This window comes from Micromonospora sp. NPDC047527 (genome assembly GCF_040643015.1).
GTDB lineage: Bacteria > Actinomycetota > Actinomycetes > Mycobacteriales > Micromonosporaceae > Micromonospora.
In genome coordinates this window covers 228,715-284,787 of the sequence record NZ_JBEYTK010000007.1, presented here as the reverse complement: position 1 = coordinate 284,787, position 56,073 = coordinate 228,715, and the positions used below count along the sequence as shown (strand labels likewise).

At 71.6% G+C, this 56,073-nt stretch carries 47 protein-coding genes and 1 tRNA gene (1 of these 48 only partly in view); 19 read left to right on the top strand and 29 right to left on the bottom strand.

Annotated features, from left to right (window positions below; translation table 11 throughout):
• Positions 1-183 precede the first annotated feature (183 nt).
• The 3 genes from ABZ808_RS25760 to rsgA form a co-directional block, all read right to left on the bottom strand.
• Positions 184-669 carry a Rieske (2Fe-2S) protein gene (locus tag ABZ808_RS25760; protein ID WP_357011219.1) on the bottom strand — a complete coding sequence of 162 codons (486 nt, stop codon included), beginning with the start codon at positions 667-669 and terminating at the stop codon, positions 184-186.
• 186 nt (positions 670-855) lie between these two features.
• Positions 856-3,801: an excinuclease ABC subunit UvrA gene (uvrA, locus tag ABZ808_RS25755; RefSeq protein ID WP_357011217.1), complete on the bottom strand. Its 2,946-nt coding sequence runs from the start codon at positions 3,799-3,801 to the stop codon at positions 856-858.
• 239 nt (positions 3,802-4,040) lie between these two features.
• Complete coding sequence (rsgA, locus tag ABZ808_RS25750; protein WP_357011215.1) at positions 4,041-5,111, bottom strand: ribosome small subunit-dependent GTPase A; 1,071 nt, start codon at positions 5,109-5,111, stop codon at positions 4,041-4,043.
• A 178-nt stretch (positions 5,112-5,289) separates the two neighbouring features.
• Between rsgA and ABZ808_RS25745 the strand changes: the two genes are divergently transcribed.
• Positions 5,290-6,006, top strand: coding sequence for a maleylpyruvate isomerase family mycothiol-dependent enzyme (locus ABZ808_RS25745; RefSeq protein ID WP_357011213.1), 717 nt, complete (start codon positions 5,290-5,292; stop codon positions 6,004-6,006).
• A gap of 7 nt (positions 6,007-6,013) precedes the next feature.
• A complete protein-coding gene (locus tag ABZ808_RS25740) occupies positions 6,014-6,667 on the top strand; it encodes an MBL fold metallo-hydrolase (RefSeq protein WP_357011211.1) in 654 nt (217 codons plus the stop codon).
• A gap of 30 nt (positions 6,668-6,697) precedes the next feature.
• On the opposite strand, the gene ABZ808_RS25735 is transcribed toward ABZ808_RS25740, so the two are convergent.
• Both ABZ808_RS25735 and ABZ808_RS25730 read right to left on the bottom strand, forming a co-directional pair.
• Positions 6,698-7,300 carry a VTT domain-containing protein gene (locus ABZ808_RS25735; protein ID WP_357011209.1) on the bottom strand — a complete coding sequence of 201 codons (603 nt, stop codon included), beginning with the start codon at positions 7,298-7,300 and terminating at the stop codon, positions 6,698-6,700.
• 93 nt (positions 7,301-7,393) lie between these two features.
• A complete protein-coding gene (locus ABZ808_RS25730) occupies positions 7,394-8,089 on the bottom strand; it encodes a 50S ribosomal protein L11 methyltransferase (protein ID WP_357011243.1) in 696 nt (231 codons plus the stop codon).
• Between the two features lie 181 nt (positions 8,090-8,270).
• On the opposite strand from ABZ808_RS25730, the gene ABZ808_RS25725 reads away from it, so the two are divergent.
• Positions 8,271-8,474, top strand: a complete 204-nt coding sequence (locus ABZ808_RS25725) for a cold-shock protein (protein WP_007072071.1) — start codon at positions 8,271-8,273, stop codon at positions 8,472-8,474.
• 48 nt (positions 8,475-8,522) lie between these two features.
• On the opposite strand, the gene ABZ808_RS25720 is transcribed toward ABZ808_RS25725, so the two are convergent.
• The 5 genes from ABZ808_RS25720 to ABZ808_RS25700 form a co-directional block, all read right to left on the bottom strand.
• On the bottom strand, positions 8,523-9,800 hold the full coding sequence (locus ABZ808_RS25720) for an MFS transporter (protein WP_357011207.1): 1,278 nt from the start codon (positions 9,798-9,800) through the stop codon (positions 8,523-8,525).
• Complete coding sequence (locus ABZ808_RS25715; RefSeq protein WP_357011205.1) at positions 9,797-10,372, bottom strand: metalloregulator ArsR/SmtB family transcription factor; 576 nt, start codon at positions 10,370-10,372, stop codon at positions 9,797-9,799. The genes ABZ808_RS25720 and ABZ808_RS25715 overlap by 4 nt, the downstream gene beginning before the upstream one ends.
• 108 nt (positions 10,373-10,480) lie before the next feature.
• Complete coding sequence (locus ABZ808_RS25710) at positions 10,481-11,359, bottom strand: hypothetical protein (protein WP_357011203.1); 879 nt, start codon at positions 11,357-11,359, stop codon at positions 10,481-10,483.
• A 157-nt stretch (positions 11,360-11,516) separates the two neighbouring features.
• On the bottom strand, positions 11,517-13,187 hold the full coding sequence (locus tag ABZ808_RS25705) for a CocE/NonD family hydrolase (protein ID WP_357011201.1): 1,671 nt from the start codon (positions 13,185-13,187) through the stop codon (positions 11,517-11,519).
• Between the two features lie 3 nt (positions 13,188-13,190).
• On the bottom strand, positions 13,191-13,706 hold the full coding sequence (locus ABZ808_RS25700) for a MarR family transcriptional regulator (protein ID WP_357011241.1): 516 nt from the start codon (positions 13,704-13,706) through the stop codon (positions 13,191-13,193).
• Positions 13,707-13,825: 119 nt separating this feature from the next.
• On the opposite strand from ABZ808_RS25700, the gene ABZ808_RS25695 reads away from it, so the two are divergent.
• Positions 13,826-15,943 (top strand): efflux RND transporter permease subunit, encoded by a 2,118-nt coding sequence (locus ABZ808_RS25695; protein ID WP_357011199.1) that lies wholly within the window; start codon positions 13,826-13,828, stop codon positions 15,941-15,943.
• A 58-nt stretch (positions 15,944-16,001) separates the two neighbouring features.
• On the opposite strand, the gene ABZ808_RS25690 is transcribed toward ABZ808_RS25695, so the two are convergent.
• A complete protein-coding gene (locus ABZ808_RS25690; protein WP_357011196.1) occupies positions 16,002-16,886 on the bottom strand; it encodes a transglycosylase SLT domain-containing protein in 885 nt (294 codons plus the stop codon).
• Between the two features lie 33 nt (positions 16,887-16,919).
• Entirely contained in the window at positions 16,920-18,317 is a 1,398-nt protein-coding gene (locus ABZ808_RS25685; RefSeq protein ID WP_357011194.1) for a DedA family protein, read from the bottom strand.
• 133 nt (positions 18,318-18,450) lie between these two features.
• On the opposite strand from ABZ808_RS25685, the gene typA reads away from it, so the two are divergent.
• The 3 genes from typA to ABZ808_RS25670 all read left to right on the top strand — a co-directional run bounded on the left by typA (position 18,451) and on the right by ABZ808_RS25670 (position 22,056).
• Positions 18,451-20,319, top strand: a complete 1,869-nt coding sequence (gene typA, locus ABZ808_RS25680) for a translational GTPase TypA (RefSeq protein ID WP_357011192.1) — start codon at positions 18,451-18,453, stop codon at positions 20,317-20,319.
• Between the two features lie 118 nt (positions 20,320-20,437).
• On the top strand, positions 20,438-21,298 hold the full coding sequence (locus ABZ808_RS25675; RefSeq protein ID WP_357011189.1) for a serine hydrolase: 861 nt from the start codon (positions 20,438-20,440) through the stop codon (positions 21,296-21,298).
• A gap of 56 nt (positions 21,299-21,354) precedes the next feature.
• The gene (locus ABZ808_RS25670; RefSeq protein WP_357011187.1) at positions 21,355-22,056 is read left to right on the top strand and encodes a lysoplasmalogenase; all 702 of its coding nucleotides are present in this window, start codon (positions 21,355-21,357) and stop codon (positions 22,054-22,056) included.
• Here the strand turns inward: ABZ808_RS25670 and ABZ808_RS25665 are convergent.
• A complete protein-coding gene (locus ABZ808_RS25665; protein WP_357011185.1) occupies positions 22,025-22,822 on the bottom strand; it encodes a tyrosine-protein phosphatase in 798 nt (265 codons plus the stop codon). The genes ABZ808_RS25670 and ABZ808_RS25665 overlap by 32 nt on opposite strands.
• 44 nt (positions 22,823-22,866) lie before the next feature.
• On the opposite strand from ABZ808_RS25665, the gene ABZ808_RS25660 reads away from it, so the two are divergent.
• Positions 22,867-23,964, top strand: a complete 1,098-nt coding sequence (locus tag ABZ808_RS25660; RefSeq protein WP_357011183.1) for a dipeptide epimerase — start codon at positions 22,867-22,869, stop codon at positions 23,962-23,964.
• Positions 23,965-24,022: 58 nt separating this feature from the next.
• A complete protein-coding gene (locus ABZ808_RS25655) occupies positions 24,023-24,940 on the top strand; it encodes an NlpC/P60 family protein (RefSeq protein WP_357011181.1) in 918 nt (305 codons plus the stop codon).
• A gap of 37 nt (positions 24,941-24,977) precedes the next feature.
• Here ABZ808_RS25655 and ABZ808_RS25650 read toward each other — a convergent pair whose 3' ends face one another.
• Positions 24,978-25,976, bottom strand: coding sequence for a TerC family protein (locus ABZ808_RS25650; protein ID WP_357011179.1), 999 nt, complete (start codon positions 25,974-25,976; stop codon positions 24,978-24,980).
• Positions 25,977-26,306: 330 nt separating this feature from the next.
• On the opposite strand from ABZ808_RS25650, the gene ABZ808_RS25645 reads away from it, so the two are divergent.
• Complete coding sequence (locus ABZ808_RS25645) at positions 26,307-26,600, top strand: antibiotic biosynthesis monooxygenase family protein (protein WP_357011177.1); 294 nt, start codon at positions 26,307-26,309, stop codon at positions 26,598-26,600.
• Positions 26,601-26,739: 139 nt separating this feature from the next.
• On the opposite strand, the gene ABZ808_RS25640 is transcribed toward ABZ808_RS25645, so the two are convergent.
• Together ABZ808_RS25640 and uvrB are read right to left on the bottom strand one after the other, a co-directional pair.
• Entirely contained in the window at positions 26,740-27,597 is an 858-nt protein-coding gene (locus tag ABZ808_RS25640) for a helix-turn-helix transcriptional regulator (protein WP_357011174.1), read from the bottom strand.
• A 195-nt stretch (positions 27,598-27,792) separates the two neighbouring features.
• Positions 27,793-29,901 carry an excinuclease ABC subunit UvrB gene (gene uvrB, locus ABZ808_RS25635; RefSeq protein ID WP_357011172.1) on the bottom strand — a complete coding sequence of 703 codons (2,109 nt, stop codon included), beginning with the start codon at positions 29,899-29,901 and terminating at the stop codon, positions 27,793-27,795.
• Between the two features lie 300 nt (positions 29,902-30,201).
• On the opposite strand from uvrB, the gene ABZ808_RS25630 reads away from it, so the two are divergent.
• Positions 30,202-31,968 carry a hypothetical protein gene (locus tag ABZ808_RS25630; protein WP_357011170.1) on the top strand — a complete coding sequence of 589 codons (1,767 nt, stop codon included), beginning with the start codon at positions 30,202-30,204 and terminating at the stop codon, positions 31,966-31,968.
• 34 nt (positions 31,969-32,002) lie between these two features.
• Here ABZ808_RS25630 and coaE read toward each other — a convergent pair whose 3' ends face one another.
• Positions 32,003-33,184, bottom strand: a complete 1,182-nt coding sequence (coaE, locus tag ABZ808_RS25625) for a dephospho-CoA kinase (RefSeq protein WP_357011239.1) — start codon at positions 33,182-33,184, stop codon at positions 32,003-32,005.
• 241 nt (positions 33,185-33,425) lie between these two features.
• The gene (rpsA, locus tag ABZ808_RS25620; RefSeq protein ID WP_357011168.1) at positions 33,426-34,931 is read right to left on the bottom strand and encodes a 30S ribosomal protein S1; all 1,506 of its coding nucleotides are present in this window, start codon (positions 34,929-34,931) and stop codon (positions 33,426-33,428) included.
• 391 nt (positions 34,932-35,322) lie between these two features.
• On the opposite strand from rpsA, the gene ABZ808_RS25615 reads away from it, so the two are divergent.
• The 4 genes from ABZ808_RS25615 to ABZ808_RS25600 all read left to right on the top strand — a co-directional run bounded on the left by ABZ808_RS25615 (position 35,323) and on the right by ABZ808_RS25600 (position 37,444).
• A complete protein-coding gene (locus ABZ808_RS25615; RefSeq protein ID WP_357011166.1) occupies positions 35,323-36,129 on the top strand; it encodes a class I SAM-dependent methyltransferase in 807 nt (268 codons plus the stop codon).
• 104 nt (positions 36,130-36,233) lie between these two features.
• Entirely contained in the window at positions 36,234-36,836 is a 603-nt protein-coding gene (locus tag ABZ808_RS25610; RefSeq protein WP_357011164.1) for a Uma2 family endonuclease, read from the top strand.
• Between the two features lie 52 nt (positions 36,837-36,888).
• Positions 36,889-37,110 (top strand): DUF2945 domain-containing protein, encoded by a 222-nt coding sequence (locus ABZ808_RS25605; RefSeq protein WP_357011162.1) that lies wholly within the window; start codon positions 36,889-36,891, stop codon positions 37,108-37,110.
• Positions 37,097-37,444: a DUF3140 domain-containing protein gene (locus tag ABZ808_RS25600; protein ID WP_357011160.1), complete on the top strand. Its 348-nt coding sequence runs from the start codon at positions 37,097-37,099 to the stop codon at positions 37,442-37,444. The genes ABZ808_RS25605 and ABZ808_RS25600 overlap by 14 nt, the downstream gene beginning before the upstream one ends.
• A 1-nt stretch (position 37,445) precedes the next feature.
• On the opposite strand, the gene polA is transcribed toward ABZ808_RS25600, so the two are convergent.
• From polA to ABZ808_RS25560, 8 genes are all read right to left on the bottom strand, one after another.
• On the bottom strand, positions 37,446-40,142 hold the full coding sequence (gene polA / locus ABZ808_RS25595) for a DNA polymerase I (protein ID WP_357011158.1): 2,697 nt from the start codon (positions 40,140-40,142) through the stop codon (positions 37,446-37,448).
• A 136-nt stretch (positions 40,143-40,278) separates the two neighbouring features.
• Positions 40,279-40,992 (bottom strand): ABC transporter ATP-binding protein, encoded by a 714-nt coding sequence (locus ABZ808_RS25590; RefSeq protein WP_357011156.1) that lies wholly within the window; start codon positions 40,990-40,992, stop codon positions 40,279-40,281.
• Positions 40,979-41,920, bottom strand: coding sequence for an ABC transporter ATP-binding protein (locus ABZ808_RS25585; RefSeq protein ID WP_357011154.1), 942 nt, complete (start codon positions 41,918-41,920; stop codon positions 40,979-40,981). The genes ABZ808_RS25590 and ABZ808_RS25585 overlap by 14 nt, the downstream gene beginning before the upstream one ends.
• Positions 41,913-43,091 (bottom strand): branched-chain amino acid ABC transporter permease, encoded by a 1,179-nt coding sequence (locus tag ABZ808_RS25580; protein WP_357011152.1) that lies wholly within the window; start codon positions 43,089-43,091, stop codon positions 41,913-41,915. The genes ABZ808_RS25585 and ABZ808_RS25580 overlap by 8 nt, the downstream gene beginning before the upstream one ends.
• Positions 43,088-44,071, bottom strand: a complete 984-nt coding sequence (locus ABZ808_RS25575; RefSeq protein ID WP_357011150.1) for a branched-chain amino acid ABC transporter permease — start codon at positions 44,069-44,071, stop codon at positions 43,088-43,090. Before ABZ808_RS25575 ends, ABZ808_RS25580 begins: the two co-directional genes overlap by 4 nt.
• 66 nt (positions 44,072-44,137) lie before the next feature.
• Positions 44,138-45,289, bottom strand: a complete 1,152-nt coding sequence (locus ABZ808_RS25570; RefSeq protein ID WP_357011148.1) for a branched-chain amino acid ABC transporter substrate-binding protein — start codon at positions 45,287-45,289, stop codon at positions 44,138-44,140.
• Positions 45,290-45,657: 368 nt separating this feature from the next.
• Positions 45,658-46,854 carry a hypothetical protein gene (locus tag ABZ808_RS25565; protein ID WP_357011146.1) on the bottom strand — a complete coding sequence of 399 codons (1,197 nt, stop codon included), beginning with the start codon at positions 46,852-46,854 and terminating at the stop codon, positions 45,658-45,660.
• Between the two features lie 56 nt (positions 46,855-46,910).
• A complete protein-coding gene (locus ABZ808_RS25560) occupies positions 46,911-47,531 on the bottom strand; it encodes a response regulator (RefSeq protein WP_357011144.1) in 621 nt (206 codons plus the stop codon).
• An 82-nt stretch (positions 47,532-47,613) separates the two neighbouring features.
• On the opposite strand from ABZ808_RS25560, the gene ABZ808_RS25555 reads away from it, so the two are divergent.
• Positions 47,614-47,696: transfer RNA gene (locus tag ABZ808_RS25555), tRNA-Leu, on the top strand.
• Between the two features lie 352 nt (positions 47,697-48,048).
• Here ABZ808_RS25555 and ABZ808_RS25550 read toward each other — a convergent pair.
• Complete coding sequence (locus ABZ808_RS25550) at positions 48,049-49,227, bottom strand: aminotransferase class I/II-fold pyridoxal phosphate-dependent enzyme (RefSeq protein WP_357011142.1); 1,179 nt, start codon at positions 49,225-49,227, stop codon at positions 48,049-48,051.
• 83 nt (positions 49,228-49,310) lie between these two features.
• Between ABZ808_RS25550 and ABZ808_RS25545 the strand changes: the two genes are divergently transcribed.
• Both ABZ808_RS25545 and ABZ808_RS25540 read left to right on the top strand, forming a co-directional pair.
• The gene (locus ABZ808_RS25545) at positions 49,311-49,790 is read left to right on the top strand and encodes an Lrp/AsnC family transcriptional regulator (protein ID WP_357011140.1); all 480 of its coding nucleotides are present in this window, start codon (positions 49,311-49,313) and stop codon (positions 49,788-49,790) included.
• Between the two features lie 60 nt (positions 49,791-49,850).
• Complete coding sequence (locus ABZ808_RS25540; RefSeq protein WP_357011138.1) at positions 49,851-50,873, top strand: LLM class flavin-dependent oxidoreductase; 1,023 nt, start codon at positions 49,851-49,853, stop codon at positions 50,871-50,873.
• Positions 50,874-51,072: 199 nt separating this feature from the next.
• On the opposite strand, the gene ABZ808_RS25535 is transcribed toward ABZ808_RS25540, so the two are convergent.
• Entirely contained in the window at positions 51,073-53,364 is a 2,292-nt protein-coding gene (locus tag ABZ808_RS25535) for a cellulose binding domain-containing protein (RefSeq protein WP_357011136.1), read from the bottom strand.
• 259 nt (positions 53,365-53,623) lie between these two features.
• Between ABZ808_RS25535 and ABZ808_RS25530 the strand changes: the two genes are divergently transcribed.
• Positions 53,624-55,060 (top strand): pyridoxal-dependent decarboxylase, encoded by a 1,437-nt coding sequence (locus tag ABZ808_RS25530; RefSeq protein WP_357011134.1) that lies wholly within the window; start codon positions 53,624-53,626, stop codon positions 55,058-55,060.
• Between the two features lie 423 nt (positions 55,061-55,483).
• Here the strand turns inward: ABZ808_RS25530 and ABZ808_RS25525 are convergent, their stop codons facing one another.
• A protein-coding gene (locus tag ABZ808_RS25525; RefSeq protein WP_357011132.1) for a sulfite exporter TauE/SafE family protein crosses the window boundary here: on the bottom strand, positions 55,484-56,073 show its 3' portion. Its footprint extends 328 nt past the window's final position; only the last 590 of its 918 coding nucleotides appear in the window; its start codon lies beyond the right edge, outside the window; the stop codon is at positions 55,484-55,486.

Here is a 56,073-nt window from a genome sequence, read left to right as displayed (position 1 = left end):
TACCACCAGTACACACCAAACACTTTCTCCCTCCCCTCCCATCAACTGAGCGGCGTTTCTAACACTCGGCGTTTCGGGCCGTCGGGGTGTCGGCCGACACCCCGACGTCCCGGACGCGAGTCGATCAACCTGCGGCGCCAACCCCCATCATCGGATACGCGCCAACGGGGCGAGGCCCAGCGCTCAGGCCAGCGAGATCTGGTCCCCGGTGACCTTGATCTCCTTGGAGGGCAGCGGCTTGGTGGCCGGGCCGGCCTTCACCGAGCCGTCCTCGATCGAGAACCTGCTGCCGTGGCAGGTGCAGTTGATGGTGCCGCCGTCGATGTTCGACACCGGGCAGGTCTGGTGCGTACAGATCGGGCTGAAGCCCTTGAACTGCCCGGCGGTCGGCTGGGTGATCACCACGCCCTCGGCGGCGAGGATCTTGCCGCCACCGACCGGGATGTCGGCCGTGGTGGCCAGCGACTGGGCGTCCTGCCGATTGCCGCCGCCAGCGTCACCGGTGCTGGGCACCGGCGGGCCACCGCTGGTCGGGGCGGCGGCGCCGTCACCGGTGTCGTCGCTGCCGCAGGCAGCCAGGACGACGGCCGCGCCGGCCGCTCCGACACCGGTGAGCAGAGCCCGACGGGTCTGCATACCCGGACCGGTCAGCGCCTGATCGTCACTCATGCCTCGCCTCTCTGTAGCCCGCTGGGCCGGTCCAAAGCCGGCCACACTTCTCCACACGGGCAACTGTGCCGGACGGTTCACCCCGGCATCTGGCCGACCAGGAAATGAGACGGGGCGGGCCGAACCGGCTCGCCCACGCCCACTCGGCGTACACGAAAGGGTTCGGACCCGCCCCGGCTGTCGGGGTCAGCGTGCGCCGGCTGCCACCTTGCGGCTGGCCCGCGCCTTGGTGACGCCGTTGGCCTTGGCGGCGCGGGTGGAGGCGGCCGCCGCGCCCTTGGCCTCGCCGTCGAGCTTGAGGACCCCGCGCAGGAACTGACCGGTGTGGCTCTCGGGCACCTCGGCGACCTCTTCCGGGGTGCCGGTGGCGAGCACCGTGCCACCTCGGTGCCCACCCTCCGGGCCCATGTCGATCAGCCAGTCGGCCGTCTTGATCACGTCGAGGTTGTGCTCGATGGTGATCACCGTGTTGCCCTTGTCGACGAGCCCCTCCAACACCATCAGCAGCTTGCGGATGTCCTCGAAGTGCAGGCCGGTGGTCGGCTCGTCGAGCACGTAGACCGTCCGACCGGTGGAGCGCTTCTGCAGCTCGGAGGCGAGCTTGACCCGCTGCGCCTCACCGCCGGACAGCGTCGGCGCGGGCTGGCCGAGGCGGACGTAGCCCAGGCCGACGTCGACAAGCGTCTTGAGGTGCCGGTGGATGGCCGGGATGGCGGAGAAGAACTCGGCGGCCTCCTCGATCGGCATCTCCAGCACGTCCGAGACGGTCTTGCCCTTGTAGTGCACCTCGAGGGTCTCCCGGTTGTACCGGGCGCCCTTGCAGACCTCGCAGGGGACGTACACGTCGGGCAGGAAGTTCATCTCGATCTTGATGGTGCCGTCACCGGAGCAGGCCTCGCAGCGGCCGCCCTTGACGTTGAACGAGAACCGGCCCGGCCCGTACCCCCGGACCTTGGCCTCGGTGGTCTCGGCGAAGAGCTTGCGGACGTGGTCCCAGACCCCGGTGTAGGTGGCCGGGTTGGAGCGCGGCGTCCGGCCGATCGGCGACTGGTCCACGCCGACGACCTTGTCCACGTGCTCCAGACCGGAGACCCGGGTGTGCCGGCCGGGCACCAGCCGGGCGCCGTTGATCTGGTTGGCCAGGACCGCGTACAGGATGTCGTTGACCAGCGTCGACTTGCCCGAGCCGCTGACGCCGGTGACGGCGATCAACTGGCCGAGCGGGAACCCGACGGTCAGGTTGCGCAGGTTGTGCTCCCGCGCGCCGTGCACCACCAACTCGCGGCCCGGGTCCTGCGCGCGGCGGCCGGTCGGCGTCGGGATCGACCGTCGCCGGGACAGGTACGCCCCGGTGATCGACTCCTTGTTCTTCAGCAGCGCAGGCACCGAACCGCTGTGCACGATCTTGCCGCCGTGCTCGCCGGCCCCGGGCCCGATGTCGACGATCCAGTCGGCGGTGCGGATCGTGTCCTCGTCGTGCTCCACCACGATCAGCGTGTTGCCCAGCCCCCGCAGCCGGATCAGGGTTTCGATCAGCCGGTGGTTGTCGCGCTGGTGCAGCCCGATCGACGGCTCGTCGAGCACGTAGAGCACGCCCACCAGGCCGGAGCCGATCTGGGTGGCGAGCCGGATGCGCTGCGCCTCACCACCGGACAGGGTGCCGGCCGGCCGGTCCAGGGAGAGGTAGTCCAGGCCGACGTCGAGCAGGAACCGCAGCCGGGCGTTGATCTCCTTGAGGACCCGCTCGGCGATCATCTTCTGCCGGTCGGTCAGCTCGATGCCGGCGAGCAGGTCGGCGCAGTCCCCGACGGAGAGGTTGCAGACCTCGGCGATGCTCTTGCCGGCCAGGGTGACCGCGAGCACCTCGGGCTTGAGCCGGGCTCCACCGCAGGCCGCGCACGGCACGTCGCGCATGTAGCCCTCGTACTTGTCGCGGGACCACTCGGACTCGGTGTCGGAGTGCCGGCGCTCGATCCACTGCACCACGCCCTCGAAGCCGGTGTAGTAGGAGCGCTCACGGCCGTACTTGTTGCGGTAGCGCACGTGCACCTGGTCGTCGGAGCCGTGCAGGATCGTCTTCTGCGCGCGGGCCGGCAACGCCCGCCACGGGGTGTCGACGTCGAAGTGCTGGGCCTCGCCGAGCGCCTCCAGCAGCCGCAGGAAGTATTCGAGGTTGTGCCCGGTGGACCACGGCTGGATGGCACCCTCGCGCAGGCTGCGCTCCGGGTCGGGCACCAGCAGCTCCGGGTCGACCTCCTTCTTGGTGCCCAGACCGGTGCACTCCGGGCAGGCGCCGTACGGCGCGTTGAAGGAGAAGACCCGGGGCTCCAGATCCTCGATGGCGAGCGGGTGGTCGTTGGGGCAGGCCAGGTGCTCGGAGTAGCGGCGCTCCCGGTCCGGGTCGTCCTCCGGAAGGTCGACGAAGTCGAGCAGCACCAGGCCGCTGGACAGGCCCAGGGCGGCCTCGACCGAGTCGGTCAGCCGCTGCTTGGCGCTCGGCTTGACGGTGAGCCGGTCGATCACCACCTCGATGGTGTGCTTCTCCTGCTTCTTGAGCTTCGGTGGCTCGGTCAGCGGGTGCACCACGCCGTCGACCCGGGCCCGGGCGTAGCCCTTGGCCTGCAGTTCGGCGAAGAGGTCGACGTACTCGCCCTTGCGGCCGCGGATGACCGGGGCGAGCACCATGAACTTGGTGCCCTCGGCCATCGCGAGGACCCGGTCGACGATCTGCTGCGGGCTCTGCCGGGAGATCCGCTCACCGCAGACCGGGCAGTGTGGCTCGCCGATGCGGGCGAAGAGAAGGCGCAGGTAGTCGTAGACCTCGGTGATGGTGCCGACGGTCGAGCGTGGGTTGCGCGAGGTGGACTTCTGGTCGATCGAGACGGCCGGGCTCAGCCCCTCGATGAAGTCGACGTCGGGCTTGTCCATCTGGCCGAGGAACTGCCGGGCGTACGACGAGAGCGACTCCACGTAGCGCCGCTGGCCCTCGGCGAAGATCGTGTCGAAGGCCAGGCTCGACTTGCCCGACCCGGACAGCCCGGTGAACACGATCAGTGCGTCCCGGGGCAGGTCGAGACTGACGTCACGCAGGTTGTGCTCGCGCGCGCCACGGATGATGAGTCGGTCGGCCACGGTACGTGTACTCCCGGGTGAAGGTGAAGCGGAGGGATCTGTCCCGCTCTGCGATGGTTCGGAGCGGTGGTTCGGAGCGGTGGTTCTGAGCGGTCGTGCGGGCGCGGAAAACACGCCTCGGCAACTCTAGCCCCGAGGTACGACAGTTTCCCTCGCCCGCACATTCCCCCAGCTCAGCCCGGTCGGCCGCGCCGACCAGCCGGTCGGCGCATCGACCAGCCGCCCGACGATCGTGCCGGTCAGTAGCCCCCGGGCGACGGCGGCCGGGCTGCCCTGCGCCGGGCCCCGCGCCAGCCACCGCGCCGCTCGGCGGCCAGCCGCGCCTCCCGCCGCCGGCTCTCGTGGGCCACCTCCCCCTGCAGTCGCCGCCAACTCTCCCACCGCCGGGGGGACAACTCCCCGGTGCGCAGCGCGTCGCGGACCGCGCAGGCGGGCTCGCCGTCGTGCCCGCAGTCGGCGTACCGGCAGCCCTCGGCCAGCCCGGCGATGTCGGCGAACGCCCGGTCCAACCCGGCGGCGCCGTCGAGCAGGCCGACCGCCCGCACGCCGGGCGTGTCGATCACCGCGCCGCCGCCCGGGATCGGCACCAGGGCCCGCCAGGTGGTGGTGTGCCGACCCTTGCCGTCGACCCGACGGATCGCCTGTGTCGGCATCATCACGGCCCCGGCGAGGGCGTTGACCAGGCTCGACTTGCCGGCGCCGGACGGCCCGAGCAGGCCCAGCGTGCGACCCGGCGCGACCTCGGCGCGCAGCGGGTCCAGCCCGACGCCACGCTCCGCGCTGACCGGCAGCACCGGCACCCCGGGCGCCACCTCGGCGATCTGGCGGGCCAGCGCGGCGGGGTCGGCCGCGAGGTCGGCCTTGGTCAGCACCACGAGCGGCCGCGCGCCGGACTCGTGGGCCAGCGAGAGCAGCCGCTCGATGCGGCCGACGTCCGGCTCCGGGTGCACCGGCTCGACCACCGCGGCGGCGTCGAGGTTGGCGGCCAGCACCTGGCCGCTGGCGTCCTTGCCCGCGGTACGGCGGATCAGCGCGGCCCGCCGGGGCAGCACGGTCGCCACGGTGGTCCGGCGGTCCGGCCAGTGCGTGAGCAGCACCCAGTCGCCGGCGCAGGGCAGCGCGGAGGGATCCTGGGCGGCGGCGGTGAGCACCGCCGGGCCGAGGCTGGCCCGGACCGGGCCGGCGGCGGTGAGCACCGTGCAGACTCCCCGGTCCACCCGGGCCACCCGGCCCGGGTGGTGCTCGCCACGCCGGGCGGCGTAGGCCGCGCGGTCGGCGTCCCAGCCGAGGGCGGTCAGATCGATCGTCATGGCATCCTCATCGGTGTCGAAGCTGGTGATGGCGGAACACGCGTGCCACGTCCGGCATGAACACCACCTCCATCCGACGCCCCGGTGCCGCGTATGGCGCCGACGGTAGGGCGCGGGCCGACGCGCCGAAAGCGATTTCCCCGACGACGGCGCGTCAGCGGACCGCTAGGGTCGACGCGTGACCACGGACCCGCTGCTGCTGATGGGCGAGGTGGACGCGGCCACCAGCCGGCTGCTGCGTACCGCCGCCTCCTTCGACGCCGCCGACCTGGCCGCGGCGTCGCTGCTGCCGGGCTGGTCGCGCGGTCACGTTCTGGCCCACCTGGCCCGCAACGCGGACGGTTTCGTCAACCTGCTCACCGCGGCCCGCACCGGTGAGCCGCTGCCGATGTACGCCTCGCTGGCGGCCCGGACGGCGGACATCGAGGCTGGAGCGGGCCGGCCGGCCGCCGAGCACCTGGACGACCTGCGGCGCACCGCGGACCTGTTCACCGAGGCGGTCGAGGCGATGCCGGCCGAGGCGTGGGGGGCGACGGTGCAGGCGCGCCGAGGGCCGTGGCCCGCCGTCCTGCTCGTCTGGGGTCGCCTGCGCGAGATCGAGGTGCACCACCTGGACCTGGCCGCCAGCTACCGGCCCGGCGACTGGTCGGAGACGTTCGCCCACCGGCTGCTGCGCGAGGCGGCCACCCATCACGGCGACGGGCCGGCACCGCCGTCGATGGTGCTGCGCGTCGACGGCAGCCACCACGAGGTGGTCATCGGGGACCGCGCCGGCGCACCGACCGTCACCGGTCCCGCCCCCGACCTGGCCGCCTGGCTGATCGGCCGGGACGGCGGCCATGCGCTCGCCGTCACCCCGGACGGCCCCCTGCCCACTCCACCGGAATGGATATAGACACCACATGACATACACCGGAGACGTCACCTCGGGCGGCGCGCCAGCGGTACGGGAACTGGACGGGCTCACCATCAGCAAGCTGTCGGTGGGTCCGATGGACAACAACGCCTACCTGCTGCGCTGCACCAGCACGGGCGACCAGGTGCTCATCGACGCCGCCAACGAGGCGCCGCGGCTGCTGGAGCTGATCGGCGACGGCGGGCTGACCGCCGTGGTGACCACCCACCAGCACATGGACCACTGGGTGGCGCTGGAGGAGGTGGTGGCCAAGACCGGCGCGCGGGCTCTGGTGCACGCCGACGACGCCGCCGGGCTGCCGATCGAGGCGGAGCACCTCGCCGACGGCGACACCGTGTCGGTCGGTGACCGCGCCCTGGAGGTCATCCACATCAAGGGGCACACGCCCGGCTCGATCGCCCTGCTCTACCGCGACCCGAACGGCACCCCGCACCTCTGGACCGGGGACAGCCTCTTCCCGGGCGGCGTCGGCAACACCGACAAGGACCAGCAGCGATTCGCCGCGCTGATCGATGACGTCGAGCACAAGTTGTTCGACCGGCTTCCGGACGAGACCTGGTTCTACCCGGGCCACGGCAAGGACAGCACCCTGGGAGCAGAACGCCCGGCCCTCCCCCAGTGGCGCGCCCGAGGCTGGTAACCCCCCACCACGACGGGCGGGCGAGGCGGCTCAGACCGCGCGCAACCGCCGCCGCGCGCCCAGCAGCACGGCGGTGGCCAGCACCAGCCCGACCGCCATGGTGACCAGCAGCGGGCTGGGCGCCCCCGGGAGCAGCTCGGCAAACGACCGGGAAACGGTGCCCAGCGCCAGGTAGAGACCGGCCCAGGCCGCGCCGCCGAGGGCCGCGCAGCCGAGGAACCGCCGGTACGACATCCGTAGCCCGCCCGCGGCCAGGGGCAGCAGCGCGTTGAACACCGGCAGGAACGGCGCGACCATCATCATCCGGCCGCCGCCGCGGTGCAGGATGCCCTCCGCCGCACTCCAGCGGGCCTCGCCGATCCAGTTGCCGATCCGGCTGTGGCGGAGGCGTTCGGCGTACCGGCGGCCGACCAGGAAGCTCAGCGACCAGCCGACCAGGCAGCCGGCCAGGACCGCCGCGAAGGTCGCCAGGCCGGTGGCCGGTCGGCCCACCCCGACCGCGGCCAGGATCGCCACGTCACCGGGGACGAGGACGCCCAGCAGCGGGATGGCGTCGAAGACCATGACCAGCCCGAGCGCACCCATCAGCACACCGATGGGCAGTTCTCCGACCTGAGCCAGCCATTGCGTCATACGCCGTACGCTATGGCCGCCGGGCCATCGTGGACATCCGGTAGCGACCCCACCGAGCCCTGGTATCGGCCTAGGGGTCACCCTGAGACGGTGTCAGGCGGGTCGCAGCACCTGTACGTGGCGCAGCGACGAGTCCACCGACGGTTCGGTGGTGGGGACCGGGTAGTCGGCCAGCACTGTCAGCTGGTCCGCCGGCAGGTGCCCCCGCCCGGGGTCGCCGACGAGCACGTCGGCGCCGGCGGCGGCGACCCGTTGCAGGAACGGCAGCACCCGGTCGGACATGGCGCCGCTGTAGAAGACGTCTCCGGCGACCACCAGGTCCGCCTCGGTGTCGGCGCCGTCGAGCAGGTCGTCGCCGCTGGCGTCCACGGCGACCCGGTTGGCGCGGGCGTTGACGGTGACGGCCGCGACGGCGTACGGGTCGATGTCGTTGGCGACGACCCGGGCCGCGCCGGCGAGCGCGGCGGCGATGGCCACCAGCCCCGAGCCGGCGGCGAGGTCGAGGACCCGCCGGCCGGCGGCGAGTTCGGGATGGTCCAGCAGGTGGCGGGCGAGGGCCTGGCCGCCGGGCCAGGCGGAGGCCCAGTAGGGCGGGGGCAGGGGGTGACCGGCAGCCGCCTCCATCCGGGCCCACCAGACAATCGCGTCCTCGGCCAGGTACAGGCGTACCTCCGGGACGAACGGGGTGGGCACCAGGCGCAGCCGGTCCATGCCGTCGCCGGGCGCGTCGATCTCGCGCTCCAGCTCGGACAGCGCGGTGGCTGTGGCACCTCTCATCGGCGCAAGCATGCCCCAGCGGAGGGTCACCGGGGCGGGTTTCACGTGCCGCCGCGCAGAGTTCACCCGAGATCGCACAAACACCTACGGCACTTCGGCCGGCAGAACGGGGTTTCGCCCGTTACTGTCGAACAGGTACGGGCGATCATCGGCCACAGGTCGGTGTTCAGCCGCTTTGAACAGGGAGAGATGCATGGCAACCGGCACGGTTAAGTGGTTCAACTCGGAAAAGGGCTTCGGCTTCATCGAGCAGGACGGTGGAGGGCCGGACGTGTTCGTCCACTACTCCGCCATCGCGACGAGCGGCTACCGGGAGCTCAACGAGGGCCAGAAGGTCGAGTTCGAGGTGACCCAGGGGCAGAAGGGCCCGCAGGCGGACAACGTCCGCCCGATGTAGCTCCGTGCCGGTGACGGCGGCCGGTCTCCGGCCGCCGTCGCAGCGCACTCAAGACGCCGGGGCGGCGGGCAGGTCCCGCCGCCGCCGGAGCGGCCCTATCAGCAGGATCAGCGGGGTGAGCGCCAACCAGGCGGTCATCACGCTGATTGCCGTCCCGGCGCCGTAACGCGCGCCGAGGGCGCCGGCCAGCACGGCTGCCAGCGGGATGGTGCCGTAGTTGAGCAGCTGCATGCTCACCGTCACCCGGCCGAGCACCTGGTGCGGCGTGTATCTCTGCCGGAAGCTCGCCTTGACCACGTTGCCGATGGCCACACCGAGGCCGATCAGCAGTCCTCCGAGGGCCGGCCAGGTCAGCCCGAGGCCGGGCGCGGCGAGTGGGATGAGCAGGGCGGGCGGGCCGGTGAGTGCTGCCCCGATGAGCAGGGCCCGCGCGGTGCCGTAGCGCCGGCCCAGCACGGTGGCCACCAGCGCGCCGACGATTCCGCCTGCGCTCATCACCGCGACCAGCAGGCCCACCAGGCCCGGCGCGAGCCCCAGTTCGCGGACCAGGAAGACCACCAGGATGGCCTGGTAGCCGGTCAGCCCGATGTTGCTGGCCGCACCGAAGAGCGTCAGCACCCGCAGGTACGGGTCACGGACGACGAAGCGCAGCCCCTCGACGATGTCCCGTCGCAGCGACCGGGACGCGTCCGGCCTGCCGGGGCGCGGCTCGACGGTGCGGATCCGCAGCAGGAAAACGGCGGAGAGCAGGAACGTGAACGCGTTCAGCAACAGCCCCACGACGGCACCGGCGAGCTGGGCGATCAGACCGGCGAGGCCGGGTCCGGCGACGTAGCTCACGGTCTGGGTGGCCTGCAGCTTTGCGTTGCCCTCGGGCAGTTGCTCGGGTCGCAGCAACACCGGCAGGTACACCTGGTCGGCGGTCTCGAAGAAGACTCGCGCGGTGCCGGCGACGACCGCCACCACGAGCAACTGCCCGACGGTGAGCAGGCCGACCACGGCGACAAGCGGCACGCTGAGGAACGCCAGCGCGCAGACCACGTCGCAGACCACCATCACCGGTCGACGGGGCAGCCGGTCCACCCAGGCGCCGGCCGGCAGGCCGATCAGCAGCCAGGGCAGCCACGCGGCGGCGGTGAGCACCGCCACCTGGAAGGTGTCGGCGTCGAGGACGGCCACCGCGACCAGCGGCAGCGCGACAGTGGTGACGTTGCTGCCGACGCTGCTGACCGCCTGCCCGGCCCAGAGCAGCCGGAAGTCCCGGTGCCGCAGCAGCCCACCGGGCGGCCGGACCGGACCCGGATCGGCGCGGGTGGCGGCGGTCACGGCCGGGCCGGCACGCCGTAGGCGAACACGAACACCGGCTGACGCTCGGCCCCGTCGTCGGGCACGGCGCGGTCGCCCCAGCGCGCCAGGAGGTCGATGATCTCGCGGCTCAGCTCGGCCAGTTCCTCGGGAGTGAGGTGCAGCCAGCGGTCGGTGGAGAACGGTCCGTCGGCCCAGGCGGCCTGCGCCGACTCGTCGGCGGCGTGCCAGGCCCGGGCCAGGGCGACGTGCCGGTCCAGGTTGAGCGAGGTGGCGGCGTCGGCGACCGCCCGGGCGGCCGGGTCGGCGTCGAAGTCGGTGTTGGACCAGCGCACCGCCCGCGTGACCAGTTGCCACCACCGCTCGCGGCGGTCCCGGGCGAGTTCGGGGGCCTCGGTGACCAGGTCGGCGGCGGCGAGCACCTTGAGGTGATGGCTGACGTTGGCGGGCGCCTGGTCGGTGCGGTCGGCGAGCAGGCCGACGGTCGACGGGCCGTGCACCTTGAGCACGTCCATCAGTCGTCGGCGCAGCGGGTGGGACATGGCGGCCAGCACCCGCGAGTCGGTGACCTGGCGTACGTCGCGGTTCTCCATGCCGCCAGCATCACATCCGCAACGACACTTGTGCAACACTTATTGCTCAAGTGTCGTTGCGGATGAGTGGGAGAGGGGTGGCCCGGCGGGGACGGGCCACCCCATCCCTCAGGCGACGAGCCGGCGGGCCAACTCGTCGGCGACCTGCTTGGCCATGGTGGCCGGGATGGCCGCGGCGATCTTCTCCGGCGTGAGCCCGGCCAGCACCCCCTGCACGATCGCCGGCTCGTCGGTGAAGTCCCGGCCGGACAACGCGTTGAGCGCCGTCTGCAGCGCTGTCAGCTGCACGCCGAGGCTCTTGAGGTTCGGGTGGCCGGTGACCGGCGCCCCGGTGTCGTCCCGACCCTCCGCCAGCCGCAGGTAGACCTGCCCGATCGGGTTGCGGCCGTCGAGGACGGTGAGGTTCTTGTGGACGGTGGCCAGCCAGTTGTGCTCTTCGGGGGTCATGTCGTCCTCCAGGAATCCGATGGAGCTGAGGTAGCGGCGGAACAGGGGCCGCTGGTCGCGGCCCGCCTTGATGGCGTCACGGAAGAAGCTGAAATGGGTGTGCCAGCGGTGCGAGTCGTCCCCCGTGCTGCGCTTGCCGAGCCGGTCCCACCGCTTCACGGTCTTGCCGTCGAGGCTGTAGATGATCTCGCGGATGTCCCGGGTGTCAGCCGCGTTGCGCTGGCACTCCCCCACGCACCAGGCCGATAAGCTGGCCAGGGTGTGCGTGCGGCCACCGGAGCGGACCTCGAAGCCGCCGACGTCCAGCGCCGCCGCGTCGAGGGTCAGGCCGGTCCGGTCCCGGGACGACTCCACCACCGAGTAGTCGTTCGTGACCACCCGGTCCGATCCGCAGTGGTAGCCGCCACGATGGGACGGATCACCGACGATGCCGACCTCCGCCGGCTCCAGGTCGGCCGCGCGGACGGTGTTCGGATCGACGTTCAGGTGGGTGAGGAGCAGGCTTCGGACGGCCAACAGGTTAGCCGGGGCCCGGGTCATGGGGTCCCCCTTTCCGATAGGCGGGGGCCGGGCACGACGTCACACCGCGTAAACGGCGCGGGGCTTCGGGCGAGCCCGGCCTACTGGTGCACGGCGCCGGGCGTGACTCAACCATAGCCCGCGTTTTCGGCGAATGCCCAGCTCAGAGCCGGTCTGTTCAGAATGGAGGCGACGCCGGGGCAGTGTGGACGATCGGCAACAGCAGCGCCGAGGGGTGCTCGGGATCGTGCAGGATCTGCCGCCAGCCGGCACGCAGCGTCACCGCCGTACCGAGGGGCTCGCCGGTGCCCGGGTTGCGCGCCCAGCGCGGGTGGGCGCCACCGGAGACCTGCACGCGCAGCCGGTGCCCGGCCCGGAACCGGTACGCGGTCGGCCAGAGCGGCACCGGCACCCGCAGCGCACCGGACGGGTCGGCCGGGAACCGCCCGGGCTCGACCCGGACCAACCCGTCGCACACGTTCCAGGAGCGCCCGCGTCGGTCCACGTCGCACAGTCGAACGAAGACGTCCAGGTACGACAGCTCACTCCGGACGTGGATCTCGGCGCGCACCGGGCCGATCACCTCGACCGGCCGGGTCAGCGGCGCGCTGGTGTAGGTCAGCACGTCGGGCCGGGCCTCGACGCGCCGGTTGTCCACCGGACCGGCCCGCTGCGCGACCAGCAGCGGCCCGCCGAGCGACGGGGTGGGATCGGCCGGGTCGTAGCGGAACTCGTCCGGCGCCGAGGGTGCGGGTGGGCGTACCGCCAGTTCACCGCCCGGGTGCAGGTGCCAGGCCGTGTCGACGGCCGGTGGTGGCCAGTCCGGCAGGTCACGCCAGCCGCCGTCGGCGCCGCTCACGTACAGCCGGACCGGCGCCGATCCGCCACCGTGCAACGGCCCGCCCGCGCTCAGGTGCTCGTCGAGCCAGGTCAGCCCCTCCCGCAGGGCGGCCACGAACAGGCCGGGGCTGCCGTGCGTCCACGGGCCGATCACGAGACGCGGTCGGGCTCCGGCGGCGCGCAGGGTGGCGTGGTCGTCGAGTTGGGCGGGCAGGAAGATGTCGTGCCACCCGGTGACCATGACCACCGGCGCCCGCACCCGGGCCACCCGGTCGGCGAAGACCCGGGTCCGCCAGTACGCGGCGTCGGGGGTGTGGTGACGCAGCCACTCCTGGAAGAACGAGATGGTGACCCCGGTCGCCACCCGGTCCGCCCCGGCCAGGGGCAGGTGCTCCAGCCCGGCGGCCAGGTGCGGCTGCCCGCGCTTGAGCTCCCACTGGCGGGCCAGCCATGGCACGGTCTGCGCGTGCAGCAACTCCGCCCAGGTCAACACGGTGTCCAGGGCGAAGGACTCCCCCGCGTAGGTGGAGTCCCGGGTGGTCGAGGCGGTCACCACCGCGACCATCGCGCGCAGGTCGTCGCCAGCGTCGTCGGCCAGCGACCACTGGGCGAAGCCCTGGTAGCTGATCCCGAACATGCCGAGCGCCCCGGACCACCAGGGCTGGCGGCGCAGCCAGTCCAGGGTGTCCACCCCGTCGTCGCGCTCGTGCACCAGCGGCGCGAACGTCCCACCCGAGCCGCCGGTGCCCCGGCAGGACTGGATCACCGCGTGCTGGCCGCGCGCGGCGAGCAGCCGGCCGAGCAGCCGCAACGGCCCACCCCGTCCGTACGGGGTGCGGATCAACACGGTCGGCGCGCTCTCGTCGACCGGCGCGTAGTGGTCGGTACGCAGCACCACGCCGTCGCGGACCCGTACCGGGATGTGGCGGGTGACCCGTACCGGGCCGGGCCGGGTCACCGGCAGCCGGAGCGCGGCGGCGGCGAGACGTGCGACGAGCCGGCCCGGCACCGGTCAGCCCGTCGGGCGGCGGGACTGCTCGGGTCGGGCGGCGCGGACCATGTCGCGGTGTGCCCGCACCGATTCGCTCATCTCCACCATGAAGCGGTGCACGACTTGCAACTCGTCATCGCTGAAGCGGTCCATCACGGTGTCGGTGCGTGCGCCCAGGGGCCGGAAGAACTCCATGGCCAGCGCGGCGCCCTGGTCGGCGTAGTGCAGCAGCACCTTGCGCCGGTCGGCGGTGTCCCGGTCGCGGCGGATGTGCCCGGCCCGCTCCAGCCGGTCGATCAGGGCGGTGATGGAGCCGGAGGAGAGGTTGAGATGCTCCCCGAGGCGCCCGGGGGTGATCGGGTCACCGAGCAGTTCGGCGTCCATGACCGCGATCAGGGCGTGGAGGTCGGTGGGGTTCAGCCCGTGCAGGTTGGCGAAGGCGTGGCCAACCTGCTGGGCGTCCGCCGCGTACCGCCGGAGGTCCGTGGTGATCTCGGCAACGAGCCGCTCTCGGGGTGTGTCCCGCCGCCGGTACATGCCGTGAGTTGCCACGTCGCGCCGCTACCCCCATCTCGTTTCCCGAGTTGCAGCTTAGAGTAGCCCTAGATAATCTCGGTAATCAAGATACTCGACTTTCGAAGGACCTAAGGTAACTGATGTCTGTGTTCACCAGGGTCGCTCGCGGGCGGTTGGCCGCCTGGATCACTGTGGCCGTCGCCGTCGTCGTCGGCGTGGTCGTCTTCGCTCTGCCCCAGCCGGACAACCCCAAACCGGTCTCGGCTACCGGCCTCTCGGCGCAGTGGCAGTCGACCCAGGTGGAGCGCCTACAGGAGCAACTGCCGTCCAGCGAGGTCCAACCCGCCATCGTGGTGGTGAGCCGGGACGACGGCGGCGCGTTGAGCGAGGCCGACCGGGCCGCCCTCACCGCCCGATCCGGCGACCTGGCCCGCTTCGCCGTGGGCGGGCAGGTCAGCCCGCCGCAGGTCTCCCCGGACGGCACTGTCGCGCTGCTCGCCGTGCCCGTCACCACCGACGGTGGTCAGGAGGCGGTCACCGCGAAGGTCGATGACCTGCGCGCCACGCTCTCCGGCCTGCCGGACGGACTGAAAGCCGAGGTCACCGGCTCCCCCGCCTTCACCGCCGACCTGTCCTCGGTCTTCGACGGCGCCGACATCACCCTGCTCGCGGTGACCGCGGCCGTGGTCGCGGTGCTGCTGCTCATCACGTACCGCAGCCCGTTCCTGTGGATCGTGCCGCTCGTGGTGGTCGCCGCCACCGAGCAGATCACCCTGCGGGCGGTGGACACGATCGTCCCGGCCGTCGGCATCCACCTCCAAGCGGGCCAGGTCACCGGCATCGCCAGCGTGCTGGTCTTCGGCGCCGCCACCAACTACGCGCTGCTGCTCATCGCCCGCTACCGCGAGGAGTTGCGACGCGAGGAGGACCGGTTCGCCGCGATGCGTGCCGCCCTGCGCCGCACGGCCGAGCCGATCCTGGCCAGCGGCTCGACAGTGGTCCTCGGCGTGCTGACCCTGCTGCTCAGCGAGCAGGAGACCAACCGGGCACTGGCGGTGGCCTGCGCCACGGGTGTGGTCCTCGCCATGGCCTCGGCCCTGTTCGTGCTCCCCGCCGTGCTGGTGCTCTTCGGTCGCGGCCTGTTCTGGCCGTTCGTCCCCCGGGTCGGCGGACCGGCCCGTGAAGGCAAGATCTGGGGCCGGCTCGGCAGCGCCGTGGAACGCCGCCCGGCGGTCGTCGCGGTGCTCGCCATCGTGCTGCTCGGCGGCCTGGCGCTGGGTGGGCTGGGGATCCGCACCGGCCTGTCGGAGACCGAGCAGTTCCGGGCCCAGCCCGAGGCGGTCACCGGTGCGCAGACCCTGGCCCGGGCCTTCCCCGCCGGCAGCACCCAACCGGTGACCGTGATCACCACCCCGGCGGCGGTGCGGGCGGTCACCGACGTCGCCGCCGACGTGCCCGGCGTGGCCTCCGCCCGCCCCTCCGACGCCGGTGACGCTGTCGCCCAGGTCGACGTGGTGCTGGACGCCGAGCCCGGCACCGCCGCCTCCGACCGGGCGATCGAGGCGCTCCGCGAGGCCGTGGTCGCCGTTCCCGACTCCGCGCCGCCCGCCGCACCGGGCGCGGACGCGCCGTCCGGGGCGATCGTCGGTGGCTCCGTGGCCGCCACCTACGACTCCGACGAGGCCAACGACCGGGACCTGCGGCTCATCCTGCCGATCATCCTGCTGCTGGTCGCCGCCGTGCTCGTGCTGCTGCTGCGGGGCCTGCTCGCGCCGGTGCTGCTGGTCCTCACCGTGATCGCGTCGTTCTTTGCCAGCCTCGGTGCGGCGTGGCTGCTCTTCGACCACGTGCTGGACTTCCCGGCTCTGGACAGCGGCGTGCTGCTGCTCGCCTTCGTGTTCCTGGTGGCACTCGGGGTGGACTACAACATCTTCCTGGTCACCCGGGCTCGGGAGGACGCCCGCACGGCCGGCACCCGCGCCGGGATGCTCTCCGCGCTGCGCGTCACCGGCGGTGTCATCACGAGCGCCGGAGTGCTGCTCGCCGCGGTGTTCGCCGTCCTCGGCGTGCTGCCGCTGATCACGCTGACCCAGATCGGCATCATCGTCTGCATCGGCGTCCTCCTGGACACCCTGCTGGTCCGCACGGTGCTGGTGCCGGCACTGGCGTTCCTGCTCGGCGACCGCTTCTGGTGGCCGGGGCGCATCGACGCGCGCCAGGAAGAGACCACGCCGGCGCCGGTGACCGCACGCGACTGACCGCCCACGCGACGGGGGCGAGGCCGGGGACCACCCGACCCCGCCCCCGTTCGCGCGCTCAGTAGTCCAGACAGACGCACTCGGTCATCAGCGCCCGCACGTTGCGCACGTAGGACGGGTTGGGGATGGTCAGCGGCTCCCCCTTCCGCGCCACCGCCCCGTGCCCGTAGTTGTACGCCGCGATCACCGCGTTGAGCAGGCAGGAATCCAGCTCGGCGGTGCACAGGCCCGCGTCGAGTCGGAAGTCGGACTCGAAGTACATGTCGCCGATGTACTTGGTCAGCCAGGCCAGGTAGTTGGCGCCCAGGTACGCGTTGTCGCGGTAGTCGGCGATGTCGTAGCGCTGCTCGAACCGCTGGTTCATCCAGGTCGCCGTGCCCGGCATCACCTGCATCAGCCCGACGCCGCCGTCGCACGCGTAGATGTTGGACTGCCAGCCGCTCTCCTGCCACGCGGTGGCCTTCACCAGGTTGAGTGGGACCTTGATGTCCGGTGCGGAGGTCGGCCAGTAGGTGCGCGCCGCCGCGTCGGCCAGCGCGGCCTTCGCCTCGGCCCGGCTGGCCTGGGTGCCCTTGTACGAGGGCTTGCAGGACACCGGGGCGGGCTTCGGGGGCGCCGGCGGGACCTGGGTCTCGGTCGGCGGCTTGGCCACCGCGCGGGGTTTCGGCGCCGTGGTCTTCGGTCGGGTCGGCTTCTTCGACGGCGTGGGGGACGCTGACGCGCTGCGGCTCGGCGCCACGCCGATCGACTCCACGGCGCTCACCGACGGGCTCGGCTCGACGATCGCCTCATCGACCGGGTCGACGGTCGGCTCCTCGGTGACCGACACGGGGGCGGCCTGGCCCGACGGGCGTTCCCCCCGGTCGGCGCAGCCGGCCGCCGTGCCGGCGAGCAGCAGCCCGGCGAGCAGCACGGCACCCACTTGGGCGGTCCGTCCACGCATTGCGTTCCTCCCCCGTGTGACAGTCGTCGCAACTTAGCAAGGTTCGACCGGTCGTCGGGGCCCCTGCGGTGGCCGCACCGGGTCGGTCGGCTGCTCCCGATCGCCCATCGCCCGGTCCCGGGTGGCCCAGGCGACCATGAACACCACCGTCCACAGCACACCGAGCAGCACCGCCGCCGCCGTGCCGCTCGCCGTGTCCAACCCGAGGTAGAGCCGCGCGCCGCCGACCCCCAGCACGCCTGCGGCGGCGGCCGTCCACGCGGTCACCGCCACCGGCCAGTGGGCGCTGCGCGACACCAGCCACGCCAGGGTGCAAAAACTCGCCGCGACCACCGCGTTCTGCGTCGGGAACCGGGTTTCGTTGCCGGCCGAGCCGGTCAACTCGGCCACCACGGCCAACACCACCAGCGGCACGAACGCGCCCACCGTGCCGACCACGCTGAGCAGATCCGCCCGCCACGGCCGATTGCGCCACGCCAGCACCGCCGCCACCAGGGCCACCAGCACGATCAACACCCACCCGCGCACCAGGGACACCACGATCAGGGTGGCGTCGGCCGCGTCTGGCGTCCGGCGGGCCGCGAACCAGCTCGCGATCGCCCCGTCCAGCGCGGCCAACCCGCTGTTGCCCACCGCGACGGCGAGCAGACCGGCGATGGCGAACCCGGTGGCGAAGAGCAGCAGCAACCCGGCGGCGAGGTTGAGCAGCAGCGTCCAGGCCGGCCCGATCCGCATGGCCAACAGGAAGAACAGGATCCCGTAGCGGGCGCTGAGCCAGCGCACCGGAGGCAACGCCCCGGCCCGGGACAGCAGGGCGCGCACCGGGTCGGGATTCCGACCGAGCCACCGCCCGGCGAGCACCACACCCAGCAGCCCGGCCAGCAGCACCAGCACCGCGCCGGTGGCCCGACCGAGCAGCCGGGAGACCGTGTCGTACGACTCACCGGCGAGATGACCGAGCAGCACGGAGCCGCCCACCCAGGTGATGACGCCGGCCAGGTTCCACGGGGCGAACCGCCGGTACGACATGCCGGCCGAGCCGGCCAGCCGGGGAACCAGGGTGCGGGCGAAGGCCACCCAGCGGGCCGCGAACACGCCCCGACCACCGAGCCGGGCGAGCATGGTGTCGGCCCGGCGCCACCGCTCGGGCCCGACCCGGTGGCCCAGCCCGGCACGCAACTTCGGGCCGTACCGCCGACCGGCGCGGAACGCCAGCGTGTCGCCGACCACCGCCGCGGCGATCATCGCGAGCAACGCCGGCCCGAGCCGCAAGGTACCGTTGTAGGTGAGGAAGCCGACGAGCAGCAGGGTAGCCTCGCCCGGCACCAGCAGGCCGAAGATCACCGCGGTTTCGCCCGCCACGATGAGCGCGGCGACCAGGTAGATCCACAGGGTGGGCAGACCCTGCACCACGGTCAGCAGGTCGTGCACTCAGGCCCCCGGGACACGGGAGCCAGCATGCCAGCCGGGGTAACGACCCGGACAGCAGTTTCACCATAGATCAGGGGCACCTGGGGGTGACCCCGACGCAGCCTGCGCGAGCGCAGGCGGAAGGATAGAGGGTATGCAGCTTCGCACCGACCTCCGCAACGTCGCCATCATCGCTCACGTCGACCACGGCAAGACCACCCTGGTCGACGCCATGTTGCGGCAGGCCGGCGCGTACGGCGCACGCGGCGAGACCACCGAGCGGGTGATGGACTCCGGTGACCTGGAACGGGAGAAGGGCATCACCATCCTGGCCAAGAACACCGGCGTGCGTTACCTGCCGGCGGACGGCTCCGACCCGGTCACCATCAACATCATCGACACCCCCGGTCACGCCGACTTCGGTGGCGAGGTCGAGCGCGGCCTGACCATGGTCGACGGCGTGGTGCTGCTCGTCGACGCCAGCGAGGGGCCGCTGCCGCAGACCCGCTTCGTGCTGCGCAAGGCGCTGCGGGCGCGCATGCCGATCATCCTGGTGATCAACAAGGTGGACCGTCCGGACGCCCGGATCAAGGAGGTCGTGGACGACACCTACGAGCTCTTCCTCGACCTGGACGCCGACGAGGAGCAGATCGACTTCCCGATCGTCTACGCCTGCGCCCGCGACGGCATCGCCTCGCTGACCCAGCCCGCCGACGGCTCGGTGCCGGACGACAGCGACTCCCTGGAGCCGCTGTTCCGCACCCTGCTGGACACCATCCCGGCACCCGCGTACGAGGAGGACGCGCCGTTGCAGGCGCACGTGACGAACCTCGACGCCTCGCCGTTCCTCGGCCGCCTCGCGCTGTGCCGGATCCGCCAGGGCACGATCAGCAAGGGCCAGACGGTGGCCTGGTGCCGCACCGACGGCAGCACCCAGCGGGTCCGCATCTCCGAGATGCTGATGACCGAAGGCCTGGAGCGCAAGCCGGCCGAGAGCGCCGGCCCGGGCGACATCATCGCCGTCGCCGGCATCCCCGAGATCATGATCGGTGAGACCCTCGCGGACGTGGAGAACCCGGTGGCGCTGCCGCTGATCACCGTCGACGAGCCGGCCATCTCGATGACCATCGGCACCAACACCTCGCCGCTGGTCGGCCGGGTCAAGGGCTCCAAGGTCACCGCGCGGATGGTCAAGGACCGGCTCGACAAGGAGCTGGTCGGCAACGTGTCGCTGCGGGTGCTGCCCACCGAGCGGCCGGACGCCTGGGAGGTGCAGGGCCGCGGCGAGCTGGCGCTGGCCATCCTGGTCGAGCAGATGCGCCGGGAGAGCTACGAGCTGACCGTCGGCAAGCCCCAGGTGGTCACCCGGGAGATCGACGGCAAGACCTGCGAGCCGGTCGAGCGGCTCACCATCGACGCCCCCGAGGAGTACCTGGGCGCGATCACCCAGCTCCTGGCGACCCGCAAGGGCCGCATGGAGCAGCTGGTCAACCACGGCACCGGCTGGATCCGGATGGAGTGGCTGGTCCCGGCGCGTGGCCTGATCGGCTTCCGCACCGAGTTCCTGACCGACACCCGGGGCACCGGCATCCTGCACCACGTCTTCGAGTCGTACGAGCCGTGGTTCGGCGAGCTGCGGACCCGCAACAACGGTTCGCTGGTCGCCGACCGGGCCGGTGCGGTCACCGCCTTCGCGATGATCAACCTGCAGGAGCGCGGCCAGCTCTTCGTCGACCCGACCACCGAGGTGTACGAGGGCATGATCGTCGGCGAGAACTCGCGCTCCGACGACATGGACGTCAACATCACCAAGGAGAAGAAGCTCACCAACATGCGGGCCTCGACCTCCGACGAGACCGAGAAGCTGATCCCGCCGCGCAAGCTCTCGCTGGAGCAGGCGCTGGAGTTCTGCCGCGAGGACGAGTGCGTCGAGGTCACCCCGACCGCGGTTCGCATCCGCAAGGTGGTGCTCGACCAGCAGCTGCGGGGTCGGGCCGCCGCCCGCCGCAAGCACGCCGGCTGACCCACCGACGTCCGACACTGGGCGCGTCGGCCGCTTGCGGCCGACGCGCCCGTCCGTTTTCCGACGGGGGTACGCGGCCGGCCGACCGAACCGCCGGTGATCCGCTACGGTCACCGGCATGACCTGGGATGATCTCGACGCCCACCTGGACCGGGTGCCGGGCACCGTCTCGGCGTACGTGGGTCGACTCGACGCGCCGCCGACCTGGACCCGCCACGCGGACGCCGCCCACTACGCCGCCAGCACCATGAAGGTGGCGGTGCTCGCCGCCCTGCACCGCGCCGCCGAGGCCGGCACGCTGGAGCTGGACGGCGACGTCCCGGTGGTCAACGAGTTCGACTCGGCCCAGCCCGGCGCGCCCCGGTTCTCCTGCGCACCGCACTACGACAACGACGACGCGGTGTGGGAGCGGGTCGGCGGCAGCGCGCCGCTGCGCTGGCTCGCCGAACGGATGATCGTGCGGTCCAGCAACCTGGCCACCAACCTGCTCATCGGGCAGGTCGGCCTGCCCGCGGTCGCCGAGGTGTGGGCGCTGGCCGGAGCCCGGCACAGTGTGACCGGCCGGGGCATCGAGGACTTCGCCGCCCGCGAGGCCGGCATCACCAACGCGGTCACCGCCGCCGACCTGGCCGCCCTGCTGGGTGCGCTGGCCACCGGGGCCGCGGCCACCGGCCGGCTCGCCTCGCCTGCCGGCTGCGCCGACATGCTGGACGTGCTGCTCGGCCAGGAGCACCGCGAGGACCTGGCCGCCGGCCTGCCGGAGGGCACCCGGATCGCGCACAAGAACGGTTGGGTACGCGGTGTGCGCCACGGCGTCGGCGTGGTGCTGCCCGACGACGCACCGCCGTACGTCATCGCTGTGTGCACCACCACCGACCTGGCCGACGGCGGGTCCGGCGGCGAGGAGGTCGAGGACGACGCCTGTCGTCTGATCGCCCACATCTCGGCCCAGGTCTGGGCGGCCCGCCACCGGCTCTGACCGGCACCGGTCGACCCGGCTAGGCTGCTCCCACCCCCCCCACCTCGGAGCCGCTGATGCCCCGCAGCCGTGTCCTGCTCGTCGCCTTCCTCGTCGTGACCGCGGCGAACCTGCTGGCCAACGCCGTCGACAGCCGTGTCGTCGAGTTGCTCACCAAGCCACTGCTGATGCCGCTGCTGGCCGCGTACCTCTGGCGGGCCACCGCCGAGCGCGGCGCCCGTCCGGACCGGCTGGTGCTCGCCGCGTTGGCGTTCTCCACCGGCGGCGACGTGGCGTTGCTGGGCGACGGCACCGGCTGGTTCATCGCCGGCATGGTCCTCTTCCTCGCCGCCCACGTCTGCTACCTCGTGGCCTTCACCCGGCACGGCGCCGCGACCGCGCTGCGCCGTCCGCCGCTTGTCGCGGTCCCGCTGGGGTACGCGGTGCTGACCGTCGTCGCGCTGGCCTGGATGTGGGTGGGGCTGACCGACGCCGGGCTGGCCGTTCCGGTGGCCGGGTACGCGTTCGCGCTGGCGGCGATGGCCGCCACCGCCGTGACCCAGGGCTGGCGGGTCGGTCTGGGGGCCGCGCTGTTCCTCGGCTCCGACCTGCTGATCGCCGCCGGGGTGGCGGGGGTGGCCCAGCCGCCCGGCGCGCCGGTGCTGGTGATGGCGACGTACGCGGCCGGTCAGGCGCTGATCGTCGTCGGACGGGTTACCCGCGCCGCCGCGCCGCCCGGTGCGGCTGTCACTCCAGCAGTTGCGCCCGCAGCGCCGTGAGGACCTCGTCGGTCAGCCCCAGCCCGTCACGCAGGTAGCCGTCGAACGAGCCGTGCAGCCGGTGCACCTCCTGGTAGCCGGCGTCGAGGTATTCGGTCCGGACCTCCAGCACCGGCAGCACCGCGTCGACGTCCAGTGTGGGTTGTCGCCGCCGCATCGCCTCGATGAGCACCGCGCGGAGGCTGTCGGTCAGCTCGTTGTTGCGCAGGTACTCGGCGCGGATGTCGGCCTCGTCCACGCCGAGCGCGCTGAGCAGGATGACGGTGAGCCAGCCGGTGCGGTCCTTGCCGGCCGAGCAGTGGTAGACCAACGGCAGGTTCTCCGGCTGGGCGGCCAGCCGTACCGCCGCGCCGAAGTTGACCCGGGCCGCCTCGCCGGTGACGAACCACCGGTAGATCTCGGCCATCGCCCCCGCCGTGCCCTGCCGGGCCAGCTCCGCGTACGCGTCGAGGTCGTGGCCGAGCAGCACCGCCGAGACGTACGTGAAGACCGGGTGGTCCGGGTCGTGTATCGGCAGGTGCAGGACGCGCGGCTCGCCGGCCAGCCGGTCCGCCGGGGCGACCGCGATCTCGGAGCCGTCGCGCAGGTCGAGCACGCAGGTCGGCCCGAGCTTGGCGAGCACCGGCAGGTCCTCGTCGGTGAGCCGGCCCAGCGCCGGGGTGCGGATCAACCGTCCCGAGCGCACCCGCCGGCCGTCGACGGCGACGAGGCCGCCCAGGTCACGTGCGTTCGGCGCGCCGACCATCGCCCAGTCCCGCCCGGTCATCCGGTGTCCCCTTCCGCCGCGTGCCTCCGTATAGGGTGCCCCACATGACGATCTCGGCGGTACGCACCCACCGGGTTTCTGCCCCCTTACACACCCCGTTCGTGACCGCGCTGCGCCGAACGACCACGGTGGACACCCTGATCGTCGAACTGATCGACGCCGATGGCCGGTCCGGCTTCGGCGAGGCACCGCAGGTCTGGCAGGTCACCGGCGCGTCGGTCGCCGGAGCGCAGGCGTGTGTCCGGGAGCTGCTCGGGCCACTGCTCACCGGACGCGACCCGGACGACCTGGTGGCCCGCTGCGCCGAGGTGCGACGCGCGGTGGTCGGCAACGAGGCCGCGAAGGCGGCGGTGGACGTGGCGCTGCACGACCTTGCCGCGCGGCGTTTGGGCGTACCCCTGGTGCGGTTGCTCGGCGGCACGACCCTGCGCGTTCCGACGGACGTCACGCTGGCGGCGGGCGACGCGGTGGACCTGGCGTCGGCCGCGCGCCAGCGGCAGGCCGACGGCTTCGGCGTGCTGAAGCTGAAGGTCGGTACCGACGCGGCAGGCGACCTGGACCGGGTACGAGCGGTCCGGGCGGCGGTCGGCGCCGGCGCTCGGATCCGGCTCGACGCGAACCAGGGCTGGACGCCGCGCGAGGCGGTCCGGGTGATCCGCGGCATCGAGGACGCGGGGCTGGACGTGGAGCTGGTCGAGCAGCCGGTGGCCCGCTGGGACCTGGACGGGCTGGCCTGGGTCAGCGACCGGGTGTCCGTGCCGATCCTGGCCGACGAGGCGGTCTTCGGGACCCGTGACCTGGTGGAGGTGATCCGCCGCCGGGCCGCCGACCTGGTCAACGTCAAGCTGGCCAAGTGCGGTGGGCTGCAGCCGGCGCGCACCCTGCTGGAGCTGGCCGACGCGCACGGGCTCGGCACGGTGGTCGGCTCGATGATGGAGACCCAGGTCGGCATCGGCGCGGCGGCGAGTCTGGTCGCCGCGTACGGCACCACGGCGGTCTCCGACCTGGATGCCGCCTGGTGGCTGGCCTGGTCGCCGGTGCGGGGTGGCATCCGGTACGAGGGGCCGACCGTGGTGCTGCCGGACGCGCCCGGGCTCGGCATCTCCGGCCTTGCTGAAGTAAAGATTCAGACTCACGGTTGATGGTCGTTGCTTTCTTTCATAGAGTTTCCCTGACAGCCAACACGAGCTGGGGGTTGACGTGGAGCTCCAACCGGGCCGCGAGGCCCTCGTCCGGGTCGCGGTCGCGACGCTGTGGTCCTCCCCCGAGGCGGTCCGGTCGATCGACGGGCCGGCGCTCACCGCCGGCGCCGACATCCCGGCCTGGGTCTCCGGCATGGACACCGACCAGCAGGTGGGCGACTGTGTGCTGAGCCAGCTCCTGCTCGGCGAGCGGGTCCTCGTCAGCGAGCTACGCCCGGATGGGTGGGCGCGCGTGGTCGCCGTCGAACAACCGGCGGCCAAGCTCGATCCGCGCGGTTACCCGGGCTGGCTCCCCGCCGACCAACTGGTCGGTGTCGGCCCGGCCGTCACGGGCGACCCGCTGGTGGTGGACGCCACGGTCACCGGGCTGCGCGCCGACCCGGACGGGCCGGTGGTGCTGCCCGGCGTCGTCGTCGGCACCCGCCTCGTCCCGGCCGGCCCGGCGCGTGGCGGCTGGCGGCCGGTGCACGTCCCCGGTCGGGCCACGCCGCTCTGGCTGTCCGACAGCCAGCTCGTCCCGACGCCGGTCGGGCCACCCGACCCCGCCGACGTGCTCGCCGTGGCCCAGCGGCTGCTGCACGTGGCCTACGTCTGGGGCGGGCTCTCCGCACACGGCATCGACTGCTCGGGCCTCGTGCACCTCGCCTGGCGCCGGTTCGGGGTGCTGCTGCCGCGCGACGCCGACGACCAGGCGGTGGCGACGAACCCGCTGCCGCTGGGCGCGGAGCGCCCCGGCGACCTCTACTTCTTCGCCCGCCCCGGCCGCAAGATCCACCACATCGGCATCGTCACCGCCGTCGCCGGGGGTCGCGGCAACCGGCGGATGCTGCACGCCTGCTACCGGCGGCGGCGGGTGTTGGAGGAGCCGATGCCGGCCGACCGCGCCGCGACCCTGGTCGGCGTGCACCGGGTCTGACCGGCCGGGCGCCTCGGGGCACCCGGCCGGGGGTGGTTCAGCGTCGGGCCTCGGCCAGCTCACGGCGTCGGTCCCGGCCGGACTTGACCAGGCTGGCGACGGTGGCGACGCCCAGCGTGCCGACGATGACCAGCAGGGAGAGCCAGATCGGGATGTGTGGCGCCCAGCCGACGTGCTCCCCGCCGTTGATGAACGGCAGGTTGTTGTCGGCCAACGCCTCCAGCACCAGCTTGACCCCGATGAAGCCCAGCACGACGGCCAGCCCGTAGCTCAGGTAGATCAGTCGGTTGAGCAGGCCGCCGAGCAGGAAGTAGAGCTGGCGCAGACCCATCAGCGCGAAGACGTTCGCGGTGAAGACCAGGTACGGCTCCTGGGTGATGCCGAAGATCGCCGGGATCGAGTCCAGGGCGAAGATCAGGTCGGTGGTGCCGATGGCGATCATCACGATCAACAGCGGGGTGAAGACTCGGCGACCGCCCTCGTGGGTGACCAACTTCGCGCCGTCGTACGTCTTGGAGATCGGCAGCGCCTTGCGGCTCCACCGGATCAGCACGTTCTCGGAGAACTCGTCCTCGTCCGGCTCGCCCTGACGAGCCAGGTTCACCGCCGTGTAGATCAGGAACGCCCCGAAGATGTAGAACACCCAGGAGAACTGGCTGATCAGCGCCGCGCCCGCGGCGATGAAGCCGCCGCGCATCAGCAACGCCAGCACGATGCCGACAAGCAGCACCTTCTGCTGGTACGGCCGGGGCACCCCGAAGCGAGCCATGATGATCACGAAGACGAAGAGGTTGTCCACCGAGAGGCTGTACTCGGTGAGCCAGCCGGTGTAGAACTGCCCGGCCGAACTGGCCCCGGAGGTCAGCCAGACGCCGACGCCGAAGAGCAGGGCCAGACCGACGTAGAAGGCGACCCAGAGGCTCGACTCCCGCACGCTCGGCTCATGTGGGCGCCTGCCGATGATCAACAGATCGACGAGCAGCACCGCAGTCAGTGCGACGAGAGTCCCCGCCCACACCAGTCCGGACACGTCCAACGTTTCATTCCTCCGGCAGACACGCGGCGTCGGGCACACCGTACGCCCCCGGGAGGGCCGGTGTGCCGCTGTCGCTCACTCTGGTGACTGTCGGAGGTCTCTTCCGTCCCCGCCCGCGATCGGACGGCGACCGACGAAGCCGGGTCGGCGCCGACGTTCCGACGATCGACCGTGCTGACGACTTCGTCGCGAGGGAATACTCCCCTCCGCGCGGACCATTGTTGCCCACCACTCGCCGTGATCACACCTCGGGCAGCCGGTGGGCAGCCACCGCCCCGCGGAACGGACCCTCGGCACCCGCGCTCCCCCACCCCGTGGGAGGCTTCCCCCATGGTGCTAGAGGTCGCGCTGATCGACGTACTACCCGGACACGAGGACGCGTTCGTCGCCGCGTACGCCCAGGGTCACCCGGTCCTCGCCGGGACCCCCGGCTGCCGTTCGGTGCGGATGACCCGGGGCATCGAGTCCCCGACCCGGTTCGTGCTGCTGGTCGAATGGGACTCGGTCGAGGCGCACGAGGAGAACTTCCGGGCCACCGAGCGGTTCGCGCAGTGGCGTGACCTGATCGGGCCGCACTTCGCCGGGCCGCCGCTGGTCGAGCACTTCCTCGACGTACCGGCCTGAGTGGAGCTGTCGTACCCCAGGTTTATCGTGCGCACCGCACGCGTCGGTCCCCGGTCCCGACGGGCTCGGGGGCGCCGGGCCCGGTGACCGCGCGGCGTGCCGCCGTGCGCGTCACCCGACGGCGCTCACCCGACGGCGCTCACTCGCCGACGCGCCGGGCCAGCGCCGTGACCGTCTCCTCCGGTGACAGCGCAGCCGCCAACAGCGCCTCGGTCATCCGCTCGTACCGCTCGACGTCGAGCGTCGTCGCCAGCCGGACGTCGGTCGTCAACGCCTCCAGCATCACCGTGCGCGGATCCTCCGGGTCGGGGAAGGCATACCACGAGTACGGCGTGAGCGGGTGCAGCCCGTCGCCGGACGCCCCGCGCGGCAGCAGCCGCACCGTCACGTGCGCCAGCCCGGTCACGGCCACCAGGTGTCGCAGCTGTTCCCGCCAGACCGCGACCGGCAGGTCACCCGGCTCGCACACCGCCTCGGCGAGCACCGCCGTGTAGCGGGGCGGGTCGGCCCGGCGCAGCACCTCCTGCCGCAGCGCCCGGGCGCGCACCTCCGCCTCCACGTCGACCTTCGGCGCGACCAGAGCACCAGCGGCGACCCGGGACCTGGCGTACGCCGGTGTCTGGAGCAGCCCTGGCACGACCGCCGGTTGGAACTCGACGATGTGGGCCGCCCCCGCCTCCAACTCGGCGTAGACGCGCTGGCGCTCACTCATCTCGCCGAGCGTCTTCCACCAGCCACGGCTGGTGGCCGCGTCCCGCGCGATCACGATCAGCGCGTCCCGGTCCGACACCGGCACCTGGTAGACGTCGAGCAGATCCAGCACGTCGGCGAGGTCCGGACGGCTCTGGCCCAGCTCGATGCGGGACAGCTTCGACGTCGAGGCCCAACCCAACCGGTCGCAGACCTGCTCCAGGGTCAGCGCCTCACGCCGGCGTAGCTGGCGCAGCTCGGCGCCGAGCCGTGCGCGTCGAATGACAGGACTTGTTGGCAACGGCATCCCGGCCTCCCCATCGAGGGAGCGTACGCAGGACGATCACCCAGTGCAATAGCTCGCTCGCACACCGCAATCAAACGGTCAGTGCGGTGAACCGGTCGAACAGCGCCGTACCTGCCGTTCGACCGGTTCTCGACCGTGGTCGCCGGGTCGCACCCACCGGACCGCCCTCTTCGATGCCAGCCCGGCCCGGGGCGGTCACTTCACGCCGGCGACGTCCATCCCGCGCAGCTCCTTCTTCAGGTCGGAGACCTCGTCGCGGATCCGCGCCGCCAGCTCGAACTGCAACTCGCGGGCGGCGGCCAGCATCTGGTCGTTCAGCTCCTGAATGAGCTGGGCGAGGTCGGCGCGGGCCATGCCCTCCCGGGAGGTGGTGGCGGCAGCGGACCGACTGCGGCTGCGGGTCTCCTTGACCGGCGCCTTGCCCCGCGAAAGCTGCCGCGCCGCGCCGCCGACGCGGGAGTTTTCGGTGTCCTCCGCCTCGCGGTAGATGTCGTCCAGAATGTCGTGGATCTTCTTACGCAGCGGCTCGGGGCTGATCCCGTGCGCCTCGTTGTGCGCGATCTGCTTGGCGCGACGCCGGTCGGTCTCGTCGATCGCCGCCGCCATCGACGGGGTGATCTTGTCGGCGTACATGTGCACCTGGCCGGACACGTTACGGGCGGCCCGCCCGATGGTCTGGATCAGGGAGCGACCACTGCGCAGGAAGCCCTCCTTGTCGGCGTCGAGGATCGCCACCAGCGACACCTCGGGCAGGTCCAGACCCTCGCGGAGCAGGTTGATGCCGACCAGCACGTCGTACTCACCCTGACGCAGCTCGCGCAGCAGCTCCACCCGGCGCAGCGTGTCGACCTCGGAGTGCAGGTAACGCACCCGGACGCCGTTCTCCAGCAGGTAGTCCGACAGATCCTCGGCCATCTTCTTGGTCAGAGTGGTGACGAGGACCCGCTCGTCGGCGTCGGTCCGCAGCTTGATCTCGTGCATGAGGTCGTCGATCTGGCCCTTGGTCGGCTTGATCACGACCTGCGGGTCGACCAGGCCGGTGGGGCGGATGACCTGCTCGACGAACTCGCCCTGGGCCTGCTCCATCTCCCACGTGCCGGGGGTCGCGGAGAGGTAGACCATCTGGCCGACCCGCTCCAGGAACTCGTCGAAGCGCAACGGCCGGTTGTCGGCGGCGCTGGGCAGCCGGAAACCGTGGTCGATGAGCATCCGCTTACGCGACGCGTCGCCCTCGTACATGCCGCCGATCTGCGGGATCGTCACGTGCGACTCGTCGACGACGGTGAGGAAGTCGTCCGGGAAGTAGTCGAGCAGGCAGTGCGGTGGGCTGCCGGGCAGCCGCCCGTCCATGTGCATGGAGTAGTTCTCGATGCCGGAGCAGAAACCGACCTGCCGCATCATCTCGATGTCGTACGTGGTGCGCATCCGCAGCCGCTGCGCCTCCAGCAGCTTGCCCTGCCGCTCCAACTCGGCCAGCCGCTCGGCCAGCTCCGCCTCGATGTCGCGGATGGCCCGCTCCATCCGCTCCGGGCCGGCCGCGTAATGGGTCGCCGGGAAGATCACCAACTGGTTGACCTCGCGGACCACGTCACCGGTCAACGGGTTGAGGTAATAGAGCTTCTCCACCTCGTCGCCGAACATCTCGATGCGGACCGCCAACTCCTCGTACGCCGGGATGATCTCCAGCGTGTCGCCCCGGACGCGGAAGGTGCCCCGCTGGAAGGCCATGTCGTTGCGGGTGTAGCGGATGTCGACCAGCCGCCGGAGCAGCTGGTCGCGGTCGACCTCCTGGCCGACCTCGACCCGGATCGCCCGGTCGAGGTACTCCTCCGGGGTGCCCAGGCCGTAGATCGCCGAGACGGTCGCCACGACGACCACGTCGCGGCGGGTGAGCAGCGACATCGTCGCCGAGTGCCGCAGCCGCTCGACCTCCTCGTTGATCGAGGAGTCCTTCTCGATGTAGGTGTCGGTCTGCGGGATGTATGCCTCGGGCTGGTAATAGTCGTAGTACGAGACGAAGTATTCGACCGCGTTGTCCGGCAGCAACTCGCCGAACTCCTTGGCCAACTGCGCGCAGAGCGTCTTGTTCGGGGCGAGCACCAGGGTCGGGCGCTGCAACCGCTCGATCAGCCACGCCGTGGTGGCGCTCTTTCCGGTGCCGGTCGCGCCGAGCAGCACCGTGTTGCGGTCGCCGCGCCGAACCCGCCGCTCAAGATCGTCGATGGCGGCCGGCTGGTCACCGGCCGGCTGGAAGTCGCTGACGACCTGGAAGCGGCCGTCGAGCCGGGGAATGTCGAGCGCCATGACGTCAACGGTACGCCGGAGGTCCGACAGGTTCGGGCCGTCGCGCAGGGTACGTGATCGGCTTCGATATTCCCATTGTGTGGCACATGTCACCGGGACTACCCTCTTCATGTAGGCCGCTCGCGGCGGCCGACCGGGCCGGTGGCCACGCCGTCATCACGGCGGGCCGCCCCCGGCACAGCGGTCGCAGCACCCGGCCCATCCGGCGTGCGCACCCGTGTGGTCGCGCTCACGGCGCAGACCGGCCGCCGCGAGCGCCCCTGCTCGTCACCCCGGCACCGTCCCGCCCGTTTCACATCCGTGGACACCTCTGCGACCCCGGCACCCGAGTCCGATCCCGGGGACCCGTCCCGGCGCCACCACACCGGCACCACCAGCGGTCGACGCGGCACCGGCCGGCCCGGCGCGGGCGCCGACTCGGGCCGGCCCGGCACCGGCCGGCACCGCACCGGTTCGGCGAGCGCCGCAGCCGCCACCGCCGGCCGGTCGGCGGGCGCCGCCCCCACCGGCGGGGGTGCGGGCACCAGCGGCCCTTCCGCCCGGATGAGCCGCACCGCCGACGTCACCGATGCCACCGACACGGACGCCGTCGGTTCGTCCCCGGCGAGCCGCCGCCGACGTACGGTGCTGCTGCTGCTCGGGCTGACCGCGGTGACGTCCGCGACGGCGCTGGTGATCGGGCTGCTGAGCTGGGCGCCCGACCCTCCCGAGCCGGCCCGGCCGCTGACCGTCGCGGAGGCCGAGCGACTGGCCGCGATGCGGGTCACCAACCTGCGGGACCTGCGCTCCGGGGTGCACGTCACCGCCGGGACCGGCGCCGCCCGTACCGAACTGGTGGGGTGGGTGGACTGGTCGCAGCCCCTGCTCTACCTGGACGTGGGCGGGCCGGGGGCGGGCGTCGACCGGGGTTTGTTGCAGAGCACCGGGTCGGTGCTGGTGATCCGACCGGACCCGACCGCCGTGCCCACCCCCGCCGCGCCGCCGCTGGTGCCACCTCCGGACCGCTGGCGGCTGCACCGGCTGACGCCCGGTGCGGGGCTGGCGCCGGTCCTCGATCTGCTCCGGAGCCTCACCGCCGACCGCCCGGACCCGGCCGACGGCGACGCCCGTTGGGTCGCCCGGGAGGTGCTCGCGGCCGGGCCGGTGGACGTCGTGTCGGCACCGCTGCCCACCACGACCCCACCCGCCGCGGGCGGCACCAGACCAGGCGGCACCACGCCGGACAGCAGCACGCCGGGCGGCACCACCGCCGGGGCCGCGCCGGACGGGTCGACCCGCTACTGGCTGGACCAGGATGCGCGACTGCACAAGTTGACGACCCGGCTGCCCGGCGTCGGCCCCGTCACGGTGCTCCTCAACCGGATCGACCGGCCCACGCTGCGCCCGGTGGACGCGCTCGGTGGCCGCCCCGGTCTGCCCCGCGCCCTGACCGACGCGGAGCAGCGACGGGTGGCCCGGTTGCCGGCCCGGCTACGTGCCCAGGGCGGTGCCACGGTGACGGTGAGCGCGCCGGTGGGCACGGACGCCAACCTGCGGGGCTCGGGCTGGTTGAGCTGGACCGCCGGCACCGCGTACCTGGCGGTCGCCGACCTGGGCGTACCGGACCGCCGGACCCTGCTGCGCCGGGACGCGGCCGGTCTGTCCCGGGCGGACGTGCCGGCCGAGGCCGGTGGCGGCGGCACCGCGGAGACGCCGGGCCGGCCGCCGCTGCCGGTGCCCGGAGGGTCGTGGCGGCTCACCCGGTCGGGCGGGGACGACCTGGACCGGCTGGTCGACGCCGCGGTGGCCGCCGCCGGGCCGGTGGGGCAACGCGGAGCGGCCGTGCGGGTACGCGAGGACGTCGCCGACGGGCGGATCGTGGACGTCGTGGAGCTGCGCACGGCCGCCGGACGGCTGCGCTACTGGATCGAGCGGGACGGGTCGCTGCGCCGGGTGGAGCTGCACACCGGCGCCGGCGCGTGGGCACAGCTGAACCTCAGTCCGGCCGTGGTGCCCCGCCTCAGCCCGCCGCCCCGCCCGGCGGCCACCACCCGACCGGGCGGCCCGCCACGGCCGAGCGTCCGCTGATCCACCGCTCACCCGGCGCGCTGGCCGGTTCCGCTCAGGGCCGCCAGCCAGTCTGCGCGGCCCACTGCTCGGCCCGCAGGTACTCCTCGTCGAACCAGGGATCGCGGGCCGTGCCGGGGCCGCCGACGTCCGGTGCCGCTTCGACCAGATCCCGCTTGAGCAGCAGGTACGCCGCCCGCTGATCCGGATCGGCGCGCAGGTGGTCGCGCATCAGCAGCGCGTACCGCCAGCCCGGGGAGTCGGCCGCCCGCACGTGCAGGCGCACCGGCCGGGCCGGGTCGGCGCTGCCGTGCAGCCGCTTCTCCCACCGGCCCTGGCCGGCCGGACGCGGGTCGTCCCACCAGTGCCCCGGCACCCGTGGGAACCCGGCGTTCGCCAGCCGGTCGGCCAGTGCCCCGTCGGCGTCGGCGAGGGTGGGCACGGCCACCTGCACGTCGATGACGTCGGCGGCGGCGGAGCCGGACACCGCGGTCGCGCCGATGTGGTCGATCCGCAGGTCGGCCGGGGCGAGCGCGTGACGGATCCGGGCGGCCAGCCGTGCGTACTGCTCGGGCCAGCTCGGGTCGCTCCTCGCCACCCGGCCCTCACCCGGCGGAACCACCCGCCGCTCCCGCAGGTTGTGCTCGTAGGGCTGCAGCCGCTGCCGCCACAGCGCGTCGACGGCGGCGTGCAGCGCCGAAAGGCTCGCGTCGTTGGTCAACACCACGTCCGCCGCCGCGCGGCGACGCGCGTCGTCGGTCTGCGCGGCGATCCGGCGCTCGGCCTCCGCGCGGTCCATCCCCCGGTTACGCGTCAGTCGCTCCAGTCGGGTCCCGACGGCCGTCTGCACGACGACCACCAGGTGGTACGTCGGCGCGAGCCCCACCTCCACCAGCAGCGGTACGTCGTTCACGACGATCGCGTCCGGTGCCGCCGCGGCCATGAGCTCGGCGGTACGGGCGCGGACCCGGGGGTGGGTGATCGCCTCCAGCCGGCGGCGGGCGGCCTCGTCGGCGAACACCACCGCGCCCAGCGCGGCGCGGTCGAGCGCGCCGTCGGCGTCCAACACCCGTTCGGAGAAGGCGGCGACGATCTCGGCCAGCCCTTCGGTGCCCGGTGCGACGACCTCCCGCGCGACGCGATCCGCGTCGATGAGCACCGCACCCAACTCGACCAGCCGCGCAGCCACCGCGCTCTTGCCCGACCCGATACCGCCGGTCAACCCCACCCTCAGCACCCGACCAGTCAACCGGATCACGAATCCCGCCGCCACATCCACCCCCGTACGACGGGCCGCGGGGCACGGCAGGGTCAGATCACGCTCGATCAAGGATGTAGTGGCATCCCGGCCGACCGGAGGCCCCTACATCCACGATCGAGCACGATCTGGTGGCCGAGACTGCGCGGCGGGAACGGCGAGGGCCCCGCCCCCGACGATCCGAAGATCGCGGGGACGGGGCCCTTCGTCGTTCAGCGGGTCACTTACCGCCGGCGAGCTTCTCCCGCAGTGCGGCGAGCGCCTCGTCGGTGGCCAGCGTGCCGGCCGGCTCCTCGGCCTGCCGGCTCGGGGCCGGGCTGGACGAGGAGGTGGTGCCACCGCCGCCGCCAGCGGCCGGAACGACCGGAGTCGGGTTGGCAGCAGCCTCGGCGTCGGCGGCCCGAGAGGTCTGCACCTGCTTGGTGTGGGCCTCCCAGCGCTGACGGGCCTCGGCGTACTGGTTCTCCCAGGTCTCGCGCTGCTTGTCGTACCCCTCGAGCCACTCGCCCGTCTCCGGGTCGAAGCCCTCCGGGTAGATGTAGTTGCCCTCGGTGTCGTACGTCGCGGCCATGCCGTAGAGGGTCGGGTCGAAGTGCTCCTCGCCCTCGACGAAGCCCTCGTTGGCCTGCTTGAGCGACAGCGAGATCCGGCGACGCTCAAGGTCGATGTCGATGACCTTGACCATGACCTCGGAGCCGACCTGGACGACCTGCTCCGGGATCTCCACGTGGCGCTCGGCCAGCTCGGAGATGTGGACCAGGCCCTCGATGCCGTCGTCCACCCGGACGAACGCACCGAACGGCACCAGCTTGGTGACCTTACCCGGCACGATCTGCTGGATCGCGTGGGTGCGGGCGAACTGCCGCCACGGGTCCTCCTGCGTCGCCTTCAGCGACAGCGAGACGCGCTCGCGGTCCAGGTCGACGTCCAGGACCTCGACCTCGACCTCCTGGCCCACCTCGACGACCTCGGACGGGTGGTCGATGTGCTTCCAGGACAGCTCGGAGACGTGCACCAGACCGTCGACGCCGCCGAGGTCCACGAAGGCGCCGAAGTTGACGATCGAGGACACGACGCCCTTGCGGACCTGGCCCTTCTGCAGCTTGTTGAGGAACTCGGTGCGCACCTCGGACTGCGTCTGCTCCAGCCAGGCCCGGCGGGACAGGACCACGTTGTTGCGGTTCTTGTCCAGCTCGATGATCTTGGCCTCGAGCTCACGCCCGACGTACGGCTGCAGGTCACGCACGCGCCGCATCTCGACCAGGGACGCGGGCAGGAAGCCGCGCAGCCCGATGTCGAGGATGAGGCCACCCTTGACAACCTCGATGACCGAGCCGCGGACGACACCGTCCTCGTCCTTGATCTTCTCGATCGTGCCCCAGGCCCGCTCGTACTGCGCCCGCTTCTTGGAGAGGATCAGACGACCCTCCTTGTCCTCCTTCTGGAGGACCAGGGCCTCGATGTGGTCACCAACCGTCACAACCTCGGCGGGGTCCACGTCGTGCTTGATCGACAACTCCCGAGAGGGGATGACACCCTCGGTCTTGTAGCCGATGTCGAGCAGGACCTCGTCCCGATCGACCTTGACGACGGTGCCTTCGACAATGTCGCCGTCGTTGAAGTACTTGATGGTCTCGTCGATCGCGGCGAGGAAAGCCTCCTCGGAACCGAGATCGTCGTGGGTGACCCGGGTGGCGCTCGAGGGGGCCTCGATGCTGCTCGTCATGTGGGCGGTTGCTCCGGTCGGTGGGTTGTCACAGCAGGCTGGTGTCGCGGTGACCTGTTCGCGCCAGCGGATCCGTCGCCGGGCACACCGAACGATCGCCTAGTGAGATCATGATGTGCTCCGTCGACCGCGCACCTGCTCCCTGCCGAGACACACGATCCGCGAGCGCATCGTCTAGCCTACCGTGCGCATTACCACAGCGTGCAAGCCCTCCCTTCTCCTCGCCGTGTGATGACCTGCGAAAGCCGAACAATCGCCCGGAAACCACCTCTGGTGTCTCGTGTGTCACAGCGGCCCCGGGGGCACCAGCGAGAAGGCGCGCCGAACCGGCCCGGCGGGTCGGCCCCGCCCACCGCGTGACAGGGCCACGGCGGGGCCTAGCGTGAGCCCGGTGGATGACGACAGCCGGGTGACCCGGCGCCGGGTGGGTGACGCCGAGGCTCGGCGGGCTAACCGCGGCTGGTGGGACACCGACGCCGACGACTACCAGGCCGAGCACGGCGCGTTCCTCGGTGACGTGGACTTCGTCTGGTGCCCGGAGGGTCTGCGCGAGGCCGACGCCCGGCTGCTCGGTGACGTGTCCGGGCGGCGGGTGCTGGAGGTGGGCTGCGGCGCGGCGTCCGCCGCCCGCTGGCTGGCCACCCAGGGCGCCCGGCCGGTCGCCTTCGACCTGTCCGCCGGCATGTTGCGGCACGCCGCGCAGGCCGCCGACCGCAGCGGGGTACGCGTACCGCTGGTGCAGGCCGACGCGCTCGCCCTGCCGTTCGCCGACGAATCCTTCGACACGGCCTGCACCGCCTTCGGCGCGATCCCGTTCGTGGACGACTCGGCGGCCCTGCTCGCCGAGGTGCACCGGGTGCTGCGCCCCGGCGGCCGGTGGGTGTTCTCGGTGACCCACCCGATGCGGTGGATCTTCCTCGACGACCCGGGCCAGGGCGGGCTGACGGCCGTGCACTCGTACTTCGACCGTTCCCCCTACGTGGAGCAGGACGAGGCCGGTGTGGCCACCTACGTCGAGCAGCACCGCACGCTCGGCGACCGGATCCGCGAACTGGTGGGCGCCGGGTTCCGACTGCTGGATCTGGTGGAGCCGGAGTGGCCGGAGGGGCACGAGGGGATCTGGGGGCAGTGGAGCCCGCTGCGCGGCCGGCTCTTCCCCGGCACCGCCATCTTCGTCACCGAGAAGCCGGCCGCCTGAGCGCGTCGCACCCACAGTCCGACCTGCATCCACCCAGTTGGAGGCGGCGACCCACCTCGCGTTGCTTGAGGCGCTGTCCCATCGATGGGCCGTAGGCTCGCCCTATGAGCGCGGAGCCCATCCCGACACCACCTGGCCCCTGGTGTCCGGACCCGATGCGGCAGCAGCGTGCCGACTACACGCTGGAGGACCTGCTCGCCCTGCCGGACGACGCTCCCCGCGTCGAACTCGTCGATGGTGTTATCCAGGTGACCCCCTCCCCCACCCTGGGCCACCAGGACATCTCATTCCTGGTACGTCTGTGGCTCCAATCTCACGCGCCCAGCAACCTCCGGGTCGCCCAGGCCGTCGGCGTCGGGCTCGGTTTCAACACCAGCCGGCAGCCGGACGTCCTGCTGTACCGCGCCGAGGTGCCGGCTGATCAGTCCATGCTGCGATCGGCGGACGTTGTGCTCGCCGTGGAGATCGTCTCGCCGGGCACGCGGCGGATCGACCGCTTCGCCAAACCCGGCGAGTACGCCGCCGCCGGCATCCCCTTCTACTGGCGGATCGAGCAGGACCCGGTGCACGTCTACGCCTACCGGATCGGCGACCGGGTGGGCCCTGGCGGCGAGCGGCAGTACGAGCTGGCGGCCGACGGCGCCGACGTGATCGAGCTGACCGAACCATTCGAGATCAAACTTCCGATCACCGAGATCACGCCGTAGTCGGTCGGCTCGGCCGCCGTTTCGCCCCGGCGATGCCGGGTAGCCGGAGCGTATGGCCGAGCAGAGGGAATTCCGCGAGGGCGACCACGTCTCCTGGGCCAGTCACAGCGGCCGGGCGCACGGCGTGGTCAGGGAGAAGCTGACCGATCGGACGCACGTACGCGGCCACACCGTGAACGCGTCCGAGGACGAGCCGCAGTACCGGATCCGCAACGACGACTCGGGCCGGGACGTGGCCCACCGACCCGAGGCGCTGCGTCATGAGCGGCCGTGACGAGGGGCGCGACACCTACCGGGAGTTCACCGAGGCGGTGAACATGAAGCCCGGTGAGCTGTCGTCCTGGCTGGAGACCGACGAGTCGAAGCAGGTCGGCTGGCACAAGGGCGGCCACTCCGGTGGCGGCGAGTCGGTCGGGCACGACTCCGGGCGGAAGATCGTCAACCTGTTGCGGCGCAAGCGTGCCGACCTGTCCGAGGGCGACTACAAGCACATGCGCAAGGTCGTCGGGTACGTCCGCCGACACATGGCCCAACGCCCCTCCGGCGACGTCCGCGACACCAAATGGCGCTGGTCCCTCATGAACTGGGGCCACGACCCGCTGAAGTAACTCAGTGGTCGGCGCTGTTCCAGTCCCGGCCTTCGCCCACCGACACCTCCAGCGGCACCGACAGCGGGTACGCGGCGCCCATCTCCCGTCGGACCAGCGCCTCCAGCGTCTCGCGCTCACCGGGGGCGACCTCGAAGACCAGCTCGTCGTGCACCTGCAACAGCATGCGGGAGCGCAGGCCAGCCTCGCCGAGCGCGGTGTCGACGTGCAGCATCGCCACCTTGATGATGTCGGCCGCCGAGCCCTGGATCGGGGCGTTGAGGGCCATCCGCTCGGCGATGTCGCGGCGTTGCCGGTTGTCGCTGACCAGGTCGGGCAGGTAGCGGCGGCGACCGAGGATGGTCGAGGTGTAGCCGTCCTGGCGGGCTCGGGCGACGACCTGGTGCAGGTAGTCGCGCACCCCGCCGAAGCCGGCGAAGTAGTTCTCCATCAGCCCGCGCGCCTCTTCGGTGCCGATGCTGAGCTGCTGGGACAGCCCGAACGCGCTCAGCCCGTACGCCAGGCCGTAGTTCATTGCCTTGATCTTGCGGCGCTGGTCCGGGGTGACCTCGTCGACCGGAACCCCGAAGACCGACGAGGCGGTGGCCGCGTGGAAGTCGGCGCCGGAGTTGAACGCCTCGATCAGCGCGTCGTCCGAGGAGAGGTGCGCCATGATCCGCATTTCGATCTGGCTGTAGTCGGCGGTGAGCAGGCACTCGAACCCCTCCCCCACGACGAAGGCCCGGCGGATGCGTCGGCCCTCCTCGGTGCGGATCGGGATGTTCTGCAGGTTGGGCTCGGTGGACGAGAGCCGCCCGGTGGCCGCCACCGTCTGGTTGAAGGTGGTGTGGATCCGGCCGTCGTCGGAGACCGACTTGAGCAGACCGTCCACTGTCGACTTGAGCTTGGCCACGTCGCGGTGGCGCAGCAGGTGGGCCAGCACCGGGTGCGGCTGCTGCGCGTAGAGCCACTGCAGGGCGTCGGCGTCGGTCGTGTAGCCGGTCTTGATCTTCTTGGTCTTGGGCAGGCCCAGCTCGGTGAAGAGGATCTCCTGCAACTGCTTGGGCGAGCCGAGGTTGAACTCCCGGCCCACCGCCTCGTACGCGCCCTGGGCGGCGGCCTTCACCTCGGCGGCGAAGTGCGCCTCCAGCTCGGACAGGTAGTCGGTGTCGGCGGCGATGCCGGTGCGCTCCATGCCGGCGAGGACCCGCATCAGCGGCAGCTCCACCCCGGCCATCAGCCGAGCGGACTGCTCACCATCGCGGGACAGCTCGGCGTCGATCGCATCGGCCAGGTCGAGGGTGGCCCGCGCCTGGAGCATGAGGTTCTGCTCGGCCACGCCCTCGTCGCCCAGCCCGTCGAGGGTGAGCTGGCCGGTCTCCGGCGTGTCCACCCGCAGCTCGCGGTGCAGGTAGCGCAGCGCCAGGTCGGTCAGGTCGTAGGACCGCTGGTCGGGGCGGGCCAGGTACGCGGCGATCTGGGTGTCGCGGATGACGCCGGCCAACTCCCAGCCGTGCGCCGAGCAGGCCAGCACGGCCGGCTTGCTGTCGTGCAGCACCTTTGGCCGCTGCGCGTCGGCCAGCCAGCCGGCCAGCGCGCCCTCGTCGGTGGCGTCGAGGCCGGTGGGGTCGATCCAGGCGGCCGCGCCACCGGCGGTGGCCAGCGCCAGGCCGGTGATCGAGGCGGTGTGCCGGCGGTTGGGGCCGGTGTCGAGTTTGACGGCCAGCCCGACCGAGGTGCCGGCCGGGGCGTGGGTGCCCAGCCAGGCGGTCAGCGCGCCGGGCTCGGTGAGCAGCTCGCCGGTGAGGTCGAAGCCGGACTCGGCCTCGGGCTCGACGGCCTCCAGATATTGGTAGAGGCGGTCGCGCAGGATGCGGAACTCCAGGGTGTCGAAGACCTGGTGCACCGCCTCGCGGTCCCAACCGGTCCAGCGGGTGTCCTCCGGGCGCAGCGGCAGCTCCAGATCGGACACGAGCCGGTTGATCTCGTAGTTGCGGATCACGTCGGCGAGCCGCTCGCGCAGGCTGTCGCCGGCCTTGCCCTTGATCTCGTCGGCGCGGGCGATCACGCCCTCCACCCCGCCGTACATGGTAATCCACTTGGCGGCGGTCTTCGGGCCGACGCCGGGGATGCCGGGCAGGTTGTCGCTGGTCTCGCCGACCAACGCGGCCAGGTCCCGGTACTGCTGGGGCCTGACGCCGTACTTCGCCTCGATCGCCGCCGGGTCCATCCGGGCGAGGTCGGAGACGCCCTTGCGCGGGTAGAGGACGGTGATCTGGTCGTCGACGAGCTGGAACGCGTCCCGGTCGCCGCTGCTGATCAGCACCGACATGCCCTGGTCGCGGGCCTGGCAGGCGAGCGTGGCGATGACGTCGTCGGCCTCGAAGCCCTCCTTCTCCACCACCGGGATCTGCAGCGCGGCCAGAACCTCCTTGACGAGGCTGACCTGGCCCTTGAAGTCGGTCGGCGTCTCGCTGCGGCCAGCCTTGTACTCCGCGTACCTGTCGGTGCGGAAGGAGCGGCGGGAGACGTCGAAGGCGACGACGATGTGGGTGGGCTGCTCGTCGCGCAGCACGTTGATCAGCATCGAGGTGAAGCCGTAGACGGCGTTGGTCGGCTGACCCGTGGTGGAGAAGTTCTCCACCGGCAGGGCGAAGAACGCCCGGTAGGCCAGGGAGTGTCCGTCGACGAGGAGCAGGCGCGGCGTCGTAGCTGTCACGGCAGCGACTCTAGTCCGTCGGACCGACATCCCCGGGTGGCGGCACCGGGCCCCGGACGCGAAAAGGGACAGCCGGCGTCAACGCCGACGGCCGGCCACCCCCGCGAGGGGACGGCCGGCCGCCGGACGAGGTGGCTCAGGCCACGCCGAGGTACGCCTCCTTGATCGACGGGTCGTGCAGCAGGTCCTGACCGGACCCCTCCTTCACGATCCGGCCGGTCTCCAACACGTAGCCGCGGTGCGCCCGGGAGAGCGCCTGCTGGGCGTTCTGCTCCACCAGCAGGATCGTGGTGCCCTGCTGGTTGATCTCCGTGATGATGTCGAAGATCTGCCGGATCACCAGCGGGGCCAGACCCATCGACGGCTCGTCGAGAAGCAGCAGCTTCGGCCGGCTCATCAGCGCCCGACCGACCGCGAGCATCTGCTGCTCGCCGCCGGACAGGGTGCCGCCGGCCTGCTTGCGCCGCTCGCGCAGCCGCGGGAAGAGGGTCAACACCCGGTCCAGGTCGGCGGCGATGCCGGCGGAGTCCCGCCGGGTGTACGCCCCCATGTCCAGGTTCTCCATGACCGTCATACCCGGGAAGATCTGCCGACCCTCCGGTGACTGGCACAACCCCCGGACGACCCGCAGGTCGGCCCGGAGCTTGCTGATGTCCTCGCCGTTGAACGTGATCTTGCCGCCGGCGAGCGCCCGAGTCCCGGAGATGGCCCGCATGGTGGTGGTCTTACCGGCGCCGTTCGCGCCGATCAGGGCCACCACCTCACCCTCGTTGACGCTCAGGCTGATGCCGTGCAGCGCCTCGATCCGGCCGTAGGCGACGGAGACGTTCTCGAGATCAAGCAGCGTCATCGGCGGGCTCCCCCAGGTACGCGGCGATCACCTTCGGATCGCGGCTGACCTCCGTGGGCGCACCCTCGGCGATCTTGCGGCCGAACTCCAGCACCACGATCCGGTCGGTGACCCCCATGACCAGCCGCATGTCGTGCTCGATGAGCAGCACGGTCAGGCCCATGTCCCGGATCTTCCGGATCAGGGTGAGCAGTTCCTCCTTCTCCGCCGGGTTGAAGCCGGCGGCCGGCTCGTCCAGGCAGATCAGCTTCGGCTCGGTGGCCATCGCACGGGCGATCTCCAACCGACGCTGGTAGCCGTACGGGAGGTTACGCGCCTCGTCGTTGGCCCGGTCGGCGATCCCGACGAAGCGCAGCAACTCCAGGGCCTTGGCCTCGGCTGCCCGTTCCTCGAGGATGTGCCGGGACAGGCCGAACGTCTTGGCGAACGACCGGCGCGTCTCCTGCCACGTCCGCCGGATGCCCGCCTCGGCGGTGACCTGCGGCAACTCGTGTGGCTTCGGCCGGAGCCGGGGCACCCGGAAGAGCGCCCCGGGCACGCTGGTCTTGTGCCGGGAGTCCGTGCCGACCATGACGTTCTCCAACGCCGTCATCTCCGGAAAGAGACGGATGTTCTGGAACGTCCGGGAGATGCCCAGCTGGCTGATCTGGTGCGGCTTGCGGCCGGTCACCTTCTGGCCCTGGAACCGGACCGCACCGGAGGTCGGCTTGTAGACCCCCGTCATCACGTTGAAGCTGGTGGTCTTGCCGGCGCCGTTCGGCCCGATGAGACCGAGGATCTCACCCTCGTAGATCTGGAAATTGATCTTGTCGAGGGCGACCACGCCGCCGAAGCGGAGCGTGACGTCGTCGACTTCGAGCAGCACCTTCCGAGGCCCCGGCTGAGTCGGGATCTTCGGCGTCGCGGTGCTGGTGGTCTGGTCAGACATGAGCGGGCGCCTCCTCTGCCTCGGCCGCGCGATCCTTCAACTCGCGGGCTCGCCGCCGGCTGGGGATCAGGCCCTGCGGACGCAGGATCATCACCAGCACCATGGCCAGGCCGAAGACCAGCCAACGGTAGTCGGCGAAGTCGCGGAACCGCTCCGGCAGGTACGCCAACAGCACCGCGCCGAGCGAGACGCCGATCATGTTGCCGGAACCGCCGACCACGACCATGGCGACGAAGAGGATGGACAGGTTCGCGTTGAACTGGGTCGGGTCGATGAACGCGTTTCGGCTGCCGAAGAGGAAGCCCGACAGGCCGCCGAGCGCCGCGCCCATGGCGAACGCCCAGAGCTTGAACTTGAACGGGTACACGCCCATCACCGCGGCGGCGTCCTCGTCCTCGCGGACCGCCAGCCACGCCCGGCCGACCCGGCTGTGCTCCAACCGGCGGACCAGGACCACCATCAGCAGTACGAAGGTGATCGCCAGCCAGTACCAGGGCTTCGCGTCGATCAGACCGAAGACCTTGTTGTCCGCCGACGGCGGGCCCTCCGGGCCGGGAATGGCCGAGATGCCGACCGGGCCGTTGGTGACCCCGGTGGCGTTGCGGGCCACGATCCGGATGATCTCACCGAAGCCGAGCGTCACGATCGCCAGGTAGTCACCGCGCAGCCGAAGCGTCGGCCAGCCCAGGATCACACCGGAGATCATCGTCAGCACGATCGCGAGCAGGAGACAGATGCCCCAGGTCACCGCCCAGGTCGGCGGCAGGTCGAACTCCTGCTGGATCCACTTGACCACCGGCGAGTTCACCGAGCCGAACAGCGCCACGCTGTAGGCGCCGATGGCGAAGAAGCCGATGTAGCCCAGGTCGAGCAGGCCGGCGAGGCCGACCACGACGTTCAGGCCGATCGCGACCAGCACGTAGATGGCGCAGACGAAGAGCACGCCCGCCCAGTTGTTGCCGCCCTCGATCGAGTCGGTACGCAGGTTGTTCAGACCGGGGATCATGAGACCGCCGGGCAGCTTCCCCAGGTACGGCAGGTGGTACAGGAAGACCAGCAGAGCGACCACGCCGACGGCCTTCTGCCACCTCGGCAACGCCCGCCAGCGGTCACCGACCGAGTTCAGCAGGCCGACACGACGGCGGTCAGCGGAACGGATTTTGTCGATCATGCGCGGGCCCTCCCGAGCGACTCACCCAACAGGCCGGTGGGCCGGAACATCAGCACCACGATCAGCACCACGAAGGCGATGACGTCCTCCCAGTTGGACGCGAAGAGCGTGGCGCCGTAGACCTCGACGATGCCGAGGAACAGGCCGCCCAGCAGCGCGCCGCGCAGGTTACCGATGCCGCCCAGGACCGCGGCGGTGAACGCCTTGAGGCCGAGCACGAACCCGATGCTGTTCTGGGTGAAACCGAACCGCATGCTCCACAACAGAGCGGCAGCGCCGGCCATGATGCCACCGAGCACGAAGATCAGCATGATCACGCGCTCCTGGTTGACGCCCATCAGCGCGGCGGTCTCCGGGTTCTGTGCCACCGCTCGCACACCCCGGCCGTACCGGGTGCGGTTGATGAACCAGTCCAGCAGCGCCATCATCACGACAGCCGACACGAAGACGATCAGCTGGATGTTCGTGATCGCCGTGTTGCCGATGGTGAACAGGGTCTCCTGCTGGATGATCGTCGGCATACCGACGATCTGCCGGGGCCGACCGAACGCCGCCGGCAGCACGTTGCCCAGCAGCTTGGGCAGCACCTGCCCGAAGAGTTCCACGAAGACCAGCGACAGGCCGATCGCGGTGATCAGGAAGATCAGCGGCGGCGCGTTCTTGCGCCGCAACGGTCGGTACGCGATCCGCTCCAGAGCCAGAGCTGTTCCGCCGGAGGCGACGGCCGCGACGACCAGACCGAGCAGCAGGAACAGGATCGCCTGGCCGATAGGAGGGTTATTTTCCACCCCGAGCTGGTTCCAGAGGATCAGCACCGCGAAGGTGCCGACCATGAAAACCTCGGAGTGCGCGAAGTTGATCAGACGAAGGACGCCATAGACGAGGGTGTAGCCAAGGGCGATCAGGGCGTAGATGGCGCCCTTGGACAGGCCGTCGACCGTGTGCTGGCCGAGATGGCCGATCAGTTCATCGAAATGCACCGGGGGTCTCCTTGAATCGAGTGCGGCCGGGGTGGTCGACCCCGGCCGCACTCCAGTGCCTGGGCGTCAGCTGAGCTTGAGCTCCTGCAGCGGCTCGATAGCCGTGCCCTTGATCTGGTAGGCCCAGATGACGACCTTCGACGGGTCGACGTCACCCTTGGCATCGAACTTGATGTACTTCGACACGCCCTGCTTGTCGTACGACTTCACGTACGCCAGGATGTCGGCCCGGGTCTTCTTGCCGTCCTTGAAGGCGTCCAGGTAGACCTTCGCGCCGTCAAAGCCCTCAGCGCCGTAGGAGCCCGGCGGGATGCCGTACTCCTTCTGGTAGTCGGCGGAGAAGGTGCCGCCGGCCTTGTCGGCCGGGAGGCACGGGCAGGTGATGATCGAGCCCTCGGCACCGCCGGAGGCACCCGCCGGGAACGCCGGGTCGTACAGACCGTCCGGGCCGACGAACTTGGCCTGGACACCGGCGGCACGCATCTGCTTCACCAGCGGAGCGGCCTCACGGGTGTAACCGCCGTAGAAGACGAAGTCCGCCCCAGCGGAGCGGATCTTGGAGACGGTGGCGTCGAACTGCGCCTGGCGCTCCTGGATCTTGTCCTTGTTGACCACCAGCGGGCCGAGCTGCTTGCCCAGCTCGTCGGTGATGCCCGCGCCGTACGCGCTGGCGTCATCGACGAGGAAGACCTTCTGCGCGTTCTGGGTCTTCAGGTAGCTCGCCACCGCGCCGGCCTGCGTGCCGTCGTTGCCGACGACCCGGTAGAAGGACGTGTTGCCCTTCTGGGTCAGGTCGGTGCGGGTCGCCGACGGGCTGACCATCGCCAGGCCAGCGGCCTGGTAGATCGGCATCGTGGCGTCCGACTCACCGGAGAAGTGACCACCGATGACACCGAGGAACGAGTTGTCCCCCGCGATCTGGTTCGCGAACGGGGTCGCGACAGCCGGGTCACCCTGGGTGTCGAACTCCTGCATGGTGACCTTGCAGTCCGGGTTCGCCTCGTTGAACTGCTTCACGGCGAGCTTGGCGCCGTTCAGCGACGGGATCACCAGACCCGCGTTGTCACCCGTGAACGCGCCGAAGATCGCGATCTTGCCACCGCAGTCACCGGACGCGGTCCCACCGCTTTCGCCACCGGAATCCTGGCACCCAGCAGCGACCACCAGGGACGCGGCGAGCGCGACAGTTCCCAGCGCTCGTACATAGCTTCGCCTCACGGCTTCCTGACCTCCTCCAGATGCGGACGCGGCTGACCCGTTAGCGACGGCGACAGCAGCAGACCCGCAATTCCACCCACCCCGCAGAGACTCCCCCTGCGTTACGGCTCGTGATGGCGGAGCGTACCGACACCGCACACCGTCGTGGAAGGCCTGAACGGGGGGTCTGCGAAACCGTTACGAAGACGTACGCAATCCAGTCGATGCCCGTAACAGGTGAATCCGTCGATCGGTCCTTAAGTCCGCGTCCGGATGGGACTCAGACACCCTTGTCCGTGCCGGTAAACGCCGCCTGAACACCGTCTGAACTGTAAAAACGTCCAGCAGTCAGCTCGGCCGGGCCGGTACGCCGCCGACACACCCCGCCATCAGGCGCCCGGCCCGCTCGCCGACCACAGACCGGCCCGTGACCCATCGTCCACCGCCAACCACCACCGGTCACCCACCGCCACCAGCGCCACATCCCGATCGGCACCCGCCCCGGCCTCCAGCGGCATCGCGGCCTGCCGCCACGACCCACCCCGGTCCGCCGACACCCACACCGAGTATCGCGTTCCGTCGGCCACCGCGGCGAACAACCGATCCCCCGCCGCCACCAGCGACGCCACCACCGGCACACCCGAGGAGGACCGCCGACCGAACGCCCCCGCGGCCACCCAGCCCCCCGCCTCCTGCCGCCACGTGCCGAACGTCGCCCCGCGCAGCCCGACCGCCACCGGCACCCCACCGACCAGCGCCACCCGCTGCAACTCCTCGTACTCCGAGCCGCCCGGCAACACCGTGCGCCGCCAGGACCGCCCGTCCGGCGACGACCACACCGCTGGATCCCGGTCGATCCGGCCAGCCGGCAGCAAGCCACCCACCGCCAACCAACCCGCCGGCACCGCCACCGCGTCGAACGCCCAGGTCACCCCCACGGCGTCACTCGCCAGCTCCGGCGCGCCCTCCACCAGCGCGAACTCCGCCGCGTCCGGCGCCGACACCCAGGAGGCCGCGCCCGCCGAGCGATTGCCGACGATCAGCCAGCCCGGCGGACCCGCCGCCAGCCGGGACACGTTCACCGCCTTCGGCCCGCCGTACGTCTCGAACGGCGCCTGCACCTCGACCAACGCACCGTCGGCCCGCTGCCGCCAGGTGCTGATCCGCGGATTGCCGTGCGCCCCACCGACCTTGGCGCCGATCACCGCCGCCGTCCCGTCGCGACAGGCGACTGAGGAGAGCACGTTCTGCCGGCCGTAGAAGGAATCCGCGCGCATCGGCAGCGACGTCCATGTCGTACCGTCCACACTGGTCCACGCTGCTGGACGGGTGCCGCCACCCGTGTCCGCGACGCCGCCGACCAGGAACCAGCGACCCGAACAGGCCGCCAGGTCGCGTACCAGCAATCGGCCGGCGTCGCCCGGCGGCGCCGGCAGTGTCAGCGCCTGCCAGCCCGGCCGTAGCGGCGGTGCGGCGGCCGACGTCGGCCCGGACGATCCGTCGCCGGTCGGCGGCGCCGGGCCGTCACAACCGGCGAGCAGCAGTGCGAAGAGGCCGAACACCGCGACGACCTGTCGGACGGACATCCGTCGATGCTAGCCACCGACCACCGTGCGGTGTGCCCTCCGCGTGCGCCGGGCGCTCAGACGGTCGGCTGGGGCGCCTCGCCGCCGGCGGTCTCCGTGAGGATCCGCTCGGCGACCTCCTTCATGGTCATCCGGTGGTCCATCGCCGTGCGCTGGATCCACTTGAACGCCTGCGGCTCGGTCATCCCATAGGTGGTCATCAGCGCGCCCTTGGCCCGCTCCACCGTCTTGCGGATCTCCAGGCGGTCGGTCAGGCTCGCGACCTCCGCCTCCAGGGCCGCGACCTCCGAGTAGCGCGACAGCGCGATCTCCACCGCCGGGACCAGGTCACTCTTCTGGAAGGGCTTCACCAGGTACGCCATCGCGCCCGCCGCCCGCGCCCGCTCCACCAGGTCGCGCTGGCTGAACGCGGTCAGGATGATCACCGGGGCGATCCGGGCGCCGGCGATCCGCTCGGCGGCGGCCAGCCCATCCATGATCGGCATCTTGATGTCGAGGATGACGAGGTCAGGCTTCAGCTCCTCGGCGAGACGGACGGCGGTCTCGCCGTCACCGGCCTCCCCGACCACCTCGTAGCCCTCTTCGACCAGCATCTCGGCGAGGTCCAGCCGGATCAGCGCCTCGTCCTCGGCGATCAGCACGCGCCTGCGCTCGGTATCCGTCGGTATCTCGGCCACCAGCCCTACCCCCACCATCGTTTCTGCACGGCTACCACCCATGCTCCCGCAGAAGCGTAGTCGGGTACAGTAAGCCGCACTCGCCGGGATGGTGGAACGGCATACACGGAAGTCTCAAACACTTCTGCCCGAAAGGGCTTGCGGGTTCGAATCCCGCTCCCGGCACTTTGTCATACACCTGTTCGACCAGGTGGGCGTGAGTCCACCGCCGATGCGGGCACAGGCCACGCCCTCCCCGCTCGCAGGCGCGACATCCGCTCGACGGCCCACACGCCTCGTTGCCGGACACCACGGTCCGGCAGTGGTGCGTCGATCGGCCCGAACCCGCGACGTTCGGCACCGGCCACGGTGCTTTCACCGCCTGCCTGCCAGATGTCGACAATCCGACCGACCCCGCCCGCCTACGGGTATCCGCCCGGCCTGATCGACTCCGTATCGCCGATGTGGCGCCATCCCCCACCGGAGACACCGCCAGATCGGCGACATGGAGTGGATAAAGCCTGACCGACCGCGCCGGTCAGGCGATCGCGTCGAGCGCGCGGGCAAGATCGGCGCGCAGGTCCTCGGGGTCCTCCAGGCCGACCGAGAGGCGCAGCAGGCCGCCGGCGGGCTTCGCGTCGCCCTCGACGGGCCGGTGGGTGAGCGAGGCGGGGTGCTGGATGAGGGTGTCCACGCCGCCGAGGGAGACGGCGTGGGTGATCAGCTCGCAGGCGCCGGCGACGGCAGCCGCGGCGGGTGCGCCGCCGCGCACCTCGAAGGCGAGCAGGCTGCCAGGACCGGCCATCTGCCGACCGACCAGCGCCGCCGGGTCGTACACCGAGGGGTGGTGCACCCGGTGTACGGCGGGGTGGTCGGTGAGCCAGCCGGCGAGCTTCTCGGCGCTGGCCTGCTGGGCGCGGACCCGCAGCGGCAGGGTTTGCAGGCCGCGGTGCAGGAGGTAGCCGCCGAGGGGATGCAGGATCGCGCCGGTGACCGCGCGGACCTGGCGCAGTCGGGTGGCCCATTCGGCGTCGCAGGCGACGACGCCGGCAAGGACATCGCCGTGGCCGCCGATGCTCTTGGTGGCGCTGTGCAGGACGAGGGCGGCGCCGTGGCGGGCGGGTTGTTGCAGCACGGGGGTGGCGACGGTGTTGTCGACCAGCAGCGGGACGTCGCCGGCCGCGGTGGCGAGGGCCGCGATGTCGACGAGGTCGAGGGTGGGGTTGGCGGGCGTCTCGATGACGACCAGCGCGGTGTCCGGGCGGATGGCCCCGGCGACCTCGTCGGGGTGGGCCCAGGTGACGGTGGTGCCGAGCAGACCGGTGGCAAGGACGTGGTCGGTGCCGCCGTAGAGGGGCCGGACGGCGACGATGTGGCGCTGGCCGTCGCGGGTGGCGGCGAGCAGGGTGGCGGTGAGGGCGGCCATGCCGCTGGCGAAGGCGACCGCCTGGGCGGTGCCCTCCAGTTGGGCGAGGGCGGTCTCGAAGCGGGCCACGGTCGGGTTCCAGAGCCGTTGGTAGACGGCGCCGCCTTCGGCGGGGAGGGTGCCGCCGGTGGCGAGCTGCTCGTAGGCGTTGCCGCCGTCGTCGACCGAGGGCAGTGGGTTGGTCGTCGAGAAGTCGATCGGTGGTACGTGCACGCCGAGCGTGCGCAGGTCGTCGCGGCCGGCGTGTACAGCCTGGGTGTCCACCGTCATCATGGCGGTAGCGTCGAACATCCGGTGCCGTGTCGGCAATGGGCTGGCAGATAATTCTGTCGGCAGCACTGGATTCGCCGTTTGGTTCGGGCGAGGATGGTGGGATGCCCCCTGAGCCGAACGATGTGCGGTCGAATTCGCCCCTCGACAAGGTGGACCGCGCGATCCTGACCGAGTTGGCGGCGGACGGCCGACTGCCCAACAACGCCCTCGCCGAGCGGGTGGGGGTGGCGCCGTCCACGTGCCTGACGCGAACCCGGGCGCTGCGCGAGCGCGGGGCGATCCGCGGGTTCCACGCCGAGGTGGACCCTGCGGCGCTGGGTTTGCCGTTGCAGGCGCTGGTGTCGGTGCGACTGACCGCGCACGAGCGGGCCGCGGTGGACGCGTTCCGGGCCCGGTCGGTGCGGCTGCCCGGGGTGGTGTCGGTGTTCCACGTGGCCGGCGCGGAGGACTACGTGCTGCACGTCCGGGCGGCGTCGGGTGACGCGTTGCGGGACTTCGTGCTGGATCACCTGGCGGTCGACCCGGTGGTGCAGCACACGCAGACGAGTTTGATCTTCGAACAGGCCCGTGGGATGGGCTGAGCAGCGGGTGAGTTGCCCGACGAACACGGCGAGGCCGGAACAAAACCGGCCGGCGGCGGGTTGGCCACGCGTGTGATCACCGTACCGTTGTCTGTTCTTGATCTTGCCCCGGTCGCCAAGGGGACCACCGCCGGCGCCGCGCTGCAGGCCACCACCGAGTTGGCCCGGCGCACCGAGGAGTTGGGCTACCACCGGTTCTGGGTGGCCGAGCACCACAACATGCCGGCCATCGCCAGCTCGGCCCCGGCGGTGCTGCTGGCGCACCTGGCCGCGAACACCTCGACGATCCGACTCGGGTCGGGTGGGGTGATGCTGCCCAACCACGCGCCGCTGGTGGTGGCCGAGCAGTTCGGCACCCTGGAGGCACTGCACCCGGGCCGGATCGACCTGGGCATCGGCCGGGCGCCGGGCACCGACCAGGTGACCGCGCTGGCGTTGCGCCGCACCATGGAGGGGCTGTCGGCGGAGGGCTTCCCGCGCGAGTTGGCCGACCTGATGAACTACTTCAGCGGGGAGCGCCCCGGGCAGATCATCGCCACGCCGGGTCAGGGTGAGCAGCCGGCCGTGTGGCTGCTCGGGTCCAGCGGTTTCAGCGCCCAACTCGCCGGCCTGCTCGGTCTGCCGTTCTCGTTCGCGCACCACTTCAGCTCGGCGAACACGCTGCCGGCGCTGGCGCTGTACCGACAGAACTTCCGGCCGTCGCAGTGGCTGGACAAGCCGTACGCGATGGTGGCCGTCAACGCGGTGTGCGCCGAGACCGACGAGCGGGCCGAGTGGCTGACCGGGCCGAGCGCCCTGTCGTTTCTGAAGCTGCGCTCCGGTCGGCCGGAGCCGCTGTCCACGCCCGATGAGGCGGCGGCCTACCCGTACACCGAGATCGAGCGGGAGTTCGTCCTGCAGCGGCGCGACGGTCAGGCGATGGGCTCGCCGGAGACGGTGCGTCGGCAGCTGACCGAGCTGCAGGAGCGCACGGGCGCGGACGAGCTGATGTTGACCACGCTGGTGTACGACGTGAAGGACCGGGTGCGCTCGTACGAGTTGATCGCCGAGCAGGTGGCGGGCGGTCTGCGCCGGGACGCGTGAAACACGATCTTCACGTCAGCGTCACCCCCGCGACCCGGACGGTGCCTAACGTTGATGCCGGTGGTGGTACGGCAACCCCGGTCGGGACGGGTCGGGATTGCCGCGGTGTGGAGCACCGGGCCGGAGCTGTGCGGATTCCGCGGCTGCGGCCCGGTGCCTGCCACCCTAGGCGAACCCGATGAGGATCGCCAGAGTCAGATCAACGTAGGTGGATGTTCGGGACGGGTGGGTTCGCCATCTGGTCGCCGATGAAGAACCCCGGGTGCGGCGGCTGGTTGTAGGCGGTGTTCTGCCAGGCGATAGCCACGCGGTACTGCGGGTCGTGCATCAGCGTGTAGATCCGGGTGCTGGTCGGCGTGGGCGTGCTGTAGATGCGCAACGCCCGGCTGTCGCTGGTCCGCCAGATCACCTCTTCGCGCCAGTCGCCCAGGATGTCACCGGAGAGCGCCGGCGTGGACTTGGTGCCGTTGTTCGACGCCACGCCGTTGCCGGTGAGCAGCCGGGTCTCCCCGCCCGTGCCGTACTTGTCGATCTTCGTGGCGTCGAGCAGCTCCCGCACCGGGTCGCCGTCCCACCAGGCGAGGAAGTTTGCCGACGACGGCTTGCGGCCGACGTTCTGACCCCGGGTGTTGGCCAGCCCGGAAACCGCCGACGACCACGACTCGGCGCCAGGGCTGCCCGCCCAGATGTCCGCCGAGACGCCCCGGCCGTTGTCGCCCGAGGCCGGCGTGGACCACAGAATCTGACCGGTACGCGCGTCCGCGAACCAGGAACTGGGCTTGCTGGCGTCCTCGTCGACCTTGAACACCTCCAGGCCGGCACGGCCCGGGTCGAGGTCGCCGACGTGCAGGGCGTCACCGTGTCCGTTGCCAGTGGAGTAGAGCAGCCGGCCGTTGTCGTCGATGGTGGCGGCACCGTACACGATCTCCTGGCGGCCGTCACCGTCGACGTCGGCGACGGAGAGCTGGTGGTTGCCCTGACCGGCGGCGGCGCCGTTGCCGGAGGAGTTCGAGTCGAACGTCCAGCGCTTGGTCAGCGTCCCGTTGCGGAAGTCCCACGCGGCGATTACCGCACGGGTGTAGTAGCCCCGGGCCATGATCAGTGAAGGGCGCTGTCCGTCCAGATAGGCCGTGCCGGCGAGGAACCGGTCCACCCGGTTGCCGTACGAGTCGCCCCAGGACGACACGGTGCCGCGCGGCGGGTCGTAGTTGACGGTGGACAGGATCGCGCCGTTGCGTCCGTCGAACATGGTCAGGTACTCCGGACCGGCCAGCACGTAGCCGCTGGAGTTGCGGTGGTCCGCCGACGACGAGCCGATCACCTGGCCGGTGCCCGAGCGGGAGCCGTCGGCGGTCTTCATGGCCACCTCGGCGCGGCCGTCACCGTCGTAGTCGTACACCTGGAACTGTGTGTAGTGGGCTCCGGCGCGGATGTTGCGACCCAGGTCGATGCGCCACAACCGGGTGCCGGTCAGGGTGTACGCGTCGACGTAGACGTTGCCGGTGTAGCCGGACTGGGAGTTGTCCTTGGCGTTCGACGGGTCCCACTTGAGCACGATCTCGTAGCTGCCGTCACCGTTGAGGTCGCCGACGGAGGCATCGTTGGCGCTGTAGGTGTAGCTCTCCCCACTGGGGGTGGTGCCCCCGGCGGGGACCTGCAACGGCACGTCCAGGTAGCCGTCGCCGAACTGGAGCGCGGGCGCCGACGCCGCCTGCTCGGCACCGCCCACCACGGCCCGCACGGTGTACGCCGAGCCGGCCGCCGCGCCGCTGTCGAGGTAGTTGGTGGCACCGGCGATCGGGCTGGAGTTGACCCGGGTCGAGCCCCGGTAGAGGTTGAACGCCACCCCGGAGGTCTCGGTGCCGAGCAGCCGCCAGGAGACCAGGTTGCCGTTGCCGGAGCGGACGCTGACGAGCCCCCGGTCCAGGTTCTCCATCTGCAGTACGCCGCCGGTGGGCGGTGGCGTCGTGGGCGGTGGGGTGGTCGGCGGTGGCGTCGTCGGCGGCGGGGTGGTGGGCGGTGGCGTTGTCGGCGGTGGGGTTGTCGGCGCTGGCGTGGTCGGGCCGCTGGTGGGGGGCGCGCCGGTACAGGTCACGCCGTTGAGCGCGAAGCTGGTCGGTGCCGGGTTGCTGCTGGTCCACGAGCCGTTGAAGCCGAAGCCGGCGGTGCCGTTGGTGGCGATGGCGGCGTTGTAGTCGACGTTGCGGGCGGTGACCTGGGCGCCGGACTGGGTGACGGCGGCGTTCCACGCCTGCGTGACCTGCTGCCCGGCGGCGTACGACCAGGTCAGCGCCCAGCCGTTGACCGGGTCGCCCAGGTTGGTGATCGTGACGTTGGCGCCGAAGCCGCCCTGCCACTGGTTGGCGACCTGGTAGTCGACCCGGCAGCCGATAGCGGCGGCCGAGGCGACGACAGTGCCGACGGTGCCGGCCACGACGGCGGTCGCAGTCGTGGCGGCGAGCAGGATCAGCCGTTGTTTGGACGGGTGCATGAACTGCCTCCGGGGATCCGGTGGTGACCGCTGTGGGTCCACCTGCCCTGCCCGGGAGGCACGGTGGACGGCCCGCCACGAGGGCGACGGACGGCGATCTGATCGGGTGAGGCGCCCTGGAACTCACGGATTCGGCTCAAGGCGCATCGTATGGCAAGCGCTTTCCGATCCGCAATATCGATGACCGTCACACCCTGTCGTCGCCCGGCACTCACCGGCCGGTCTTGTTCCGACGACCGATGCCTGATCAACTCATTCGGTGAGCGTTCCCCACATGGACCCCGACGAGTTCCGCCGAGCCGGCCACGCCGTCGTCGACTGGATCGCCGACTACTGGGCCACGCTGGAGCAGCGACCGGTCGCCTCGGCCGACCCTCCGGGCACGGTGGCGAGCGCCCTGCCCGCCGCGCCGCCGACCGTCGGCGAGCCGATCGAAGCGGTCCTGCCCGACCTGGACAGCATCGTCGTGCCCGGGCTGACCCACTGGCAGCACCCTGGCTTCTTCGGCTACTTCCCAGCCAACACCTCCGGCCCGAGCGTGCTCGGCGACCTGGTCAGCTCCGGGCTCGGCGTGCAGGGCATGCTCTGGGCCACCAGCCCGGCCTGCACCGAGTTGGAGACGGTGACGATGGACTGGCTGGCCCAACTGCTGGACCTGCCACCGAGGTTCCGCTCGACCGGCGCCGGCGGCGGCGTCATCCAGGACTCGGCCTCCTCGGCGACCCTGGTGGCCACGCTCGCCGCGCTGCACCGGGCCAGCGGGGGCCGCTGGCGCGACGCCGGCATCGACCGGCGCTACCGCGCCTACACGTCCGTGCACGGGCACTCCTCCATCGAGAAGGCCGCGCGGATCGCCGGGCTGGGCACCGACGGGGTTCGCGCGGTCGACGTGGACCCGGCCACCCAGGCGCTGCTCCCGGACGCCCTGCGGGCCGCGATCGAGGCCGACCTGGCCGCCGGCGACGTACCCGCCATCGTGGTCGCCACCATCGGCACCACCTCCACCACCGCCGTCGACCCGCTGCCGGAGATCGGGGCGATCTGCGCCGAGTACGGGATCTGGCTGCACGTGGACGCCGCGTACGCGGGGTCCGCCGCCGTCTGCCCCGAGCTGCGCTGGTCGCACGCCGGCCTGGAGTACGCGGACTCGTACTGCTTCGACCCGCACAAGTGGCTGCTCACCGGCTTCGACTGCGACGCGTTCTGGGTGGCCGACCGTGGAGAGCTGATCGAGGCGCTGACCGTGCTGCCGGAGTTCCTGCGCAACGCGGCCTCCGAGTCGGGTGCGGTGATCGACTACCGGGACTGGCAGGTCCCGCTGGGCCGCCGCTTCCGGGCGCTGAAGCTGTGGTTCGTGCTGCGCTGGTACGGCGCCGAAGGGCTGCGCGCCCACATCCGCTCCGGGGTGGCGCTGGCCGCCCGGTTCGCCGACCAGGTCCGCTCCGACGACCGGTTCGAGTTGGCCGCGGCGCACCCGTTCTCGCTGGTCTGCTTCCGGCTGCGCGCCGACGACGACACCAACGCCGAGCTGCTGGCCCGGGTGAACCGCACCGGACGGGCGTACCTGACCCACACCCGGGTGAACGGCCGGTACACGCTGCGGCTGGCGGTCGGCTCGCCGCAGACCGCCGAGCGGCACGTCGACGAGGCGTGGGCGCTGCTGACCCGCGCGGCCGACGACCTGCTCCCCCGCTGAGCGCCTGGCCTGGCCTGGCCACAGGGTCCGTTAGCGGCCCTTGTGGCCACATGACTGGGGCCACCCACGTCGCTGGCACGATCGCTGGCGGATCGCTCCCCCGGCCGCCTGCATCTGCTCGGCCGCGACGACCGCAGCCCGGTCGCTCGGTCACTCGTCGGCGTCCTTTGCTCTGCTTACACCCACGCACCAGTTACCGAAAGTCATCGCGGCCGGCGGGAGCGGCGACCGTCCCACCGGAGAGATGCGCTGGTCAGCGCGGTGTTGCGTATAGGTAAGCAGAGCAAAGGGAGCGAGGTGCATGCAGTGCCGGCGGCCGACTGTCACGACAGGTAACGACACCCGGACGGGCAGGCCCGTGGAATCGTCCGCGGGGCTCGGCGGGGCTCAGCAGGGTCAGCAGGGTCAGCAGGGTCAGCAGGGTCAGCGGGCTGCCGGCTGTGCCGGCTCCCTCGGGGTCGGGGGGACGCTCGCTGTGGCGGCGGCGCGGGTTCGGCGCAGGGCGCGCACGGCCAGCACCAACGCGGCCAACCAGCCGACGGCCAGGAGGGCGTAGAGCGCGGGGCCGACCGGGCCGTCCAGCTCAGCCGCCCGGACCAGGGTCCGGGCGTTGGTCAGGACGATCACGCCGCCGACCGCCGCGCCGAGCAGTTGAGCCGGCACGATTCGCACCAGCCAGGCGGCCAGCGGGGCGGCGATGAGGCCGCCGACGAGCAACGCGGCGACGATGGGCAGCAGGAACCCCTCGGTGCCCAGCCCGATCAGGAAGCCGACGCTCGCCGCGCCCGCCACCACGAACTCGGCGGTGTCGACCGAGCCGATCACCTTGCGCGGCTCCAGACGGCCGGAGACCAGCAGCGCCGGGGTGGCGACCGGGCCCCAGCCCCCACCGCCGGTGGCGTCGACGAAGCCGGCGACCAGGCCGAGAGGGCCGAGGAATCGCCCGCGCAGCCGCCCACCGATCCGGTCGGTGCGCAGTGGCCGGGCAAAGCGAACCAGCAGGTACGCGCCGA

Excerpts from the sequence above, each read along its gene's own strand:
- ABZ808_RS25605 (WP_357011162.1), top strand. The coding sequence starts at position 36,889 with ATGGCCGAGCAGAGGGAATTCCGCGAGGGCGACCACGTCTCCTGGGCC.
- ABZ808_RS25590 (WP_357011156.1), bottom strand. The coding sequence starts at position 40,992 with ATGACGCTGCTTGATCTCGAGAACGTCTCCGTCGCCTACGGCCGGATC.
- ABZ808_RS25760 (WP_357011219.1), bottom strand. The coding sequence starts at position 669 with ATGAGTGACGATCAGGCGCTGACCGGTCCGGGTATGCAGACCCGTCGG.
- ABZ808_RS25670 (WP_357011187.1), top strand. The coding sequence starts at position 21,355 with ATGCCCCGCAGCCGTGTCCTGCTCGTCGCCTTCCTCGTCGTGACCGCG.
- ABZ808_RS25715 (WP_357011205.1), bottom strand. The coding sequence starts at position 10,372 with ATGGAGAACCGCGACGTACGCCAGGTCACCGACTCGCGGGTGCTGGCC.
- ABZ808_RS25700 (WP_357011241.1), bottom strand. The coding sequence starts at position 13,706 with ATGTACCGGCGGCGGGACACACCCCGAGAGCGGCTCGTTGCCGAGATC.
- ABZ808_RS25610 (WP_357011164.1), top strand. The coding sequence starts at position 36,234 with ATGAGCGCGGAGCCCATCCCGACACCACCTGGCCCCTGGTGTCCGGAC.
- ABZ808_RS25645 (WP_357011177.1), top strand. The coding sequence starts at position 26,307 with ATGGTGCTAGAGGTCGCGCTGATCGACGTACTACCCGGACACGAGGAC.
- ABZ808_RS25660 (WP_357011183.1), top strand. The coding sequence starts at position 22,867 with ATGACGATCTCGGCGGTACGCACCCACCGGGTTTCTGCCCCCTTACAC.
- ABZ808_RS25725 (WP_007072071.1), top strand. The coding sequence starts at position 8,271 with ATGGCAACCGGCACGGTTAAGTGGTTCAACTCGGAAAAGGGCTTCGGC.
- ABZ808_RS25565 (WP_357011146.1), bottom strand. The coding sequence starts at position 46,854 with ATGTCCGTCCGACAGGTCGTCGCGGTGTTCGGCCTCTTCGCACTGCTG.
- ABZ808_RS25545 (WP_357011140.1), top strand. The coding sequence starts at position 49,311 with ATGCCCCCTGAGCCGAACGATGTGCGGTCGAATTCGCCCCTCGACAAG.
- ABZ808_RS25695 (WP_357011199.1), top strand. The coding sequence starts at position 13,826 with ATGTCTGTGTTCACCAGGGTCGCTCGCGGGCGGTTGGCCGCCTGGATC.
- rsgA (WP_357011215.1), bottom strand. The coding sequence starts at position 5,111 with ATGACGATCGATCTGACCGCCCTCGGCTGGGACGCCGACCGCGCGGCC.
- ABZ808_RS25710 (WP_357011203.1), bottom strand. The coding sequence starts at position 11,359 with ATGACCCGGGCCCCGGCTAACCTGTTGGCCGTCCGAAGCCTGCTCCTC.
- ABZ808_RS25690 (WP_357011196.1), bottom strand. The coding sequence starts at position 16,886 with ATGCGTGGACGGACCGCCCAAGTGGGTGCCGTGCTGCTCGCCGGGCTG.
- ABZ808_RS25580 (WP_357011152.1), bottom strand. The coding sequence starts at position 43,091 with ATGATCGACAAAATCCGTTCCGCTGACCGCCGTCGTGTCGGCCTGCTG.
- ABZ808_RS25665 (WP_357011185.1), bottom strand. The coding sequence starts at position 22,822 with ATGACCGGGCGGGACTGGGCGATGGTCGGCGCGCCGAACGCACGTGAC.
- rpsA (WP_357011168.1), bottom strand. The coding sequence starts at position 34,931 with ATGACGAGCAGCATCGAGGCCCCCTCGAGCGCCACCCGGGTCACCCAC.
- ABZ808_RS25640 (WP_357011174.1), bottom strand. The coding sequence starts at position 27,597 with ATGCCGTTGCCAACAAGTCCTGTCATTCGACGCGCACGGCTCGGCGCC.
- typA (WP_357011192.1), top strand. The coding sequence starts at position 18,451 with ATGCAGCTTCGCACCGACCTCCGCAACGTCGCCATCATCGCTCACGTC.
- ABZ808_RS25735 (WP_357011209.1), bottom strand. The coding sequence starts at position 7,300 with ATGACGCAATGGCTGGCTCAGGTCGGAGAACTGCCCATCGGTGTGCTG.
- ABZ808_RS25600 (WP_357011160.1), top strand. The coding sequence starts at position 37,097 with ATGAGCGGCCGTGACGAGGGGCGCGACACCTACCGGGAGTTCACCGAG.
- ABZ808_RS25675 (WP_357011189.1), top strand. The coding sequence starts at position 20,438 with ATGACCTGGGATGATCTCGACGCCCACCTGGACCGGGTGCCGGGCACC.
- ABZ808_RS25585 (WP_357011154.1), bottom strand. The coding sequence starts at position 41,920 with ATGTCTGACCAGACCACCAGCACCGCGACGCCGAAGATCCCGACTCAG.
- ABZ808_RS25550 (WP_357011142.1), bottom strand. The coding sequence starts at position 49,227 with ATGTTCGACGCTACCGCCATGATGACGGTGGACACCCAGGCTGTACAC.
- ABZ808_RS25740 (WP_357011211.1), top strand. The coding sequence starts at position 6,014 with ATGACATACACCGGAGACGTCACCTCGGGCGGCGCGCCAGCGGTACGG.
- ABZ808_RS25730 (WP_357011243.1), bottom strand. The coding sequence starts at position 8,089 with ATGCTTGCGCCGATGAGAGGTGCCACAGCCACCGCGCTGTCCGAGCTG.
- uvrB (WP_357011172.1), bottom strand. The coding sequence starts at position 29,901 with ATGGCGCTCGACATTCCCCGGCTCGACGGCCGCTTCCAGGTCGTCAGC.
- ABZ808_RS25535 (WP_357011136.1), bottom strand. The coding sequence starts at position 53,364 with ATGCACCCGTCCAAACAACGGCTGATCCTGCTCGCCGCCACGACTGCG.